Raw genomic sequence first — 57,671 nt, 5'->3', positions numbered from 1 at the left:
AACCTCATATTTGGCTTGAACAAGGTTACTTCTGGCACGGTCAAAATTGGTTTTGGCCAATACATATTCTACCGAATTAACTGTACCTGCACTGATTCTGCTTTCTACTGCTTTGATATTATCCTGATTGATATTCACCTGGTCGGTGGCTACTTTGTATCTTTCTGAAGCGGCATCAAACGATTGGAACGATTGTTCAATGGCCTGGCGTAACTGAAGTTTGGCTAAATTCAGGTTATTGGCTGTCAGTTGTTGTTGTACTTTTACGGCAGCAATCCGTGGTCTGTTCTGTAAACCTCCCAGAATCGGTATATTAAAATTTAACGATAACGAGCCGTTACGTGTACCATTAATCTGTTGCACATAATTTTCATTCTTGTTTGAAGTAGAATAAAATGCTCCATAACTGGCCGAGAGCGAAATATTAGGCATGACATTGGCTCTGGTAGCTTTTAGCAGATTATCAAAACTTCTTAATTGTAATTCAGCTCTTTTAACAGACGGGAAATTGGCAAGCGACTGGTCGTATAGCTGATTTACAAAGTTATCGTCTACTTTATAGATATTCACCTCATCGGCAATAGGTTCAAATACAACGTTATTGGTTGGAGTCATGTTCATCAACTGAAACAATAATAAACGGTTGGTTTTAAGCGAGTTTTGTACAGTTACGAACGAAAACTCATCATTAGCCAACTGAGAACGGATTAAAAAATATTCTGCCTGCCCTAAGATACCTGCACTAACCAGTTTATTTACTCTATCTACTTGCGCTTTCGATGTTTCTACCTGTTGGCGAGCCACTTCAACCAGTTCCTGAGAAGCCAATACCTGTAAATATGCTTGCAACAGGTTAATAGTAATCAGGTTACGGGTGGCTTCAATACCTTTTACTCCGGCTTCTTTCAATAAGATATTCTGTTGAATCTGGTTTTTAATCTGGAAACCATTGAATAAGGTAACGCTGGCATCAATCCCGAAACCATTTGTACTATAGAGTTCTTCAATGTAAGAATTGGTAAAACGGTCAATACTTCTACCAATACGTAAATCCTGACCAACCCCAAAGCCAATTCTCGGGTACTGGAGCGATTTTACTCTCATTAATTCAGCATTGGCTCCTTCTGCCTGTATCTGGCTTTCTCTGTAAGTCAGGTTGTTTTTGATAGCCACATCTAAACACTCTTTCAGGGTCATTTTATTCTGAGCAAATGCACCCGAAAGGCTTAATGTAAACGAAAAAAACAGTATGTATCTGGTTAAATTCTTCATTGTATTGTTATAAATCACTAATTTCAAAACCTAATTCTTATTATTCCACCCAGCCGTCTTTTAGTCTGATAACTCTATGGCCATACGTGGCATTTTCTTCTGAGTGTGTTACCTGTACGATGGTTACCCCATCTTTTTCATTTAATTCTTTAAATAGCTCCATAATTTGTTTAGCTTGTTCGGAGTGCAGGTTTCCGGTAGGTTCATCGGCAAAAATGATTTTTGGCTCGGCTACAATGGCTCTGGCAATGCCTACTAACTGTTGTTGTCCGCCCGAAAGCTGTGTTGGGAAAAGGTCTTTTTTAGCCACCATATTAAATCTGTCTAATACATCGGCTACTCTACTTTTGCGTTCAGAACTTGACTGTCCTTTATACAAAAGTGGTGTTTCTATGTTTTCATAAACAGTCAGTTCATCTATCAGATGATAAGCCTGAAATACAAAGCCTATGCTTGTTCTGTGTAATTCGGTACGCTTTTTTTCTGAAAGTTTTTGCACAGGTACATCTTCAAACAGGTATTCACCTTCTGAGGCTTCTTCTAATAGACCCAGAATGTGCAATAAGGTGGACTTACCAGACCCTGAAGGCCCCATGATAGACACAAACTCGCCCTGATTGATTGTAAGATTGATATTTCTTAATACATAAATTTTTCCGAAGCCTGCAGGATAATATTTAGATATGTTTTTTAATTGAATCATTTTTATTGAGTTAAGTAGTTCTATGCGTTAAGATAGTATTTCTTAGCTGATTTTCAGGTTTTAATGCTGTATATGTATTTGCCAAAGTTATGCCATTAAAATTAATTGGCTGATAATCAGGTGTTTATGTTGTTTTTGTAAAATAAAAATGTCCGAAAACGGACAAGATTTGTACGCCTTCGGACAAGGGGTCAGGGTTATAAAAAAAGTGCTGTCAGTTCATGTATTTTTTGCCGTTCGAGTATTTCATATCAATCCCGCCTTTGAATTTTGTATTATCAAAATTACCTGAATCTTTAAATTCGGCATATTTGAAATCGGCGTGCTGATTGAAAGAAGCTCCTTTGAAAGTTACACGCTCATTGAAATTGGCATATTTAAAATCGGCATAATCTCTGAAAGCTACACTATAAAAATCAGCATCATACTTGAAGTTTGAATACTTGAAATTGGCGTATTCATTAAAATTGCAATTCGCAAAGTTTGACTCTCTTTTGAAATCGGCATATTTGAAATTAGCTTCTTTACCAAATTTGGTTCCGGCAAAAGAAGCTTTCTCTGCAAAGTCAGAATATTTAAATTCACTTTTGCCTTCAAAAATACAGTTTTCAAAAACTACGCTCTTTTCAAAATCGGTAGTATAGGTTTCACCATCACCCATACTAATACTCCAATTCCTGTCACCTCTTTTATCTTCATTGTTTTTATAAGCAATAAAATCATCTTTAAAAGTACAATTTTTGAAAGAAACAGGTACTTCTACTGTGCTTTTGTATTCGTCGTAGCCTTTGCTTTGTTTGATACGTTTTTTATTAGATAGTTCCGTCAGGTCTAATGTGCCTGTGATGGTTACGCCATCATAATTAACGGTCTGTCCTTTATCAATGGCATCAAAAATAGTTTTTGCTGAAACTTCTTTTTGAGCTGATGCTGTGCTGATAATACCTGCACATAAGAAGAAAATAAGTAGTTTTTTCATGTTTTTGTTATTTGTATTGTGGAGCGAACGTCCGCGTGGCGAACCACTCGTTCGCAGTTCGTATCAGTTCTATTACTAAAACTATAAATAGTAAAAGCGAACGGGACGTTCGCCCCACAAGATTATTCGTTAATATTTACACTACCAGAGTTAGCATCCATCGTTACCGGAATACCACCACCGTTTACTGAACCTTTCACACGGTCTTTTTCGATTCTTCCGCTGAAATTTTTGATTTCCGGTACACGTACACGGTTACCGTCTAAATCAAGGTCTAAGCCTTTATCCATAGGCATGGTTACTCTGATACTACCTGCGCTGGTTGATAAAGAAAGGTACTTACCGAATGATTTAATATCTGCATCAATACCACCACCACTGGTTGAGGCTCTTACACTGGCTCTGATGTCTTCCAGATGAATAGACCCACCTGAAGTTGAAGTAATTAACTCACCACTGATTTCTTCTGCTCTTACACCGCCACCACTGGTTGTCGCTTTAATAGTACCATCAAGCCCTTTTAAACGTAAACCACCACCTGAAGTGCTTAGTCTGATATCGCCTTTGCAGTTATCAGCACCAATGCCACCACCACTGGTCGATAAATCAATTATATCACGGCAGCCCGTCAAATCAATACCACCCCCCGAGGTTCTGCCTTTGATGTTGCCGCCCAGATTCGCTAATTTCAAACCACCACCACTGGTAGTAAAATCTAAATTTCCGGTCAGGTTTTTCAGATTGATACCGCCACCACTGGTTTGCAAGTCGGTTGAAACTTTTTCAGGCGAATAAATTTTGAAAGTAATGTTCAATGATTTTTTCCAGTCATTCCAGCCACTATCACGTTTTCTTTTGGCTAAACAATAGACGGTGCCTCCTTCTTTTTTTACACTTAATTCATAGTCTTCCAGACGTTCTTCTATTTCGGCTTTGCTTATTGTACCGCCGTTCCAGTTATTAGGTCTGATATATACTTCTACACGGGTTTCGTTGCCCGGCTGGCCTGTTACGGTAATGCCACCACCCGAGGTACGTACGTTTAGGTTTTGTACTTCAGACGATTGATAGGTTTTTACTAAATAAGGTGTTTCTTTGTCTTGTGCGAAAGAAATAGTAACAGTTGATAGTCCGAGAATGAGTAATGAGAGTAGCTTTTTCATAAATTAAGTATAGTTTGAAATCAGTAATTTTGATACAGTTGTCAATAAGATGCAGAAAAACTTTTGTGCGTTGCATAAATAAGACAATTATTTTTTGCTATACCCTCATTTTACCCATCATGCAATTAAGGCTGTCGCTCCAGTTCTTTTAATCGGTTCTTCGGTTCTTCATTATTCGGATTGGCAGCTATTGCCTTTTTATAATAGTCAATGGCTTCTTTTTTACGCTTTAATATTTCATAGGTTTTGGCAAGGCTGATGAGTACTAAATCCCGTTGCGGGAACTCACGGGCATTGTTTTCAAAAATCAGAAGAGCATCATTATACCGTTGAGAAGTAAATAGCTGATTACCCAATTGGTCCATTGCCAGCCAGTCTATATAATAATTAGCCGTGTCTTTTTTGTAAACCTGATAGGCTTCTACCGCCTTGGCGGTGCCTTTGGTAGCAATAACCGTCTCCATCGCTTTATGAGCAGGGTGTTTTAGTGATACAGGTTTGTTATGAAGTACTCGCAACAAACTTTGGGTAATGCCAAAGAAATGGGTTGGAGAACTATTGCATAAAAATACCACCAGACTATTGGTTGAGGGAATACGGATAAAAAACGAAAGAAAACCTTCTGTCATGCCCAGATGGTAGTTGGCAAATACACTGTCTTTAGGCGTATATCTGAATTGCTGATTGAACCACCCAAAACCATATCGCCAGGGGCGTATGCCCGGCTTAAACATTTCATCAGTCAATGGTTGATTAAGTAAGGCATTGTTACTGATACCTATATGAAATTTGAAGAGGTCTTCGACAGTTGAATAAATATCTCCTGTGCCCATTGTATTAGATTGGTCTCTGAAATCATTACTTGTATAGCCTCCGATAATATAGTCGTATCCGGTAGCTCTTTTTGGTACAATCTGCGTGTGATAATACGAACCCGAACTATTCATTTGCAGTTTATCAAAAATATCTTCTTTCATCAATTGAGCATAGCTTTTGCCTGTTACTTTTTCCATGATATAGCCCAAGGTATAATAACCCCAGCTACTATAATAGTAACTCTTACCCGGCTCAAAAACAAGGGTAGAGTCCATATAGAGTTTGATATACTCTTCTCTGGTATAGTATTGCCGGCTGACCTTTGGGAAGAAATCTTTGATAATATCATAATTAGGCATGCCGGAAGAATGGCTCAACAATTGACGGATAGTAATGCGGCTACCATTTTTCTTCGAAAATTCGGGCAGATAATCTGAGATAGTTTTATCAAGGCTGACTAAACCTTTTTGTACCTGTATCAGCATGAGCATGGCTGTCAATGGCTTCGATACCGAACCAATCATGAATTTGGTATCAGTAGTATTCGGAATATCCCACTCACGATTAGCCATGCCGAAAGCTCCTGTGTAAATAACCTTTCCGTTTTCTGCTACCAGTACACTGCCATCGAACATATTGAATTGATGATAAGCCATCATAACTTCTTCGAGTTTTTCGGCTTTGTTTTGTGCTATGGCTGATGCAACAGTTAGAGCAAGCAACCATGTCAGAATCAGGTATCTTTTCATACAGTTTAGTTTTATTGAAGAAATGTAAGAGAAGTGCGGTGAGGGCTATGACAAATGTATAAAATTAACGGAAGATGAAAAGTATTAAAAAGTATTAATCTATCTTCTTAATCATGACAATAGTATCTGCATAGTCAGGTACAAAATGTAGTGGAGGCACGGTAGTTTCTGCAAAACCTGCTTTTTGATAGGCTTTTACTGCGCCGATATTTTGTCGGGCAGGGGCAATGATGAATTTTTTGCAGCCTAAATCTTTGTGTAAGAAATTGCATAAAGTTTTTAAGGCATCGGTGCCATAACCTTTATTGGTGTATTCACGACCTGCCAGCCATATATCTAATTCAGTATAGCGAACCCCTGATTTATCTTCTTCTATATCATTGTAATTTACCTGACCGATAGGCGTATTTCCTGATTGAATAATAAAGCAACGACCTGATTCGGGTTGAGAGCCATCAAAAAAATAGTCGTAATAATCATTGATGAATTCTTCCCAGGTCGGAGCAGGATTTTCCGGAAAATGGGGCGGGCCAAGCATAGAAGGAGTCAAATCAGATTGTGTCAGCCATTCAAAAATCTGCCTACGGTCTTGTAGAGTTGCTGGTCTGAGCTTAACTAATTCTCCTTGCATTTGTGGTGATAGAAAGTAAGTAAAGTTAATAAATATTTTCCAGATAGAGTTTTCAGATTTGTATAACCACAAAAAAACAGAGCTACCTGAGTAACTCTGTTTCGTCTATTAAATCTATTCTGATTATTTATTAGCACTTAATAAATCATAGAATTGATTCAATTTTGGCATTAAGATGATACGGGTCCGACGATTAGTTGAACGTCCTTCGGCTGTATCATTGCTTGTTAATGTATTAAATTCTCCACGACCCGCTGCAATCAGTTTATTAGGGTCAACTTTGAATTGTCCTTGTAGTGTACGTACTACCGAAGTGGCACGTTTCACACTTAAATCCCAGTTATCTGAAATACACTCGTTTTTAATAGCTACATTATCAGTATAGCCTTCAACCATTACTTCAAGCTCTGGTCTTGACTGGATAATCTGTGCAATTTTACCTAATACTTCGTTTGCTCTTGGAGAAATCTTGAAGCTACCACTGCTGAATAACATTTTATCAGAAATGTTAATCATTACCACAGTTTTGTCAACTTTTACTTCAATGTCTTTGTCTTCAATACCATCTTTTAATACACGGGTCAAATTAAACGCTAAAGCTAAGTTCATAGAGTCAGCTTTGGTTCTGGCAGCATGAAGCCGATTGATATATTGGTCTTTTTGCGCCATTTGCGACAGTGTATTATCAATGTTACTATTAGCGGCTTTAGATAATACTGTTAAATCGCCTACTTGCTCTAACTGACGGTCACGTACTTTTTTCAAGTCGTTTAACTGGTCTTTCATATCACTCAACTGTTGGTCACGTTGTTGAATGGTAGTTTGGGCTGTTGCGATTTGCGTGTCTGATGTTCTTTGTAGATTAGCCAGACGGTCTTTGTAGTCTTGTACTTCATCGCCGCATTTTACTAAGTTAGCCTGTACACGGTCGTGTTCAGCCTGTAGTGCTACATACTTCTTTTTTGCGACGCAGGAAGCTAATGAAGTAACGGCAAAAAACATAATCAGAGGTTTAACAAAAACTTTCATGAGATTGTGTGTTTTATTTTAGTATGACATAAATTTTGGCCTGAAAATTTGCGTTTATTTTTTCTCAAAGCCCTTTTTATGACTCATAAGGCTAAAAAAGTATGCCAAGCAGATTGTAAAATAGCCCATTAAGGAATAGAAATAGACACAAAATACGGGCTTATATATTTTATATATACTGTGAGGTAAGCAGAGGTTTTGATTATGACAGATTGATTGGTAGAGAGAATAGTGGAAAAAAATCCCCAATGTTGTAGTAGATTGGTAATAAGTGCCATTGAAAAGAATAACACTTTAAAAATCTTGGCAAAAAAATCCTATTCAGGCATAATTTCTTTTCCTTTTAAATATTATCAGTTTTACAGCAACGACTACTGCATTTTACATTTCTTAGTTTAGGTGGTTTGTATCTGAATTCCATCTATTTTTGCTATACTATGGAAAAAAGAAATACATCTCCGGTTCCTTTACTAAATCCGTCTCAGTTTGATGATTATATCTTTGCTGACTGGAAGCCGATGGTATCGGGTTTTTATGACAAATTTCATATCGCACGGGTAGAGAGTTACAAAACCCATATGCGTATTCCGTTACAGCCTCATCGTAGGTCAGTCTATTTCTTTATTTTTATTACCAAAGGATTGGCTGTCAGGAGCAAAGGACTTACTTTTTATGAGGTAAAACCGAATAATTTCTTTTGCCTACCTGCCAATGAAATCACGTCTTTAGAAACAGTTGACGAAGATACCGAGGGCTTCTATTGCCACTTTTTGCCGGAAATCTTTAACCAGCCTTTTATCAAAGCCGATATTGCCAAAGATTTCCCCTTTTTTCAGTTTACTGGAGACCCTTTGGTAGAAGTTCGGGAACAGGAGCGTATTATTACCCTGTTAGAAATATTGGAGAAAGAATACGGCAGAAATGATAATGAACGCTTCGATTTAATTCCGATGTATCTGATGACACTGTTTTCCGAATTAAAACATCTGGCACCACCTGCACAACAAAATGCCAAAAATGCAGCTACCTTTATTACCCAGCGTTACAAAAATGCCTTATCAGAATTTATCTATGAAAAAAAATCAGTGCAGGAGTTTTCCGAATATCTCTCTGTTTCTCCCAATCATCTGCATAAATGTGTAAAAGCTACTATTGGTAAATCGGCGCACGAACTCTTGGAAGATATGCGGATTTTAGAGGCCAAAGTATTATTGAAACAAACTTCTATGAGTATAGGTGAAATAGCTTTCAAGTTAGGCGGATTTGACCCAAGCGATTTCAGCCGTTTCTTTAAATCCAAAACAAACATGACTCCACGCGGGTATCGTCAGTTAAAAGATTGATTTTGCATAGTATCAGCTTTTTCCTGCCTATAATTTGGTGCTATATTTATTCAAATTTGTATGGTAAAATTCCTATATATAATTGTATAAATAACAGATAGTGTGTACAAAGAAATCTTTCATTCTTTTCTGCCTCAAACATTACAAGTTGAGATTCAGGGCGAAATTCTGATGGTAGGCTTAAACCGACCCGAAAAACGCAATGCTTTTAACGATGAATTGATTTTAGGAATCGAAAAAGTGTTTGAAAACTTACCGCCTTCTATTCGTTGTGTAGTCATTTATGGTATTGGAGACCACTTTTCAGCAGGGCTTGATTTATCAGAATTGAAAGAACGAAATGCCGTGCAAGGTATTCATCATTCACGTATGTGGCATCGAGCCTTAGATAAAGTGCAGTTTGGCACTGCTCCGGTTATTGCTGTGTTGCACGGTGCCGTAGTAGGAGGCGGTTTAGAATTAGCGGCGGCTTGCCATATCCGTGTATCAGAACCAAGTACTTTTTATGCTTTACCGGAGGGGCAACGAGGAATTTTTGTAGGAGGAGGTGCCTCGGTGAGGTTACCTAAACTGATAGGCGTAGCTCGTATGACAGATATGATGCTGACAGGAAGAGTCTATAAAGCTGAAGAAGGCGAACGGATTGGTTTGGCACAATATCTTGTAGAATCTGGTAAGGGCTTAACAAAAGGGAAGGAATTAGCACAGAAAATAGCTAAAAATGCCGAAATGACCAATTATGCCCTTATGCACGTATTGCCAAGAATAGCAGACGCTTCACAAACCGAAGGCTTAATGCTTGAAAGCCTGATGGCCGCTATTGCGCAAAGTTCACCCGAGGCCAAGCAACGACTGAATGATTTTTTAGAAGGTAGAGCAAAAAAAGTAGGTCAATAATGCAGGCAGGTTATAAAAATATTGCTTTCGGCCCAACCCATACACACAAGACTGTACGGGAAGATGGGATTATCCATTTTCGCTTGCAACAGCTTTTAGGACCTGTTCCTGAAAAACTGACGCAGAAACTGATGGAATGGGCAGAGAAAACACCTGATAAAACTTTTCTGGCACGTAGAGATAAAACAGGGCAATGGCAGAAATTATCGTATATAGAAACTTTGAATAAAGTACAATCTATTGCTCAATATCTGTTAAACCTGAATTTTACCAATGAAGAGACTCTTGTTATTCTCTCAGAGAATAGTCTTGAACACGCTCTTTTGGCCTTAGCGGCTCTCCATACAGGCATTCCTTATTCGCCTGTTTCGCCACCCTATTCTTTGATTTCGCAAGACTTTAGTAAGCTAAAGCATTGTTTGGAATTAATGACGCCTAAAGTCATTTTTGCGCAAAATGGCTTATACTATCAAAAGGCATTAGCATTAGCAAAAACTTTATGCCCTGATGCTGAAATTATAACAGGCGAGGGGAATAATGGAATTGATTTTGCCCATTTATTGGACACAAAAGCAACAGAAGAGGTAGAAGCGGCTTTTGCTAAAGTTAATAGCGATACTGTAGCCAAAGTACTGTTTACTTCAGGCTCTACGGGCTTGCCTAAAGGTGTAATTAATACCCAACAGATGTGGTGTACTAACTTGCAACAGATTACACAGGTTTTCCCGTTTATGGCAACTACCCCTCCTGTTTTTATAGATTGGTTGCCCTGGAATCATACATTTGGCGGAAATCATAATTTCGGATTAGCCTTATATAATGGCGGCACACTCTATATTGATGATGGCAAACCAACCCCACAAGGCATTGAAACCACAATTCAGAATTTAAGAGAAATAGCACCTACGGCATATTTCAATGTGCCGAAAGGTTTTGAAATGCTCATACCCTATTTAGAAAAAGAGCCGGAGTTAAGACAGAATTTCTTTAAAAATCTGCATATGCTTTTTTATGCAGGGGCAAGTCTGGCGCAACCTGTATGGAATCGGTTGGAAGAACTGGCTGTTGAAACCATCGGAGAACGGATACCTATTATTACGGGATTGGGTTGTACTGAATCGGGGCCATCGGCGATGTTTGCCAATTGGGGCGGTGCATTTTCCGGGCTTTTAGGCGTTCCGGTGGCAGGTATGGATGTGAAAATAGTGCCTGATGGCGATAAACTCGAAGCCCGCTATAAAGCTCCGAATGTAATGCGCGGCTATTGGCGTAACGAGGAAGCAACGCTGAAAGCCTTTGACGAAGAAGGCTATTATAAGACCGGAGATGCCGTAAAGTTTGTAGATGAAAACCAGCCTGATAAAGGCTTGCTGTTTGATGGGCGCATAGCCGAAGATTTCAAGCTATCTACAGGTACCTGGGTAAATGTAGGGGTACTAAAAGCCAGGCTGATTTCGGCGGGTTCTCCCATCGTTCAGGATGTAGTACTGGCTGGTTTAGATAAAGAATATGTAAGTGCTATTCTGTTTCTGAATGCTGAAGCGTGTAGAAAGTTAGCTAATCTATCGGCAGAAATTACCAACCAGGCCGTTTATCAGCACGAGGCTATCTCAGACTATCTGGATAAGTTTCTTGACAGGATTAACCAGGCAGCTACAGGTAGTTCTAACAGGGTTGAGAAAATAGTGGTAGCCTTAGACCCACCCTCAATTGATTTGGGAGAAATTACCGACAAAGGCTCTTTGAATCAGCGTATTGTGCTGAAACACAGAGCTTATTTAGTAGAACAATTGTATCAGTAAATATTCAACATAAATAAAACTTAATACGAATGAACCCTCCTTTCAGAGCCGACCATGTGGGTAGCTTATTACGTACTCCGGCAGTAAAAGAAAATCGTTTAAAGTGGAAAAAAGGTGAGATTTCTGCCGAAGAACTGCGTGCCATTGAAGATGCCGCTATACTGGAAACTGTAAAGAAACTGGAATCAACAGGTATGAAATCCATTACCGATGGTGAGTTTCGCCGGGATTATTTTCACCTCGATTTTCTGAAAGAGTTAGCAGGTGTTTCAGTAACAGGTGGCATAGAGGCCAACCCGAATGCTAAAGTAGCAGAAGATGGTTTTAAACCGCCTGTATTGAGTGTAACAGGTAAACTAAAGCACGTAAAAGATATTCAGGTTGATGATTTTAATTACTTGAAATCAATCGTTACCCAAACGCCAAAGGTTACTATTCCATCGCCAACCATGATTCATTTCAGAGGGGGCAGAAAATCAATAGATATTAATTCATATCCAGATATGGATGAATTCTTCCATGATTTAGCCACAGCTTATCGTGAAGAAATAGACCATTTATACAAGTCAGGGCTACGCTATCTGCAATTAGACGATACCAATCTGGCTTATCTGTGCGACCCTAAAATGCGTGCCGCTGCTGCAGAAAGAGGGGAAGACCCCAATGCACTTCCAAGAACCTATGCTGCTTTAATTAATTCGGTCATTGATGGTCGTCCCAAAGATTTAACCGTAGGCATACACCTTTGCAGAGGAAATTACCGAAGCACATGGTTTGCCGAAGGCGGATATGAGCCTGTAGCTGAAATTTTGTTCAACGAAATTAATGTAGATGCGTATTTCTTAGAATATGATGATGAACGCAGTGGAGATTTTGCTCCTTTGCGTTTTGTGCCTGCAAACAAAAATGTAGTTTTAGGTATTGTTTCATCAAAATACAAAGAATTGGAGCAAATAGATGATTTATGCAAACGTATTGATGAAGCTGCGCAATATATGCCTTTAGAAAATATGTGTGTAAGTCCGCAATGTGGTTTCTCCTCTACGCATCATGGCAATGATATGACCCACCACGACCAATGGCGCAAAATTGAATTAGTGGTAAACACAGCCATTAAAGTTTGGGGAGAGGCTTGAGCAGAGGGCATGGCGCACAAGGGAAATGGCATAGAGTATGGAGCATATTTACCATATATTCATCGAATGAAACGCCCACCATTGCAGTCAGTGGCTAAGATAACAAATGTTCATTTGTTATCTTAGACGGCAAATTCATTCGCTGAAATTCATAGTAGCTAATGTTTTTTGATAACAGATATGAAAAAAATCATTCTTCTCATGCTCATTTCTACACAGATATGGGCACAATCGAAAGAGATAGATGCAGAAAAGACCGCCATTTCTTCATCGAAGTATTGGCTGGATATTGATTATGTAGGAGATAGAATTATTGGGCATAGGTTAGATATTCATTTGCCTAAAACCGGGAAAACTCCTTATCCGGTTATTATTGCTATTTATGGTAGTGCCTGGTTTTCAAATTCAGCTAAAGAAGCAGTATTTACAGAAGGGTTAGGGCAGAAATTATTAGAAAGTGGCTTTGCCGTTGTCAATGTCAACCATCGTTCGAGCGATGATGCCAAATTCCCTGCCCAGATTCAGGATATAAAAGCCGCTATACGTTTCATTAGAGCCAATAGTCAGAAATTTTCTTTAGATAATTCTTTTATTGGCGTAACAGGTTGGTCGTCTGGTGGACACCTGACTGCCTTGACAGGGACAACCAACGGAACTAAAACAGATAAAATCGGTGCGCTTGATGTGGATATTGAGGGAAATTTAGGTAAATATACCGACCAGAGTAGTCGTGTAAATGCCATTGTAGATTGGTTTGGACCTACTGATTTTTTAATTATGGACCAATGTGGCAGTTCGTTTGCCCACAATGAAGCCAAATCGCCAGAATCCTCATTGATTGGCGGAGCAATTCAGGAAAATGCCGCCAAAGTTGCTTTGGCTAATCCTATCAGCTATGTCAATAAAAACAATCCGCCATTCCTGATTTTTCATGGTGATAAAGACCCTTTAGTGCCAGACTGCCAGAGCAAAAAACTCTATGAAAAACTACAGAAAGAGGGAGTGCCAAGCGAACTGGTAATTATTGCCGGAGGTGGCCACGGACCGGGGGTAATGATTGATAAATATTACAACCAGATGATAGCCTTTTTTGAGAAGGAAATGAAGAAAGCAAAGAAATAATTTAACCTTAACTACTTCATATGAGAACCACCATTTTTCTGATTCTTTTTACTAGCGTTGTATCTTTGGGACAAAATATTTCGAAGATTGATTCGGGTAGTATCAACGGTGCGAGGTATAGAGTCCTTTTTCCACCAAATTGGAAGGGGAAATTAGTGATGTATGCACATGGCTATGAGTTTAATGGTAGCCCATTGCAAAGCAAAAACCCTCAGTTCCTCAAATCTATGAGTCCTTTTTTAGAAAGAGGTTTTGCCGTGGCCGCTTCTGACTATCAGTTTCAGGGACTGGCTTTGGCTCAGGGAGTAGATGATACAGAAGCGTTACGCAAATATTTCTTCGATAAATATGGTAAGCCCGATTCTACTTTTATGGTAGGGGGCTCAATGGGGGGCGGGGTTACTTTGGCTATTATGGAAAACTTTGATGCCAATTATCACGGGGCTTTGCCGCTTTGTCCGCTTTCGAGCAGAATCTATCTGCAATGCCGAAAAGAGTTTGATATGTATGCTACTTTTAATGGCTTGTTTCCAGGCGTTGCTACCTCCTTGCATACCATTTTTGATTTGAAAAACCCTTATCAGGCACAGGATTCGAGAAAGATGATGAGTAAGGCAATGGAAATAAAAAAAGCGATTATGGCTAAAGATTCTGTGCTGGCACTCGCCTTTGCCAAACGCTTTGATTTGAAGTTAGATGATTTGCCTTTCTCGCTGTTTTTCAATGAGAATGTCTTACGGGATATTGCCCAAAAAGCAGGAGGCAATCCGTTTGATAATACAAACACAGTTTATTCGGGATTCCCTGACAATTTACTGGTAAATCAGAAGGCTGAACGATTGGCAGCCACAGTAAACCCTGATATAGTTTTTAGCAAATATGACCGCTCAGGCAATATCAACAAACCTGTATTATTGGTACATACTATTTATGACCAGTTGATACCCCCAACTTATGGCGTAGTGAACTTTGAAAATATGGTGCATCAGAAAGGTAAAGACCAGTATTTTACAGTAAGATATACCAAAGGGCAAGGACATTGTGTTTTCTCTCCTCAGCAAATAGCCTTAGCCTTTGATGAGTTAAGAAACTGGACAAAAACCGGAGTAAAGGCTAAAGCTGGTTTTATGGAGTAATTTTTTTTACCACGGAGTTTTTACGATAGCAGGCTTTAAAGTTTTTGAGAACAATGATAGACATTAACAAAATAGTTGCCATAGATGTCCACACGCATGCTGAGGTATCCTGTCAGCAGCCGCATGATGATTATCGGCCTGAATTTGATGTGGCTTTTGCCAAATATTTCAAATCTGACAAGCGTCCGACAATTCAGGAAACCGCCGACTATTATCGGGAGTTGAATATGGCTTTTGTAATGTTTACCGTTGACTCAGAGTTTAATGTAGGCAAACGAAGAATACCCAATAAAGAGGTGGCAGAGGGCGCCTTAAAAAACCCGGATGTAATGATTGCCTTTGCCAGTATTGACCCCCACAAAGGCAGAATGGGTGCCAGAGAAGCCCGTGATTTGATTGAGAATTACGGGGTTAAAGGCTTCAAGTTTCATCCAACCGTACAAGGCTTTTACCCGCAAGATAAAATGGCGTATCATTTATACGAAGTCATTGCCGAATATAAGTTGCCGATGCTTTTTCATTCGGGTCATTCGGGGTTTGGTAGTGGGGTACGAGGAGGCGGAGGCTTGCGTTTGGAGTATTCTAACCCGATGCACTTAGATGATGTAGCCATCGACTTTCCTGACTGTCCGATTATTATTGCTCACCCAAGCTGGCCCTGGCAAGATGAAGCCCTTTCGGTTGCTATGCACAAGCCTAATGTGTATATTGATTTAAGCGGATGGTCGCCTAAGTATTTTCCAAAACAATTGGTACACTATGCAAACACCTTACTAAAAGACAGAATGCTCTTTGGAACAGACTTCCCTTTAATTACACCCGAAAGATGGATAAAAGATTTTGATGAAGCAGGTTTTAAACCGGAGGTAAAACCATTAATTTTAAAGGAAAATGCAATCCGGCTTTTAGGGTTGAAATAATTTACCATCTGACACCACCTAATTATTATTAATCTCATGAAAAAAGTTTGCCTTAGCTTATTCCTCTTCCTCTTATGTTTGTTCAATAGCTACGCACAGTCTGTACCGGAAGCCCCACAATTAGAATTTGTTTGCGAACTCAAAGTAAAACTGAATCCTGCTATGGTAGTAGGAGAAACTCCGCATGGAGTCCGTCGTATTATTCCTATCGTGGGTGGTACGGTTGAAGGGCCTGCCATCAAAGCTGAAATATTGAATGGAGGTGCTGACTGGCAAATTGTAAGAAGCGACGGCGTGGCTGAACTGGAAGCCCATTATCAGATGAAAACAGATGATGGCGTAATTATCTACATCAAAAATACGGGTATAAGAGCGGCAAGTCCTGAAGTAGCTGCACGCATTGCCAAAGGCGAACAGGTGAGTCCATCAGAATATTATTTCAGAGCTATTCCGAAGTTTGAGGCACCTAAAGGCAGTAAATATGAGTGGCTGAATAACGCTATTTTTATCTGTAAAGCATTACGGAATCCTGATAATGTAGCTATTCAGGTCTGGAAAGTAAAGTAAAAATCTATCAGCTTATTCAACCACTCTCACTATGTTATTCAACACCAAAAATCTGATTGACAACTCACCGCTTTCCCGGTTACAGTATACTACACTTATCGTCTGTTTTTTTATGAACATGCTCGATGGCATGGATGTACTGATTATTTCTTATGCGGCACCTGCTATTTCTCAGAACTGGGGCATAAGTCCACAGGCGTTGGGGGTGGTATTCAGTTCAGGCTTATTCGGTATGACATTCGGGGCTTTGTTTCTGGCACCCGTTGCTGATAGTATTGGCCGCAAGAACATGATAATTATCAGTGCCGCACTGATGGGTGCAACTGTTTATCTGACTTCATTTGCTACTTCTATCTATTGGTTAGTCATATTCAGGTTTATTAGTGGTTTAGGAATCGGATGTATGCTGGCAAGTACAGCTGCATTGGCTGCAGAATATACCCCACACAAAACCAAAGACTTCTGGGTGAGCTTTGTTATATCCGGTTATCCGATAGGCGCTGTGCTGTCAGGACTTGCCTCAGGCAAAATCATTGTGCAGGACGGTTGGCAAAGTATGTTTCAGATTGCCGGAATCATTACTATCATATCTTTACCCCTTATCTATTTTTTCCTGACCGAGTCTTTAGATTTTTATCTCAAAAAGCAGCCCAAAAGCGCCTTGACAAAAATAAATGCTATTCTTTTAAAAATGGGTTTTGAAAGTATTGAAGCAATGCCTGTTAAATCGACCGATTTACCTAAAACCTCTATTCAGTCATTGATGAGTAAAGAATTCAGACTTCCGAGTTTTCAATTATGGATAGCTTTATTTTTTGCTTTTGCTACTTTGTATTTCCTCACAAGCTGGATACCCAAATTAGCTACAAACGCAGGTTTATCTATGAAATTAGCCATTTATACGGCAACAGTATTTAATGTTGGTGCCTGGTTCGGAATCATGACACAAGGCTATTTTTCAAGCAAATACGGGCTTAAAAAAACAATAGGAGCTATACTGATTCTGACGGGTGTTTTAATGGCTATTTTCAAACTATTTATTGGCTCTGATGCCATTCTCTACATATTTGGTTTGTTAGGTTTTGGCATACAAGGCGGATTTGTAGGCTTATATGCCGTAGCAGCTCGTATGTATCCTACTGAATTCAGAACCACCGGTGTAGGTTGGGCCATCGGCATTGGTCGGCTTGGGGGCATTGTTGGCCCTGCTGTTGGGGGTATTCTGATTGGTATGGGCTTATCATTAAGTGTTAATTTTCTGATTTATGCTATTCCGACCATTTGTGCAGGGGTAATGACCTTGTTTATTTCTTCTAAAGAAGTGAGTTGATTTTTCCTGAAATCAGTTTGTTATTATTAAATATTATCGCCTTTGAAATTGAGTCATTTGTTAAAAATATGCAACCATGAGCCAGATTATCTATAACTCTTTCGATAGGGAAGTACAGCCAGCCTATTTGACTCCCGAATACAAATCAACTATATTCAGGGCACCTCAAAAACCATTAGTATTGATTAAACAGTCTTTATCTGAACTCACAGGGCCTGTTTTTGGTGATTTTAATGTAGGCCCGCTCGACCACGACCTTACAAAAAATACGGTTAAAAATGGGGAGCCTATCGGCGAAAGAATCGTAGTGCATGGCAAGGTAATGAACGAAAATGGTCAACCTATTCCAAATACACTCATTGAAATCTGGCAGGCTAATTCTGCCGGACGTTATGTACATAAAGTTGACCAGCATGAAGCACCGCTTGACCCGAACTTCTTAGGCGCAGGCCGCTGCATGACCGATGCCAATGGTAATTATAAGTTTTATACCATTAAACCAGGAGCATATCCCTGGGGGAACCATTATAATGCCTGGCGGCCTAACCATATCCATTTTTCTTTGTTTGGGGCAAATATCACCAATCGTCTGGTAACACAGATGTATTTTCCGGGTGACCCTTTGCTGAATTATGACCCGGTGTTTCTGAGTGTGCCTCCTAAAGGCAGAGAATTACTTGTCTGTGAATTTGATTTAGGTGCTACTGAACCCAGTTTTGCTTTGGGCTATCGTTTCGATTTTGTGCTACGTGGACACAACCAGACACCTTTTGAAACCTTGTGATTGATTACCTGTAAACTGTTTATCTCATGCGACAAACTCCGTCTCAAACCGTTGGTCCTTATTTTGCTTACGGGCTTACGCCTGAGCAATATATATATGATTTTAAAAGCCTTGCGAACAACCTGATGGTCAATCCGCTCGACCACGAAGAAGCCATTACGATTATGGGTAAGGTATTCGACGGGCAAGGGGTTGTCATACCTGATGCGTTGATTGAAATCTGGCAGAATGATGGTCAGAATCAACTTTTCGGGCGATTTGGTACCGGCACAGATGCCGAAAACCGTTTTATTTTTCATACCATTAAACCTGTATCGGTCAACGGACAAGCTCCTTATGTGTCAGTAATTATTTTTATGCGGGGGCAGCAGCTTCATTCTTATACCCGCCTCTATTTTTCAGATGAAACTGAACTGAACAGCAAAGACGAAGTGCTGAATGTAGTACCTGAAGACAGACGTCATACTTTAATAGCCAAGAAGAAAGGGAATATTTATGAGTTGAATATCTATATGCAGGGCGACAACGAAACCGTTTTTTTTGATATATAAATGCTTATGATACAATGAGCTTATATTCTCAATATTTTTATTCAGATGAAGTAAACGAGCTTTTATCTGATACACAAAGCATTACACAGATGCTTCGTGTAGAGGGAGTATTAGTAAAGGCGCAAGCAGGGCAGGGGATTATGCCTATAGATTTGGCTGAAATGATTATCAGTTGCTGCCATACCGATTTTATAGATATAGAAAAACTCAGAGGAGACCTCGTAAAAGGCGGCAATGCAGCTATTCCGTTAGTGAAACAACTGACCCGTATTGTTGAGAATAGAAATGCGGAGGCCTCAAAATATGTACATATAGGAGCCACCAGTCAGGATATAGTAGATACAGCAACTGTACTGCAAATTCAGGAGTTTATTATTTGGCTCGATGAAAAGTTAGATATTCTCTCGCAATTATTGATTGACCTGACCAGAAAACATAGACAGACACTGATGGCAGGGCGTACACTTTTACAACAGGCTCGTCCGATTACTTTTGGTTTGAAAACCGCTTTGTGGTTGCAGAGTATCGAACGCACAAAGGTACGTATCAAAAGTGTAGAAGAAAGAATATTGGTTATACAACTCAGTGGAGCGGTGGGAAGCGGCAATGCTTATCTTTCAAAAGAAGTACAGCAATCGGTGGCTGAAATGTTAGAATTGAACCTGGCTTTTTCGTGGCAATCAGCAAGAGATAATATGGCCGAATGGGCAAGTGTTTTAGGTATACTGGTAGGGAGCCTGGGTAAAATAGCCAGAGATATTTCTCTGCTGATGCAGACCGAGATAGCTGAGGTGTTAGAAGGGTCGGGTGAAGGTAAAGGCGGCTCAAGTACCATGCCTCACAAACGGAATCCGGTTGTATGTGCGTCTATATTGGCAAATGCAACCCGTCTACCTCATCTGGTGGCCACGATTTTATCTGCTATGCCGCAAGAACATGAGCGCTCTGCCGGACTTTGGCATTCGGAATGGGAGGTACTCAACGAAATTATGCTACTCACAGGTGGTGCGGTAGAAAGAATGATTGAGTTGATAGAAGGCCTGGAAGTGGACGAAAAAAGAATGTTAGTGAACCTCGAATTAACGAAAGGATTGATTTATGCCGAGAATGTTTCCTTGGCATTAGCCCCTCAAATAGGCAAGACACAAGCGCACGAACTAATAGAAAAAGCCTGTAAACAGGCAATTGCCCAACAAAAGCATTTGAAAGAAATTTTAGCTGAAATGTTTGTAGATTTACCTAACTTGGAAGAACTATTTATGCCTGCATACTCCATAGGTAATAGTTTAGACATTATTGATGAAATATTAGAAACAGTTTCTTAAACAATCTTTCTAATCACTGATATTCATTATGAAAACAAATTATAAGCTTCAGGGCACACCTAATAGTCCGGTATTGATATTTTCTAATTCTTTAGGCTCTGAAATGATGATGTGGGACGAACTGGTTCCTTATATGTTGCCTTATTTCAGAATTTTACAATACGATACCCGTGGGCATGGAGGTAGTGAGACTCCGGCAGGAAAATATACTATCGAAATGCTCGGAGAAGATGTAATAGACCTGATGGATGATTTGAAAATCGAAACGGCTTATTATTGTGGGCTGTCAATGGGCGGATTAATCGGGCAGTGGCTGGGTCTGAATCACCCTGAAAGATTTGAGAAAATTGTATTGAGCAATACAGGGGCAAAAATAGGGGATAATGAGCGTTGGAATACACGTATTGATACCATTACAAAGCAGGGGATGCAGAGCATTGTGAACGAAACAATGGAACGTTGGTTTACAGATGATTTCAGAAAACAAAGCCCTAAACGGGTAGCCGAAACAAAAGCAATGTTTCTCCGGAATAATCCTACAGGTTATACCAGTTGTTGTGCGGCTATCAGGGATGCCGATTTCAGAGAAAAAGTACAAAATATTTCGGTAGAAACATTGATTATTACTGGCGACGAAGACCCTGTAACCAATGTAGAACAGGCAGAATATCTGGCTAATAAAATACCTTTTGCCCATCTGAAAGTCCTACACGCACGTCATTTATCAAGTACCGAAGTCCCTAAAGAATATGCACAGGTATTACTGGATTTTCTGGTAGGAGATACCAACTATACAAGAGGAATGCACGTCAGGCGTACAGTATTAGGCAATGCGTATGTGGACAAAGCCAACGAAAAAATCAATTCTTTCAATACAGATTTCCAATCGTTCATTACCAATTATGCCTGGGGCGAAATCTGGACACGTCCTCATTTATCAAAGCATAGCCGAAGCATGATTACGCTGGCCATGCTCATTGCCATGAACAGAAAACCGGAGTTTAAACTGCATTTGAGAGCGGCCATAAATAATGGTGTTACTGTAACCGAAATTAAAGAAATATTGCTGCAATCGGCTGTCTATTGTGGAGTTCCGGCAGCTAATGAGGCTTTTGCCGCAGCACAGGAGCTATTTAAAGAAATGGGAATTGTTTATGAAAATACTTAAAACACAGGTAGGTATTATTGGGGCAGGCCCTGCAGGATTAACATTAGCTTTATTACTGCGAAAACAAGGCATAAAGTCGGTTATTCTTGAAAACCGGAGTCGTGAATATGTGCAGGCAAGGGTAAGGGCAGGTTTATTAGAGCAGAATACAGTTGATATTTATAAAAGTTTAGGCGTTGCTGACCGCCTTTTAAGAGAAGGACACGAACATCATGGCGTATATCTGAGTTTTGACGGGAAACGTATCAGGATACCTTTTGGCGAATTGACAGGCGGCAGAAATATTACGATTTACGGGCAACAGGAAGTAGTAAAAGACCTGACTAATGAGTGGATAGCCGGAGGAGGACAGATTTATTTTGAAACTCCTGCCCTGAAAATTGAAGATTTTGAGACAAATAACCCAAAAATTCATTTTGAAAGTGAGGGAGAAGAAGGTGTTTTGAGTTGTGATTTTGTGGCCGCTTGCGATGGCTTTCATGGCATAGGGCGTAAAACCTTACCGCCTGATACCTATAAAGAATATGCCATTACTTACCCCTTTAGCTGGTTGGGTATTCTGGCTCATGTGGCTCCCTCAACTGATGAACTGATTTATGCCTACCATGAAAGAGGCTTCGCTTTACATAGTTTACGTTCGGAGAAAATAAGCCGTTTATATCTACAGGTCAATAACGACGACAATATTGATAACTGGTCTGATGAGAGGATTTGGGAAGAATTAGCCATTCGCTTAGGCACAGAAGGATGGACTTTAAAAACCGGGCCAATATTTGAGAAAAGCATTACACCTATGCGTAGTTTCTTTATTGACAATATGCAGTCAGGGCGGCTATTTCTGGCAGGTGATGCGGCCCATATTGTGCCACCCACAGGAGGGAAAGGGCTGAATTTAGCCGTAGCCGATGTCAAACATTTAGCCGATGGTTTGGCAGCGTATTATCAGAAAAATGCCATTGAAGCCTTGGATAATTATTCTAAAATAGCCTTGAAACGCATCTGGCGGGCGCAGGATTTTTCTAATTTCATGACTACGCTTTTCCATAAACAAGACGAACACGGGTCGTTTACCTATCAGTTACAAAAAGCGAAATTCGATTATATACACGTATCAAACGCCTATGCAACAACTATAGCCGAAAACTATGTAGGCTTACCATTTGCCGCTTTTGAATGAAAAGATTATGAAACAGGTTCCGATTATTGATATACATACAGCCGCCCGTATGGTAAAAGAGGGCGACACACTTTTACAAGGGGGCTTTGGCATGACGGGCAATCCTGTGCATCTGATGCATGCTTTGGCCGAATTAGGAACGGGAAACCTCACTTTTATTGGGAATAATGCAGGCGAAGTAGGTTTAGGTGGAGGACGATTATTGAAAAACGGTCAACTCAAAAAATTGATAGGTTCCTTTTTTACCTCTAATCCTGATGCCGTAAAGGCGGTTCAGGCAGGTTTGTTAGACTACGAATTGTTGCCACAAGGTACTTTGGCCGAAGCCTTGAGAGCAGGTGGCGCAGGCATCGGGGGATTTTATACTCCTGCCTCTGCCGGAACATTGATAGCAGAAGGACGTGAAACCAAAATAATAGATGGGATAGAACAGGTCTTTATCAAAGGTTTGAGAGGAAACGTAGCTTTTATACGGGCATGGCGGGCAGATACCGCAGGGAATCTGCAATACCGCATGACCGAACAGAATTTTAATAAGGCGATGGCAACAGCCGCCGACCTGGTAATTGCAGAAGTAGAAGAGATTGTTCCGGTAGGGGATATTCAACCTGAGCATATTCACACACCCGGTTGTTATGTCGATTATCTGGTGCAAGCTACATTGACCTTAGAAGATTTGGGTACGTCGGCTTCGGTTTCTTCTTCTAAGAAAGTAGATGAAGCCCGGATGAATATGGCTAAACGGGCTTTGGCCGAGTTAAAAAAAGGCGATGTAGTAAATTTAGGCATTGGGATTCCGACTTTAGTAGCCGACCTGATAACAGAAGAACATGGGATTATTTTACATACCGAAAATGGGATGTTAGGCGTTGGCCCTGTGCCTGTCGATGGGGGTGGAGCAATGGATTATCCGGTAAATGCAGGCAAAATTCCTGTAACGGCACTAAAAGGCAGTAGTTATTTTGATAGTGCCGATTCTTTTGCCATGATTCGTGGCGGGCATATTGATGTAGCCATCATGGGTGGTTTAGAGGTCGATGAAGCCGCTAATCTGGCTAACTGGGCAGTACCGGGCAAACCGCTCTTGGGCGTAGGTGGAGCTATGGATTTAGCCAAAGGTGCGAAGCGATTAATTATTACCATGACCCATACTAACCCTGATGGGTCATCTAAAATTGTTCCTACCTGTACGTTACCATTAACGGCTTCGGGAGTAGTAAGTCTGATTATAACCGAACTGGCAGTTTTTGATTATACAGCTAATCAGTTAACATTGATAGAGTTGATGCCAAACGCTACTTTAGCAGAAGTAAGAGCTAAAACAAGTGCTGGTTTTGTAGAAAAATTGAGTTAAAATTTAAGAAATGTTTCATGAAAGAGGCCTATATTATAGATGCTATCCGTACACCTATTGGTAGTTTTGGAGGGAGCTTGTCACCGGTCCGTGCAGACGATTTAGCGGCTATTCCTATTAAAGAACTGTTGAAAAGAAACCCGACGATTTTGCCTGATATTATTGATGATGTAATTTTGGGTTGCCATAATCAGGCCGGAGAAGATAACCGGAATGTGGCACGTATAGCTTTATTATTAGCCGGATTGCCCTATACAGTTCCAGGCGAAACCGTCAATCGTTTGTGTTCATCAGGTATGTCGGCGGTGATTCATGCCAATAGAGCTATTAAGGCAGGCGATGGAGAGATAATCATTGCCGGAGGTATGGAACATATGACACGTGGCCCCTGGGTTATTTCTAAAACATCAAAACCTTTTGGCAACGATGCACAAATGTTTGATTCAAGTTTCGGCTGGCGATTTGTTAACCCTAAAATGCACCAATTATATGGGACTGATGCGATGGGTGTAACGGCTGAAAATTTAGTTGAGCTGTATAACATCAGTAGGGAAGACCAGGATTTATTTGCTTATCGTTCTCAACAGAAAGCATTTGCCGCACAACAAAACGGTATTTTAGCCGAAGAAATAATAGGGGTTGAAATACCTGATAAAAAAGGTAATATAAGCACTTTTGATAAAGACGAATTTATCAAAGGCAATACAACATTAGATGTATTAGCCAAACTGAAACCTGCCTTCAAGAAAGAAAATGGTACAGTAACCGCAGGCAATGCTGCCGGACTCAATGATGGTGCAATAGCCATGCTGATAACCTCAGAAGAAGCCATTAAAACCTATAACCTCACCCCAAAAGCCCGAATTGTTTCGTCAGCAGTGGTTGGGGTAGAGCCACGTATTATGGGCATTGGCCCTGTTGAGGCTTCGAAAAAAGCCTTGCAAAAAGCAGGTTTATCACTCAATGATATGGCTGTGATAGAGTTCAACGAAGCCTTTGCTGCCCAATGTCTGGCCGTTAGCCGCTTGTTAGGATTAGCAGATGATGACGAAAGAATTAACCCGAATGGTGGTGCCATTGCTTTAGGACATCCTTTAGGCATGTCAGGCACACGCATTATTCAGGCAGCAATTAATCAATTAGTCAGAACTCAACAGCGTTATGCTTTAGTAGCTATGTGTGTGGGAGTGGGGATGGGTTATGCGGTGGTAGTTGAGAGGGTTTAGCGGCCGCCACACCGTGATTGTGTCATTAAAAACTTCGTGAAACTCAGTGCAATTACTCGGTGATCTCCGTGGTAGAATTACAGACTATCAATTGCTGAAAAGTAATTATATATACTTTAAAGAATGATTTTTGTTAAGTAGCTGAATTAGTTACATTTGTGTCATTCTATTCAAACCACCTTTCCATGAAAAAAATCATTCTTTTGGGCGTCTTTGCTCTTTTTAGTTTCATTGCGTTTGCCCAAAATTCTTCTTCCGAAAAAACACTCATTCAGGTTGATTTCAATAAAAAAATAGGCGACATGACTACCATGTGGGCATGGTTTGGAGCTGATGAACCTAACTATGCTTATATGAGAGACGGTAAGAAACTATTATCCGAATTATCGGCTATGAGTCCTGTTCCAGTTTATTTCAGAGCGCATAATCTGCTTACATCAGGGCATGATACCTTGACCCTGAAATGGGGTTCAACCAATGTCTATACCGAAGATGCCAACGGCAAACCTGTATATGACTGGACTATTATAGATAAAATCTTTGATACCTATCTGGAAAGAGGTATCAAGCCTTTGGCACAATTCAGTTTTATGCCTAAAGCGCTTTCGCCTAAGCCCGAACCCTACGAACATTACTGGAAGCCCGGTATGCCTTACAATGATATTTATACAGGTTGGGCATATCCTCCTACTGATTATAAAAAATGGGCTGAATTGGTGTACCAGTGGGTAAAACATTCAGTAGAGAGATACGGTAAAAAAGAAGTGGAAAGCTGGTACTGGGAGCTTTGGAATGAACCCAACATTGGTTATTGGAAAGGCACAGTAGAAGAATATTGCAAGTTATATGACTACACGGCCGATGCCGCCAAAAGAGCCTTGCCCACTATTAAAATAGGTGGCCCGGAAACCACCGGCCCAAGCTGGAATAAAGCCGCAGATTTTCTGCAAACCTTTCTGAAACATTGTATTTCGGGTAAAAACTACGTAACCGGAAAAGTAGGCTCGCCACTTGATTTTATTTCTTTCCATGCCAAAGGTGCGCCTAAAATAATAGACGGACACGTGCAGATGAACATGGGTACACAGCTAAGAGATATTTCAGAGGGTTTCAGAATTGTGGCGTCATTTCCAACGCTTAAACATTTGCCCATCATTATCGGAGAATCAGACCCTGAAGGGTGTGCAGCGTGTGGTATGAAAACCAACCCACAGAATGCCTATCGTAATGGCACCATGTATTCAAGCTATACGGCCGCTTCGTTTGCCCGCAAGTATGCCCTGGCCGATTATTATAAAGTCAATCTCAAAGGCACAGTTAGCTGGTCTTTTGAATTTGAAAATCAACCCTATTTTTATGGATTCCGTGATTTGGCAACCAATGGGATAGATAAACCCGTGCTGAACGTATTCAGAATGTTCGGACAGATGTCGGGTAAACGTGTAGAGGTTAAGGGAAATCAGAAATATGATTTCAAGATGGTAAGAGACTCAAGCGTAAGAGGGAAATACGCAGATATTAATGCGCTTGCCAGCAAAGATGTTAATGCTGCCGCTGTGATGCTCTGGCATTACCATGACGATGATGTGCAGGCAGCAGATGCAACCATTGAAATAGATTTGAAAGGATTACCCACTGAAAAAATCAGGTTTTATCATTACAGAATAGATAACGAAAATAGCAATGCCTACGAAGTCTGGAAGAAAATGGGTTCACCCGAAAACCCGACAAAAGAGCAGATTGCTATACTCGAAAAGGCAGGACAGTTAACCCTGTTGACTTCGCCAAGCTATGTAAAAACAAGCAATGGTAGTTTAAAATTGACTATTAAACTACCAAGACAAGGTGTTTCTTTATTAAAGTTTGATTGGTGAGACTTCTATACTAATTTACCACTCATTGACTGACTGATAGTTTTCTGACAAAATGGTTACCGTTTTCTTCAAGGAAAATGATAAAGTAATTTCCTGCAGAAAAGCGACGTAAATCAATAGTATGGCTAAAACTTCTATCGGTTGACTGCCCCAGTAATCGCCCTGAGACATCAAGCAATTGATAGGCAACTATTTTTGATGATTTGACAAATACCTTATCAGAAGCAGGGTTCGGATAAACCTGTATATAGTCAAATGCTTGTTCGTTGGCTAAAACCACAGGCAAAAAGGCAACAGACGGAAGACTTTCGCAACTTCTTTCAGTAACTTTTACCTGATAATTGCCTACCTCTATAAACTTGATTTTTTGTGTCACAAAAGGTAATTCATTTCCGTTGAGGTACCATTTATTCCCTGCTGAAGCGCTTGAAATTAAGGTGTCGTCTGCCTGCTGGATGCTTGGTTGAGGGATAATTAGCTGGGTAATGGTTATGGCAGTATCAGAAATACTTGAGCAATTATTAATGTTGGTAACTTTTACCTGATATTTTCCGGGAGTTTTAGCTGTATAAAACTGATTCACTGCGCCATCTATTGCTGTGGAGTTCATTAACCATTGATAGGAGCTTTCCCTGGCATCAGTGGTTAATACCGCACTTCCATTACTACAAATTTCAGTACTTGCCGGAGAATTGATAACTGGGGAAGTAGGATTTGCTAATTTTTTAATTTTGACCGTATCTGAATGAACGGTACAGCCAGTGTTATCTTTAATCGAAAGGCGATAATCACCGCCTTCATTAATAGAAATGCTTGAATCTTCAGAAAAACTTTTTGCGTCTTTAGTCCATTCATAAGTAAATGGAGTGGCTCCTCCACTTATAGCTGGACGTAATTCGGTAGAAGCACTTTCGCAAAAAGCTCTATTTCCCTCTATTGAATTGATTTTTAAATCTGAAGAGGAAATGACAATGCTATTATCAGAGATATTGGAACAATCACTCGCATTGAAAACTTTAAGCTGATAGCTGCCCGGACTTGTAGCCGCATAAAACTGACTTACAGCACCCTCGATTTTTATATTGTTTAATAGCCACTGGTAACTATTTTCTTTTATATCGGTAGTAAGTACGATACTTTTATTAGCACAGATGACCGTACTTGCTGGGGTGTTTATAGTAGGTGCAATCGGATTAGCTATTTTTTTAATGCGAATAGTATCAGAAATATCGTAACAACCGATTTTATCAACCACCAATAAAACATACTTACTGTCTTCATTAATAGTGATGTTTGGACCCGCCAATGAACTGTTTCCTTTTTTCCACGTATAGGTAATCGGAGCTATTCCACCACTTACCGTTGGTTTTAGTTCTGTAAAGCCATTTTCACAAAACTCTCTTTTACCTGCAATATCACTGATTTTTAAATTAGAAGAACTAAGCACCGTAATGGTAAGGTTAGCGCTTGTGAAACTCTGGCAAAGTTCGTTGTTGACGGTTCTTTCGCATAGGGCATTATAAGCCGTTGTAGCTTGTGGTGTAACAGTAATTTGCAAACTTCTTGCCCCATTTGACCACACAACAACACCATCACAACCTTTGGCTCTTAAACTAATACTATTGCCCGCACAAATCTGGTTAGTATCTGCTTCGATTACCGGAGGGGTTTGGTTAACTATATTTAGTTCTACATTGCGGGAGATAGTTTCACAACTCTTCTGCTTGATTTTCAGACTATAGTTTCCGGATTGGGAAGCTATATATGAAAAGTTAGTAGCTGATTCTATCGGCACATTGTTTTTGTACCACTGAAAACTGAAATTAGTCAGATATATCAGGTATTCCATCAATCCGTTTCCTATTTTGGACGATAATGAAAAACTGCCTGTTCGGCAAAAGGTAGCAGATTCTCCAATAACATCGAATTTTGTTTTACATGGCGTATCAGGAGATGACAGTTTAAAAAGAAGAAAATCAGGGTTTGTATTATAGATTGCGCCATTTTTTACGGCAGTAACATATAGCCCGAAATCAGAGGCACCGTGAACATCCTGAACAATATAGTAATCATTATTGAAACTTTTAGTCCAGACTACTTCATTGTCAAATGTCAGCTTTGTAATAGAGTTGTTTTTTATGACAAATATTTTACCGTCGCCGGTAGTAGTGATTTTAGCAGAGCTATAACCTATGTTTTTCCATTGTAACGCCCCCGTAGAATTGTATTTATACATGCCTGTATTAGTACTGAAAACACAACCATTATCTGATGTTCTCTCAAAGTCAATGATACTTTCTCCGACTAAAGATTTTGTCCAGTTAGCTACTCCCGTAGAAGTATTTAGCTGAATTATATTACGGATATTACTATTGCTGCTATTGGTATAGACATACATAATAGAAGGGTCAGTAATAATCAATTGAGAAGCGTCTAAAATCGTTGTGTTTGACCAGACCAGTTTTCCGGTTACGGAATATTTTCTTAAACCATTGGCACTTGTAATAATTACCCCATCATCGCTGCTTGTCTGAATATCAGTCAGCACACTTGCAAAATCTGTAATATCAACCGACCACTCAATGCTGCCATCATTCTTCATTCTTTTAAGCTCTAAGAAAGTTTTATTATTGGCAAAAGTGTTAGCTAATATATAATACCCATTGGCAAGCGTAGCAGTGGCGTTTTGTACGGTGAAACTGACAGTTTTCTGCCAGGTTACATTCAGACTGGCATCATATCTTCTAAGTACTCCATCATAAAAAAGATAGACAAGTGCACCGCCGTCTTGAGAAGCATATTGTGACATAATAGGGGCATTACCAGAACCTCCAGCAGCCACGATATATTGATTTTTCACAAGACCATCGGCATAGAACTTACTGATGCTTGCTGTGCCACTATTGGAGTTTTGAGCTTTTACTAAAGCAAATAAAACATTAGGGCCAGGGAAAGCAGTAATGCTTCCGCCTCTTGTTCCTCCACTATAGGGCTCTGTCCATTCTATAGCCGGAGTTTGTTCTTGAGAATAAGAATAATAATAGGATAATAACAGCAAGATTGTAGTGTAAAGAATTTTAGTCATAGATTTATGCAGAATTACTAATATGCCGAAAAGTAAACAATAATTGTTTATAAAACAATCACTTGGTATAAACTTGAAAAATACATAATGCTCTAAAACTTAAAAAAATAGACAGCTTTTAGTGAAATTCAGAAAAGATCTACTCCAAATATTTTACTATTTATCGACAAACATCTATATAATTATTCAAAAAAATAGCATAACATTTGTACTGAAAACCGAAAAACCCAATGGAATGGATAATAAGGGAATTAATCAATAAAAAAGACTTGGAAGGGCTTAGAAATATCCTTTCAGAAAACCCTTCTTTGGCTAATGAGGGCTTACCATACGATAAGGCCAATGTAACCAAAGCGCATCCGCTTCACCGGATTTGTGATGGGGTATTTGCCGGACTATATACCCATGAAGACGGTGTAGCAATGGCAAAAATATTTCTTGCGTATGGAGCAGATATTAATGGGGGCGAAAGGGTAGAGAAAAAAGATACACCACTTGTTGCTGCGGCAAGTCTGCATGCCGACAAAGTAGCAATTTTTTATATTGAACAAGGAGCAGAAATTAATCATGCAGGAGGGCATGGTGGTACAGCCCTGCATTGGGCTGCGTGGTGTGGCAGGCCAGCCGTAGTAGAAAAAATTTTACAGGCAGGTGCAGAACTCAATAAATTATGTGTTGATTTTAAATCTACGCCACTTTTCTGGGCGGTTCATGGACTGAAATCGGGAGATAAAAAAGAGATAAACGGGCATCTGGAATGTATCAGAATCCTTCTTCAGGCAGGTGCTGATAAAAGTATTCCTAATAGCAATGGAAAAACGGTTTTTGATTTGATTGAGGAGGACGATGAGGAGTTAAAGAAACTAATGAATTGAAATCTCTTTGCTGAAATAGGTTTATTCTCTTAATACAATTCCATTAGGCAATGTCCCCATCGGAATATCAGTCATTTTCTGATGTTTAGTTACGTCGATAACGGATACTGTATTTTCCTTACGATTGACTACATAGGCAGTTTTTTCATCCTTAGCAAAGGTTATAGCATAAGCATCCTGACCTGTTTCAATAGTCGATTTTAATACCCATGCATTATTCTTTCTTTCAAAATAAGTTACTTTATTGTCTTCAGCTTGACATACCCATAGTTCGTTAAGCAATTGATTGTAAGCTATTTGTCCGGGTTTGAAATTAATATCTACAAATTCATAAGTTTCCATTGTTGATTCGTTTACAATGGCTATGGCCTTCAGATTTTTATTCTCTACATAGATATTGCCGTTGTTTCCGGCCCAGACATTCGTGGGAAACGGGTCAACTTTAATGTATTTTTTTATCTGTTTTAATCGGGTATCAAGCGCTAAAATAAAACTGCTTTCTTCTAACGCCACAAACGCATGGCTTCCGTCTTTAGAAAAGATGATTTGAGTAGGGTCTGCTCCCAATGAAAAAATAGCTTTTTGCACCCCTGTATTGGCATCGAAAACGTGCATCTGCCCTGAATGCGTAGCTGCTGCTGACCATATTTCAGTATTATCGTTTGAAAAAACTGCATTAAAATTCGGCTTTGGTAGAGATAAATTTAATAATACCTTACCTGTCTGCGCATCTATGGCAATTACTCCGCCTTTCTTGTCTGTGGCCTGGTGCAATAAATTATGACTTTGGGTGAAATCAAACTCCGGCATAGCTACCAGAATTTTTTTTCTGTCTGACGACAGGCTGATATGATGAGGTAAACAATCGGTATTGGGGAGTTGAATGGTTTTTCTTACTTTCAGCGTTTTTAAATCAATAACTGAAATGGTATTGCTACCTCCGTTTACTACATAAGCTGCCGGAAATTTAATTCTTTTTTGGGCTTCTGCCTCCATATTATTATAGAAGACAATGGTAAAAAGTAAAAGGGAGAAAAGTGATTTTCTGACTATCATAGCGTATTGAACTGGATTGGCACTCAAATTTTTGCAGTTTTAACTGTAAAAGAAACGTTATTTTAAAACGTTAGGATATTTATCCTAAGTATCAGGCATAAACTATATCTTAGTATTGAGCAATATAGCCTTCAACTTTCGTTTTCTATTAAACACCTATTCTATCAGGGTTTTAGTTACCTGTATTCAATTATTTATTACCTTTGCACGCATGTTTCAATTCAAGCAAATAGCACTCACTTTTCTTTCACTGGCAATGGTGGTGAAATCTTTTGTGGTGCCTTTTATTTGTCTCGATTATGAACTTCGCAAAGACTTTATTATCAAAAACTACTGTGTCAATAAAAACAGACCTGAATTGCATTGTGACGGTAAATGTTTTTTAGCAAAAAAAATTCAGACACAAACCGAAAAAGAAGAACAAAGCGCCCTTCAGAATTTTATTTATAAATTATTAGAAATCAACACATTTGAAAGCCGGAATCAGTTTGATTTTGATAATGTAGTTGATATTAAAGATTTTTCTGCAAAAAACTATCTTTTCGCAGAAAAAAACACATTAGAGTTTTCTTCGTCTGTTTTTCATCCGCCTGCCTGTCTGTAATCACATTCATTATTGATTTTGTAGCCAAACGCATAAACGTGGCTATTGATTTACTTTATCTATCATTTTCAAAATACTTTGTGTTTTGTTGAGATATACCTACGTATATCCCGAAACACGCTATATACTTTTAACATAATGAAAAATTTCTCATATTTATTGATAGCTCTTTTTGCTTCTATTATCGTCGTTTCATGTCAGAAGGAGGATGATATTAATCCGAATGATAAAAATACTGTAATTCTTGAATTCGACAATCGTGTGGGCGACCAGAAGTTGGTTTTGGGTACAACTACTGCTAAAAATTCACTCAATGAAGACTTCACGGTTACCCGCCTGAATTACTTTGTTTCTAATATTGCGCTTAAAAACGAGAATGGCGAAGTTGTGAAATTCCCGAACCAGTATTTTCTTGTAAGACAGTCAGACCCTAATTCATTGCTTATCAAATTAGATAATGTTCCGGCAGGCAATTATAACGAGGTTTCTTACATGATTGGCGTTGACAGCTTGAAGTCAGTATCTGATGTGAGCCAACGTACGGGTGTGCTTGACCCCGCTTCTTATGGCGACGATTTCATGTACTGGTCGTGGAATTCAGGCTATATTTTCTTCAAAATGGAAGGAAAATCATCAGCTATTCCGCCTAATATGATGAATATGACAGAATATGCCTTTCATGTAGGTGGTTTTGGTGGAATGACAGGTAAAACCATCAATAACCTCAGAACTATAACTCTGCCAATGGCTAATACTGCACAGGTAAGAAGAGATGTGTCTCCACAAATACATGTTATTCATGATGTATCAAAAGTATTTAATGGGGTAAATCAGATTAGTATTGCCAAAACCTATATGGTTCACTCGCCCGATGCAGGTATTCCGATTGGACAGAACTATGCAAAAAGTTTTATAGTTGACCACGTCCATAACGAGAAAGACTGATGAAATCAAAATTTCTTATGCTGATGGTCAGTGGTTTGATTTATCTGGGAGTTGCCTGTTCGAAAGACGACTCCCCGGAAATTGAACCGGAGGTACTTTTCAGGGTTCCGCCTAATTTCCCGAAACCTGTGTATGATTTCTCTAAAAATCCGTTGACAAAAGAGGGTGTCGAGTTAGGAAAAATACTTTTTTTTGATGGGAATTTATCAAGAGATGGTACTATCTCCTGTGCCGAATGTCATAGCCAACCATCGGCTTTTACGCATCATGGGCATGATTTAAGTCATGGTATCGACAATAAAATTGGTATCAGAAACTCCATGCCTATTCAGAACATGGCTTTTCAGAAAGAATTCTTCTGGGATGGCGGCGTGTTTGACCTGGATTTATTTTCTATTGCACCTATTGAGAATCCGGTAGAAATGGATGAAAAACTGGGTAATGTATTAGAGAAACTGCGCAAGCAGGAAAAATACACCACGCTTTTTCAGAAAGCGTATGGCAGTAAAGAAATTACTACCGAAAGGTTTCTGAAAGCGCTTTCACAATTTATGCTTACTTTAGTTTCAGCCAATTCCCTCTATGATAAATATGTAAGAAAAGAAGCAGGAGGAATACTAAGTTCAGAAGAACTGGAAGGGTTAGCCATCTTCAAACAGAAATGTGCTTCTTGCCATTCGGGTGAATTATTTACTGACCTTTCGTATCGTAATAATGGATTACCCGTTTATAACAAAGAGGATACCGGACGGCAGAGAATTACGGCAATACAAACAGATAGCTACAAGTTTAAAGTACCCAGCCTGAGAAATGTTGCCATGACTGCACCCTATATGCACGATGGACGCTTTTATAGCCTTGATGCAGTTTTGAATCACTACACCGATGGGGTAATTGAATCAAAAACATTAGATGGTTTGCTAATGAATAACGAGACCCCGGGTATTGCTTTAACCAAAGATGAAAAAGCAAAGCTGATAGCGTTTCTGAAAACATTAACAGATGAAGAATTTTTAAAAAATAAAAAATTTGGTATTTAACAATGAAAAAAATACTTCTTATGCTGCTTTGTGCCATTTCGGTAGCCAATGCACAAAAAACAGGCTCGCTAAGCATTCGTTTTGACCATTTTTTAGGTAATGAACCACTTATATTGAACGATAAAAAATATAAAAATGCTACCGGCGACGAATTCAACGTTTCGCTGTTTCAGTATTTTGTAAGCAATATCAAACTTATCAGAAAAGATGGGTCAACCTATGACATTCCGCAGGATAAATCATACTTCCTGATTCGTGAAAGTAATAAAGACAGCAAGACCATTACGCTTACTGATATTCCAAAAGGGAAATTCACGGGTACCAGTTTTTTAATTGGTATAGATAGCACCAGAAGTACCTCAGAAATCGGATACCGCAAGGGCTGTCTGGATGTGGGTGGCGATGCCAAAGATATGTACTGGGCATGGAATTCGGGGTATATCTTCGTAAAGATGGAAGGCACAAGCCCACAATCAACGGCAAAAAACAATATGTTTATGTATCATATCGGCTTGTTTGGCGGTATTGGTAACAAAAAAACGCTCAACAATATCCGATATGCTACAATTGATTTCGGAAAAGAAACACTTCGTATCAAAGACAGTAAAAACATCCCTCAGATTACCATTAAGGCCGATGCCAGTAAAATACTGAATGGCGAAACCAATATAGAGATAGCAAAAAATCCTACGGTTATGGGCGGACCATTTTCTGCAAAAATTGCTGAAAATTATAAAACCATGTTTTCTTTTGTCGGTTTAGGTACATTAGTGGCAAACGCCGATAAGGATAAAAATGCTTTAGGCATGAATCAGGAGCAAAAATGAGCGTAAAAATTAAATTACTGATATTGGTGTTGGCAGTTGCATTTTTATCATTTAAAAGCATCAGCGAACCTGAGCTTTTTTCGGTTCCGGCCAATTTTCCGAAGCCAAGTTATCATTTTGAGAGTAATCCGCTTAGTACAGCAGGGGTAGAGTTAGGTAAAACCCTGTTTTATGATGCTATCCTTTCGGCAGATAATACGGTAAGCTGTGGTAGTTGCCATCAGCAATCTGCCAGCTTTACGCAGCATGGACACGTGTTGAGTCATGGGGTTAATGACAAGCTGACAAAACGGAATTCAATGCCTTTGTTTAATTTGGCCTGGTCGAGCAGTTTTGGCTGGGATGGTGGCGTGCATGACCTTGATTTCTTTGCGGTTTCGCCCATTACCAATCCGGCAGAAATGGACGAATCTTTGGCTAATGTGCTGGATAAACTGCGTAATTCGCCGCAATATCCTGCTTTGTTTAAAAATGCTTTCGGAAGTGAGGAAATCAATACAGAAAGGTTTCTGAAAGCACTTTCTCAGTTTATGCTGACAATGGTTTCGGCCAACTCTAAATATGACCGCTATATGCGTAAAGAAGGCGTAAAACTGACAGAAACTGAATCAGAAGGGCTGGCATTATTCCAACAAAAATGTGCGTCCTGTCATTCGGGGACACTTTTTACAGATTTCTCATTCAGAAATAACGGACTATTCCCCAACGCAGATGACAAGGGCAAATTTGAAATAACGCATGATGAAGCAGACCAATTCAAATTCAAGGTGCCAAGCCTTCGGAATCTGACCTATACAGCCCCTTATATGCACGATGGAAGATTTTCTTCATTAGCAGAGGTATTGGAACATTATGCCTCAAAAATAGAGAAAACACCTTCGCTTGATGCTCTGCTTATGAAAGACGGGAAACCAGGTATTTCTTTAAACGCTGACGAACAACAAAAGATTATTGCTTTTCTGCAAACCCTTGACGATGAAGATTTTGTAAAAAATACATTGTTTTCAGAAAGTACTTTAATCAATGAAATTCCAAGAAAGAATATTGATGCCGAACTGAAGAGTTTCAGGATTACTGATGAAACTATAAAGACCTTGTTCAATCAGAGTATTGATGCCTATTTTAAAATAAAAACCGCCATAGAAGCAAAGAATAGTTTGTTGGCGGCTGAGGCGGCAAGAAGCCTTATTAAAACATTGAACAGGATTCGTATCACTGAAACAGAACAGAAAAAATTCTTTGATAGTTATCAGCAAAAACTCTTTCTGGATGCCAAACAAATGATTGAAGGAGAAAATTTCTATGCACATCAGTTGGATTATTTCGACGAATTATCAGCACATTTATATATTCTGGTTGCTTCGTTTAAAGCCAATACTAAAGTACTGTATTTTAATGAGTGTCTGAAATCGGAATTCAAATGGTTGAGTGATGCTCCTGATGATATTTCTCTGAGTACTGATTGTAATGATAAAAAAACTAAAACTTTAAATTGATGAAAGATTACCTTATTTTTTTGCTATGTATCAGCTGCTACATAACTAATGCCCAGGAACCTGTAACCAAACAGGCAACTCAGAAACAAAAGCTTGTTTTAGAGAAAGATGGTAAAGACCCTGTATGTGGCATGAAAGTAAAAAAGGGAACTACTCTGGTGAGTACTTATAAAGAAAAGCCATACGGGTTTTGTAGTAAAGTGTGTAAAGAAAGATTTGATAAAGAACCGGAAAAATATGTAAAAAAATGAACCCTGATACTATCGTTGTTCAGGGTTTGGTAATAAAGAGTTTTCAGGTTGTATAATGAAAGCTACTTGTAAATAAGATGATATGAAAAAAATACTCCTTCTATTGTTTATACTCAATCAATTTGAGGTGCTTGCCTGCGATATTTGTGGTTGTGCCAATGGTAGTGCATTTGTGGGACTTACGCCACGTGCAGGAACACAATTCATAGGGCTGCGATACAGACACCGCACGTATGATTCGCACCTGAATAGCATATTACTGAAAACCCGGGAAACCTACCAGACGGCTGAATTATGGGCAAGATTTTATCCCGTAAAAAACCTTCAGATAATGGCTTTCCTGCCTTATAATTCCAATCATCAGGTATTAAAATACAGTGGTACCGAGGCTTTGAAAAATGGAATTGGTGATGCTATTGTGCTGGCGCATGTAAATGTTTTTAATACTTTTCTGGATACAACCAATACCAGTCATATTTACCAGAACTTTATGATTGGCGGAGGGGTAAAACTGGCAACCGGAAAGTTTGAATATGGCTATGAAGATGAAATCAATCCGAATTTTCAGTTAGGTACAGGTAGTACAGATTTTCTTTTAAGTGCTATTCATACCATTAAGAGTCATGACTGGGGATTGAATACAGAAATTGGTGGGCGAATTTCGACTAAAAGCAATGATAAATACCGTTTCGGTAACCGTATCAATGGCTCTCTGACTGCCTTTTACTCCAAAGCCTGGGGTGCATTCTCTATGATGCCAAACATCGGTGCAATAATAGATTATGGTTTCAGGGATATAAAAGAAGGCGTACGTAACTCGCAGACAGGTGGCATAGCCACATTGGCCAACGCTGGTATTGAGTTATATTACCAGAGATTTAATGTAGGTTTCTCGTACAGATTGCCTGTTTATCAGAATCTGGGAGAGGGAGAGCTAAAATCACTGCCGCAATATGGGATGAACCTTACAGTGAATTTTTAGAGGAGAATTGATGACAGTTTTCAAAAGAGGGTTGTATTAGCATCAGCTAATACAACCCTCTTTTGAAAGATAGTTTTATGCTACTGTCAGATAACCAGTAAATCTACAAACTGATTGACATCAAGATTTGCCAGCGTATCGTAATCCAACGAGTTTTCTGAAATGATTCGCTGCTGTTTTTCAGGGAATACACGAGCCAGATTGATTTTGTATTTTTTGATTAATTCCGGAATCCCTTCTTCTCTTCTTCTCTTGTGGCCAATCGGGTACTCTACCACTACTTCTTCCAGTACAGTTCCATCGTTTAGCTCAACAGTCAGGGCATTAGCAATCGAACGTTTTTCAGGGTCATGATAATCTTTTGTAAACTGAACATCTTCCACACATGCCATTTTATCTCGCAATATATCAATTCTTGTATCTGAAGCTATGTTATCTTCATAGTCAGCAGCCGTTAATCTGCCATGAATTAATGGAACTGCCACCATATACTGAATACAATGGTCTCTGTCGGCAGGGTTATTCAATGGCCCTTTCTTGTCAATGATACGAATAGCTGCTTCGTGTGTACGAATGCTGATGTGCTTTATATCATCTGTTGTTTTTCCCAACTCTTTCAATTTTCCATGTAAAGTCATGGCAGCTTCAACGGCTGTTTGGGAGTGGAATTCGGCAGGAAAAGAAATTTTGAATAACACATTTTCCATTACATACGAGCCGTATGCTCTTTGAAACTTGAATTCGTTGCCTTTAAAGGACACATCATAAAAGCCCCAGGTTTTGGCTGTTAATACAGAAGGATACCCCATTTCCCCTGTTTTGGCAATCAGGGCTAATCGCACAGCTCTGGAAGTGGCATCACCTGCTGCCCACGATTTACGGCTTCCTGTATTTGGCGCATGGCGGTAGGTTCTTAAAGATTGTCCGTCAACAAAAGCTAATGAAATAGCATTAATTAACTCATCACGTGTTAAGCCGACCAATTTACCTACTACGGCGGTAGAGGCCAATTTTACTAATAATACGTGATCTAAGCCTACTTTGTTGAATGAGTTTTCAAGAGCCATTACCCCCTGAATTTCGTGTGCCATAATCATGGCTTCCAGCACCTGTTTCATTTTTAAAGGGGCTTTCCCTTCTGCAATATTTGTTCTCGAAAGCCAGTCTGCTGTCGCTAAAATTCCGCCAAGGTTATCCGAAGGGTGTCCCCACTCTGCCGCCAGCCAAGTATCGTTAAAGTCTAACCAACGCACAATGGTACCTATATTGAAAGCAGCCTGAATGGGGTCTAACTGAAATTGAGTACCCAGTACTTTAGCTCCGTTTGGCACAATGGTACCTTTTACCACAGGGCCTAACAATTTAGTACAGGCAGGGTAAGTTAAGGCTTCCAACCCACAGCCAATGGTATCTAAAAGGCAATAATGAGCTGTTTGCCAGGCTAAATCGTTTTTAATCTGATAGTTTAATACATAATCCGCTATATCTACCAATACTTTATCTGGTTGCGGTCTTTCATTTGAAATGTGTGATGACATCTTCTGTTTATTATCTGTTTTCAATAGGAACAAATTCTTTATTATCGGGGCCTATGTAATTGGCACTTGGACGAATAATTTTACCATCCTGTCTTTGCTCAATAATATGAGCACTCCAGCCTGTAACTCTCGAAATCACAAATAGGGGTGTGAACATCAGCGTAGGAATACCCATGAGATGATAAGATACTGCCGAAAACCAGTCCAGATTCGGGAACATTTTCTTCTCCTCCCACATGACGGTTTCCAGACGTTCGGCAATAGTATATAAGAGCATATCTCCTGCTTCTTCTGACAAACGCTTCGCTACTTTTTTTATGACTACGTTTCTCGGGTCTGAAATGGTATAAACCGGGTGGCCGAAACCAATAATTACCTCTTTATTTTCCAGGCGTTTCCTTATATCCGCTTCAGCTTCATCAGGTGAATTATATCTGCTCTGAATATCAAAAGCCACTTCATTGGCTCCACCGTGTTTGGGACCTCTCAGGGCTCCGATAGCTCCGGTAATGGCCGAATAAATATCAGCGCCAGTACCGGCAATTACCCTACTGGTAAAGGTAGAGGCATTAAATTCGTGTTCTGCATACAAGTTAAGCGATATCTGCATGGCCTCTACCCATGATGCCGATGGCTTTTTACCATGAAGCAAGTGTAAAAAATGTCCGCCAATTGTATCATCATCAGTTTCTACCTCAATGATTTTTCCGTTATGCGTATAGTGATACCAGTATAACAATGCCGAGCTAAAGCATGACAACAATTTATCGGCAATATCTCTTGCCCCTGAAATATTGTGGTCGTCTTTTTCGGGCTGTATGCTTCCGATGGCAGAAACAGTAGAACGCATCACATCCATCGGGTGTGCTGCCGCCGGAATCTGCTGTAAAATATTCTTTACCGAATTAGGTAGCCCTCTCAGCGACTTTATTTTTCGTTTATAGTTTGCCAGTTGAGGTGCGGTTGGCAGAGTACCATAAATAAGCAGATAGGCTACTTCTTCAAATTCGGCTTTTGCTGCCAGGTCCAGAATATTATACCCTCTGTAATGTAAATCATTTCCGTTTTTGCCAACGCTGCAAAGTGCGGTGTTTCCGGCTACAACTCCTGAAAGCGCTACACTTTTTTTGGGTTTAAAGGTAGGTTCCATATTATTGCGTTTTTTTAAAAAGTTCGTCTAATTTTTGTTCGTAATCGTGATAGCCAATGCTTTTATAGAGTTCTTCTCTGGTTTGCATGGTGTCTAAAACATTTTTTTGTGTACCATCTTTACGGATATGTTGATAAACATTTTCGGCGGCTTTGTTGGCTGCTCGAAAAGCTGAAAGCGGATACAATATCAGACCTACTCCTGCCTCTTTTAGTTCTTCAACCGTGTACATTTTAATCATGCCGAATTCGGTAATATTGGCTAATACCGGAATACCCGTAGCATCTACAAATTTTTGGTAGAGACTTAGTTCCGGAACAGCTTCGGCAAAAATAAAATCTGCACCGGCTTCTTTATAAGCCACAACTCTTTCCAGGGTTTTTTCAAGACCTTCGTTTGCAAAAGCATCTGTTCTTGCACCAATCACAAAATTTTCGTCTATACGGGCATCAGCAGCAGCTTTTAGTCTATCTACCATTTCATCTTTGCTTACTATTTCTTTACCCGGACGGTGTCCGCAACGTTTGGCGCCTACCTGGTCTTCTATGTGCAAGGCTGCGGCTCCGGCTTTAATCAGAGATTTTACAGTGCGGGCAACATTAAAAGCAGACGGGCCGAAACCTGTATCTACATCAACCATCAGCGGCAAACTACAAACGTTTGTGATGCGTTGAATATCAATCAGCACATCTTCCAGCGTAGTTATTCCTAAATCAGGAATACCTAACGACCCGGCAGCTACCCCACCACCCGAAAGATAGATGGCATTAAAACCTGCCTGTTGTGCCAATAGGGCATGATTTGCGTTGATTGCTCCTACAATTTGCAGTGGATTTTCTTTTTTCATCGCTTCCCGAAATCGTAAACCGGGAGATTCTAAGCTTTTGTTGTTACTCATTGTATTGCGATTATGATTTTCTATTGTATGTTTCTCTATAATTTCTGATAGATATGCTTCTGTCTCCATTAAGAAGCAGGTTACTTACCAGAAGAGGAATAAAAGAGTATCTTTCTGCATGATACTTTAATTTAAATCGTGCCAGTTGTGATTTACACACGATTTCCTTTATGAGCGTAAGCAATGTCTGTTGATGATGAACTTATTGGTGCGAAAGTTAAGGAATAATACAATAATTTAATGCAAAAAAACACTTTTATTCTATGCTGCTTTATGAATTATTAATCTGTATGTACTCAGAAAACTATATAAGAATAGCTAATTAAGACCCGGCTACGGATTGAAATAAAGTCATTTGGACTGAGAGGCGCAGCGATATTGCTGAAAGTAAAAGATTGTCAAAAGTTTCAATTCCATAAGGTGCGATTGAGAGGTTTTTAGGTTTCCTGTGGTTTCCGTTAGGTTTCCAAGTTTCAATTCCATAAGGTGCGATTAGAGGTACACTTTACTCCGGCACTCAAGGAACTTTGTTTAAGTTTCAATTCCATAAGGTGCGATTAGAGGCAACAATTTTCAGAAAGCCTGATTTCGGATATTAGGGTTTCAATTCCATAAGGTGCGATTAGAGGGTTCACCGTTACAGGGTTTCCGCCAAACGCAAGCCTGTTTCAATTCCATAAGGTGCGATTAGAGGTAAGTAGCACAACAGGCGGTTTAGTATTGCCGAGAAGTTTCAATTCCATAAGGTGCGATTAGAGGTTTGTTCTTCCTGCTTCTCTATACCCTCTCCTAAATGGTTTCAATTCCATAAGGTGCGATTAGAGGCGGATCAAGATATTGAGGTAAACGTCTGGAGTTCATGTTTCAATTCCATAAGGTGCGATTAGAGGCCAGGTTGAAACTGTTTCGCCATTTTCAATGACAAGTTTCAATTCCATAAGGTGCGATTAGAGGTGAGCTACCACAACACCAATAAACTATCAGGGCAACGTTTCAATTCCATAAGGTGCGATTAGAGGAAAGCATTTTTCATCTTGCCGAACACAGGATTGAATGTTTCAATTCCATAAGGTGCGATTAGAGGTCCGCAATACTCCGTCTCTTGCAATATTGGCGGCAAGTTTCAATTCCATAAGGTGCGATTAGAGGCTTTACGAAGATTTCACCACTACCATCGGGTAATGGTGTTTCAATTCCATAAGGTGCGATTAGAGGTTTCAAAATACTGAAGTAAAGCGGATTTCAGGGACGAGTTTCAATTCCATAAGGTGCGATTAGAGGTGACTTGAATATACCTGATAGAAGAACAAATAATAGGTTTCAATTCCATAAGGTGCGATTAGAGGTATATGAATAAATTCATAACTTTTAATATAACCTAAGTTTCAATTCCATAAGGTGCGATTAGAGGACTGTGAGCCAGGCCAACAGTGGAGCCAATCTGAAAGTTTCAATTCCATAAGGTGCGATTAGAGGAAACAGAAGGGCAAGCCGCAGAAAAGGCAAGACCTTGTTTCAATTCCATAAGGTGCGATTAGAGGTGAACTGGCGTAGCAGATTTTTCTGTTTCCTGATATGTTTCAATTCCATAAGGTGCGATTAGAGGCGATGGCCTATAAAGCAACTAATTTTCTGGATGGCAGTTTCAATTCCATAAGGTGCGATTAGAGGTACACTCCATGTAATTTGCTATTTCAACGGCACTGTAGTTTCAATTCCATAAGGTGCGATTAGAGGAACGAGAAACGTTCTTTGTTTCGTAGGTGTTTGAGCAGTTTCAATTCCATAAGGTGCGATTAGAGGCCCAAACTCCTATATAAGTGCTTAGTGCGCCACTTGGTTTCAATTCCATAAGGTGCGATTAGAGGCGAATCACAGCTTTTAGACGATGCAACAAAGGCAAAGTTTCAATTCCATAAGGTGCGATTAGAGGTGAACAGCCTTGGTGCTGTGGACAGTTTGGCAACCTAGTTTCAATTCCATAAGGTGCGATTAGAGGTAAGTAAAACCCATATTCAAAAGCCATTCTTCGGTGAGTTTCAATTCCATAAGGTGCGATTAGAGGTAGACGGGAACAAAAAACCTGTTGATGCAAGCAAAGTTTCAATTCCATAAGGTGCGATTAGAGGAGGTGTAACTACTCTGACTGAAAAATTAGAGATAAGGTTTCAATTCCATAAGGTGCGATTAGAGGCGTATTTATTCAGAAAATCGTAGATAGCCGGGAAGAGTTTCAATTCCATAAGGTGCGATTAGAGGAATGCCTATGTGATTGATGTAGATGGCGAAAGAAAGGTTTCAATTCCATAAGGTGCGATTAGAGGCTCCCCACTTCTCTGATAGTGCTGACAATATTTATGTTTCAATTCCATAAGGTGCGATTAGAGGCTTCCGGCGGCAGGTGAAACCGTAAGATAAGTTTTTGTTTCAATTCCATAAGGTGCGATTAGAGGTTTTGAAAAATATGGAAATTAAATTGATGACAATATCGTTTCAATTCCATAAGGTGCGATTAGAGGGAAGCGGCCAAAGCCAAAGCTGAGTTAGAAATCAAAAGTTTCAATTCCATAAGGTGCGATTAGAGGACGACATCGAAAATGATGGAGAAGGCTTCAGCAACGTTTCAATTCCATAAGGTGCGATTAGAGGCAATGTAGTTGCCATCGCTGGTTCCGCCGGGTGAGGTTTCAATTCCATAAGGTGCGATTAGAGGTAGCGTTCGGAGCCTTGCGCTTCAGCTCATCGTTGAGTTTCAATTCCATAAGGTGCGATTAGAGGACCCTCAGCTTTGGCTTTCCACTCGTCACGCTCTTGTTTCAATTCCATAAGGTGCGATTAGAGGTCACCTGCATGAGCTTCAAGCAAATCTATACCGGTAGTTTCAATTCCATAAGGTGCGATTAGAGGTATAGCCATGCAACGAATCAACAATTTTCCCAAGACGTTTCAATTCCATAAGGTGCGATTAGAGGGTTTTACGAGAAACGAATGGTTCTTTTCGCTACCAAGTTTCAATTCCATAAGGTGCGATTAGAGGTCATTAATAATGCCCAAACGGTTGAGCAATTGGAATGTTTCAATTCCATAAGGTGCGATTAGAGGTCGCAGCACAATAATTGTAGAGCCATTTTCAAAATTGTTTCAATTCCATAAGGTGCGATTAGAGGTATCATAGATATTCGGGTGCATATTCTTGTGTTTTTTGTTTCAATTCCATAAGGTGCGATTAGAGGCAAGGGCTTGATAATTGCCTGTACTTCACTACCTAAGTTTCAATTCCATAAGGTGCGATTAGAGGCCTGTACAACTGTTTTTCAAGAATAGCTTCAATTTGGTTTCAATTCCATAAGGTGCGATTAGAGGACTCAAAATGACCCAAGCAGATTTTGCAAAAAAAATGTTTCAATTCCATAAGGTGCGATTAGAGGATTTAAGAGTAAACAACATGGCGGGGTAGAGCAGTGTTTCAATTCCATAAGGTGCGATTAGAGGTAATACGAATCATGATATTACGTGTGCCGTCCTTTTGTTTCAATTCCATAAGGTGCGATTAGAGGTAAGTTGAACATTAAATTCTAATCCCCCTCTCCAAAGTTTCAATTCCATAAGGTGCGATTAGAGGTATAACTGTGCCTGTAGTTGCTGCTTGTTTGACGGGGTTTCAATTCCATAAGGTGCGATTAGAGGCGACCATTTCCTGTTCGAGCGCGAGCGAGTTTAAAGTTTCAATTCCATAAGGTGCGATTAGAGGTGTGAATAGGCGCCGTTTTTTTATAGCCGGTTATTCAGTTTCAATTCCATAAGGTGCGATTAGAGGCTGAGTTTATTTTTGTGCAAGACGAACGTTTTGAAAAGTTTCAATTCCATAAGGTGCGATTAGAGGCAATCGGCGAAGTCGTTAAGTATTATTTCAAACTCTGTTTCAATTCCATAAGGTGCGATTAGAGGTGAAGTATTCCGGATTATTAATACCATTGAGCCACAGTTTCAATTCCATAAGGTGCGATTAGAGGGCAGAGATTCGGGGGGCTTATCACTTTGTGCGCTTGTTTCAATTCCATAAGGTGCGATTAGAGGTAATTTTAGTAGTGTCAGCTTTGATGGTGGTACAGTGTTTCAATTCCATAAGGTGCGATTAGAGGCGCATAACCTGGATTCTGCGAGTTTGGTTATTGAAAAGTTTCAATTCCATAAGGTGCGATTAGAGGTCTCATTCTCAATTTCTATATGTGATTTAACGTTTGTTTCAATTCCATAAGGTGCGATTAGAGGCCCTAATTGACCTGAAAGCCAATGAGCAAGTAAGAATGTTTCAATTCCATAAGGTGCGATTAGAGGAATCAGGTTTCCGATGTTCCGAAAGGATTTAAAGAGGTTTCAATTCCATAAGGTGCGATTAGAGGCTTCAAGTCTATATTTTTGTCCTATTAATTGTGACAGTTTCAATTCCATAAGGTGCGATTAGAGGAGGCGGTGGTTGGTGTGCGTGAGTGGGGCTATATGAAGTTTCAATTCCATAAGGTGCGATTAGAGGAGCGCAGGAGGAAGAAAAAAAAATCACTTCGACTACGTTTCAATTCCATAAGGTGCGATTAGAGGCCGAAGGCTTTTTCGATGGAGCTGTCAACGCCTTTTTGTTTCAATTCCATAAGGTGCGATTAGAGGACTTTTTATACTTGCCATTTTCTTCACTTTTTAACCGTTTCAATTCCATAAGGTGCGATTAGAGGTGTATTTATTCAAAGATTGTGGTGTGAGTATATGCTGTTTCAATTCCATAAGGTGCGATTAGAGGACTGTAAGAAGAAATTATTTGTGGGATTTTTTACTTCGTTTCAATTCCATAAGGTGCGATTAGAGGTATTAATGACGTAAAGAGCATTTATAGGGCTAAATATGTTTCAATTCCATAAGGTGCGATTAGAGGATTACCCTGTTACAAACTCTCAATATCTTTATGATAGTTTCAATTCCATAAGGTGCGATTAGAGGTTAGGTCTTGTAGACAAAGAGATATTATCACAATATAGTTTCAATTCCATAAGGTGCGATTAGAGGTCTTCTAAAGCATTAAAACGCTTTTGTGCTGTCGATGTTTCAATTCCATAAGGTGCGATTAGAGGTGCACTTACAGGTGTCGCTTCCATTTCTACAGGGAAGTTTCAATTCCATAAGGTGCGATTAGAGGTCAGGGATTAACCCTAACATAAAAACCGCCGGTGGTTTCAATTCCATAAGGTGCGATTAGAGGAAAAATTGACTCTCTCAATCGGCTAATTATGACCATGTTTCAATTCCATAAGGTGCGATTAGAGGAAGAAATTAAGCAGCAAATAATTAAATGCCAAAGCGGTTTCAATTCCATAAGGTGCGATTAGAGGTACTAAACACTTCTGTTACGGCAAATAGTAAGTTCGTTTCAATTCCATAAGGTGCGATTAGAGGGATGTGATATTTAGAGAACTTCCTAATTTTAAATCTAGTTTCAATTCCATAAGGTGCGATTAGAGGAATTAATTCTGATATTTTAACTTCTTTTGACGATAAGTTTCAATTCCATAAGGTGCGATTAGAGGTATTTTAGAGCTTACATACAACCTGTTTCTTTAAATGTTTCAATTCCATAAGGTGCGATTAGAGGAACGTTTACTACAAAAAGTAAATTACGGTAGTCAAAAGTTTCAATTCCATAAGGTGCGATTAGAGGACTGTCAGAATCAAGCCGAAAAACGACTATACCGAACGTTTCAATTCCATAAGGTGCGATTAGAGGTGACAGCACCCACAGGCAGGCAGGTAGATAATATCAGTTTCAATTCCATAAGGTGCGATTAGAGGAGCCTGTTTTGGGTGAACATACCCGGATTGAAAAACGTTTCAATTCCATAAGGTGCGATTAGAGGCCTCTACGCAGTCAGCTAAAAACCCGTAAACATCTTGTTTCAATTCCATAAGGTGCGATTAGAGGAATATGCCAATTGACTGCAAGAAATATCCTCAAAACGTTTCAATTCCATAAGGTGCGATTAGAGGTGTTTGAGGCTGAGATTCCGACCGCTGCCTATGAAGTTTCAATTCCATAAGGTGCGATTAGAGGACTAACAGATTTAAATACCGATGAAAGCCTGATAAGTTTCAATTCCATAAGGTGCGATTAGAGGACTGCTAAACAAGTAGCAGAGGTTTTAGGAATTGAGGTTTCAATTCCATAAGGTGCGATTAGAGGCCATCTTCTTCAACTCCGTTCCCTTTAGTGGTGTATTGTTTCAATTCCATAAGGTGCGATTAGAGGTAAACTCATGTAGTGTAGTTACCGTATACCTTGATAGTTTCAATTCCATAAGGTGCGATTAGAGGAGGTAAGCCGTGCAATAGAAGAAAACGCAAGAAGAAGTTTCAATTCCATAAGGTGCGATTAGAGGTGTAAGTAAGGACTTGATTAGTTTCAGTAGACTCATGTTTCAATTCCATAAGGTGCGATTAGAGGAGAGGGCTTGTCTGTAGGCGGTTATCTTGACCTGCGGTTTCAATTCCATAAGGTGCGATTAGAGGCTATTCGTGAAGCGTGTATGCCTGCACTAAATGCTCAGTTTCAATTCCATAAGGTGCGATTAGAGGTAATCTATTGTTGTTAATCTTAATTACCCTATGGTCGTTTCAATTCCATAAGGTGCGATTAGAGGATAACGTTGTGTTAAAACCTTAAATTATTTTTCAAAGTTTCAATTCCATAAGGTGCGATTAGAGGTGGTATTTTGGCTTTCACTTCAACCATGAATTGAATGTTTCAATTCCATAAGGTGCGATTAGAGGAATGCCTTATAAGCTCGAACGAACAAAGAAAAACAAGTTTCAATTCCATAAGGTGCGATTAGAGGAAAAGGCTACCAAGGCAATGGACGATATTAAGAAAAGTTTCAATTCCATAAGGTGCGATTAGAGGTTTTATTTCTTTATTGCTTCTAAAATAGCCTTCTTTGGTTTCAATTCCATAAGGTGCGATTAGAGGACGTAGGAAATCCTTCACCTATTAGCTATCAATATCGTTTCAATTCCATAAGGTGCGATTAGAGGGACGTGATGAAGTAAAACGTTATATTGAAAATAAATAGTTTCAATTCCATAAGGTGCGATTAGAGGATTGAAGTGCAGGCAGAAGAGGTAACACAAGAACAGAGTTTCAATTCCATAAGGTGCGATTAGAGGGAATATTGCACCAAATTACCTACTATAAGCCCCCTTGTTTCAATTCCATAAGGTGCGATTAGAGGACACTAAGAATAAAATAAGGGTTGATTAATGTAGGAGGTTTCAATTCCATAAGGTGCGATTAGAGGTTTATAGCAAACAAAATGACGCTCAGGCGCAAGGGAGGTTTCAATTCCATAAGGTGCGATTAGAGGGTTGCTTTACAATAATACTCACCTGCATTGGCTGCTGTGTTTCAATTCCATAAGGTGCGATTAGAGGTTTATCAACGAATTTATTGATTAAGTATTTCACAAAGTTTCAATTCCATAAGGTGCGATTAGAGGCACCTGAAGTAATGCGGATTGCCTATCAAAGTGGAATGTTTCAATTCCATAAGGTGCGATTAGAGGCAAACCTCAGAACATATCTCCAAAAGTCCAAAAATAGTTTCAATTCCATAAGGTGCGATTAGAGGGAAAAACGATCAGCATTTTGAAAACGAATACGCCAAGTTTCAATTCCATAAGGTGCGATTAGAGGTTCAGGATTTCAGTCTCCTGTTCTGAAAAATCCCGAGTTTCAATTCCATAAGGTGCGATTAGAGGTATGGTGTCGAAGAATTTCTCTTTCCTTCCTAATAAGTTTCAATTCCATAAGGTGCGATTAGAGGAAATTCTACACTTACGGACTCTTTAATGAGATTCAAGTTTCAATTCCATAAGGTGCGATTAGAGGTTTGTGGAGCAGGTGGCACCACTTTAGGTTTTTCAAGTTTCAATTCCATAAGGTGCGATTAGAGGTATTACTGCCGCTGTCGGTCCTATGGTGGTGGCTGTGTTTCAATTCCATAAGGTGCGATTAGAGGACCCAAACTTCAAAAGCCATTCTTCGTTGATGGGGATGTTTCAATTCCATAAGGTGCGATTAGAGGTGCCATGCGTAGCATCATTCTTATAGGGAATTGTTTGTTTCAATTCCATAAGGTGCGATTAGAGGAGGCCGTTCGTCAGGCATGGAGACTTGTCAAGGCTAGTTTCAATTCCATAAGGTGCGATTAGAGGCTCTGAAATTCCGCCAGTTATTCCGTTTCGTGGGGTGTTTCAATTCCATAAGGTGCGATTAGAGGGATTAGATAGTTCAACTTAAAAATAACATAACAAAAGTTTCAATTCCATAAGGTGCGATTAGAGGCGCTATGCAACCTACGAACGTGCACTAATCTCAAAAGTTTCAATTCCATAAGGTGCGATTAGAGGTTATGCAAAGAACTCCTGCAACTTGCCTCATCAAAGTTTCAATTCCATAAGGTGCGATTAGAGGAGACAAGTAGGTTGGAAAACGGTGGCGTGGTGCGAAGTTTCAATTCCATAAGGTGCGATTAGAGGCAAGGCAACAAAAGAAGTATCACCACTTTCATTGTGTTTCAATTCCATAAGGTGCGATTAGAGGGCCAGTTTGATGTTCTATGGCAATGATTCTGTACGGTGTTTCAATTCCATAAGGTGCGATTAGAGGAACGCCCTCGGCAAAAATGACACGAATCAAGGATAAAGTTTCAATTCCATAAGGTGCGATTAGAGGTTTGTTCGTCCAAGTAAACAAACTTGGTTCTGCTTTGTTTCAATTCCATAAGGTGCGATTAGAGGAAAGGCTGCTGATATAACTTTCGATAATCTACAGGAGTTTCAATTCCATAAGGTGCGATTAGAGGCTTTTTTAAGTGTATCCTTAGGGCTATGGTAATAAGGTTTCAATTCCATAAGGTGCGATTAGAGGTTTGCGAAGCGTATGAAGGCTTTCTGTGATTTTTAGTTTCAATTCCATAAGGTGCGATTAGAGGTGCCTGAAATTCAAAAGAATAAAATAAGAGAAATTATGTTTCAATTCCATAAGGTGCGATTAGAGGTAGAGAAGTTTCAACAGAGGATGAAGAAATACCCAAAGTTTCAATTCCATAAGGTGCGATTAGAGGGGTCGTTTTTTTACGACGAATCAGATACACACCAAATGTTTCAATTCCATAAGGTGCGATTAGAGGTAATACTGCTACCTGTTACCTGTCTGTTTCCGTTACGTTTCAATTCCATAAGGTGCGATTAGAGGGGTGCACCTTACAGCCCTTCTACTTCTAACTCATTCAGTTTCAATTCCATAAGGTGCGATTAGAGGCAAGAGGAAATGCAAAAATTAGAAAATTTTAAATCTGTTTCAATTCCATAAGGTGCGATTAGAGGAATCTGAGAAGGCAAAAGAATCTGCCAAAGCACGTGTTTCAATTCCATAAGGTGCGATTAGAGGTATCGTGAGGTTTCGAAACCTTCTTGATTTCGGTAAGTTTCAATTCCATAAGGTGCGATTAGAGGTTCGTTTTCAATTCTTAAATCTTGCCATGAAATCCATGTTTCAATTCCATAAGGTGCGATTAGAGGTTTATCTTAGAAATTTAAGAGCTACTTTAGCTGAAAGTTTCAATTCCATAAGGTGCGATTAGAGGAAACTTGATTGACAACCCGCATCGCTTCGACTGGTGGTTTCAATTCCATAAGGTGCGATTAGAGGTACCCATAAACGGAGTAAAAACTACATCTCCTTTATGTTTCAATTCCATAAGGTGCGATTAGAGGAAAATAAGTTGCTGTTTTGTTAATTCATTATCTTTAAGTTTCAATTCCATAAGGTGCGATTAGAGGCCAGGTTAGTTCAACTATTACCAACCCCACGAAAGTTTCAATTCCATAAGGTGCGATTAGAGGGAGGGCTTGTCTGTAGGCGGTTATCTTGACCTGCGGTTTCAATTCCATAAGGTGCGATTAGAGGCTTGACAAGGAATCAGGACGGCAAAAGGGTAGGTAGTTTCAATTCCATAAGGTGCGATTAGAGGAATGAACTTACCTCAGATTCGGAGAACTACAACGAGGTTTCAATTCCATAAGGTGCGATTAGAGGGTTTGAGTGCGAAGCTGCGAAGTTGAGAGGATAAACGTTTCAATTCCATAAGGTGCGATTAGAGGAAGCTTGTTTGTTGTGCAGAGAAATTAAAAAGGAGGGTTTCAATTCCATAAGGTGCGATTAGAGGGATTCATAAAGAAACTTGCCATCAACAAAACCGAACGTTTCAATTCCATAAGGTGCGATTAGAGGTTCATAATGGCATTTACAGGCATCCAATTCCCTTCTTGTTTCAATTCCATAAGGTGCGATTAGAGGTTGTATGATGAAAATGACCACAAATTGAACTTTCTTGTTTCAATTCCATAAGGTGCGATTAGAGGAGCCTTTTGATGAAAACTGGCAAAAAGAGTGTTCGACGTTTCAATTCCATAAGGTGCGATTAGAGGCGATGAAGAGTATGAGGGTTGCTTATTGCCCAGGATGTTTCAATTCCATAAGGTGCGATTAGAGGATGCCAGATAATATCCTGACGTAGAAACCAACCATGTTTCAATTCCATAAGGTGCGATTAGAGGAACCCCACAAACCGCTTTATCGATTCCGGCTTTTTAGTTTCAATTCCATAAGGTGCGATTAGAGGAAATACTGTCAAGTTGAAGGGATTCGTCCCGACAACGTTTCAATTCCATAAGGTGCGATTAGAGGTGCCAGGGTCTATGTTTGAAGTCGTTTTCTTCGTTCAGTTTCAATTCCATAAGGTGCGATTAGAGGATTAATAGTAAAAATATTTTATTTAAACATTAGTTAGTTTCAATTCCATAAGGTGCGATTAGAGGAATCCGGCACTCACATTTTCCCGACCAAAAAGTTTGAGTTTCAATTCCATAAGGTGCGATTAGAGGAACGCCAGAACCAACTCCCTCTGATATTTCTCCAACGTTTCAATTCCATAAGGTGCGATTAGAGGTTAAAACCTGTGGTCAATCAACTTCCCGTTATAGGTTTCAATTCCATAAGGTGCGATTAGAGGAGTTTATGCTTCAGCGGAGCATGATTAAGTTTATGAGTTTCAATTCCATAAGGTGCGATTAGAGGAACCAGAAACCAAGGCGGTGATTTGGGTGATATTCCCAGTTTCAATTCCATAAGGTGCGATTAGAGGTTTACGAATTAGAGAATTTCCAAGACAAAGAAAAGCCGTTTCAATTCCATAAGGTGCGATTAGAGGAAATGAACTGACTGCCCCACCTGTACATATTAAGAGGTTTCAATTCCATAAGGTGCGATTAGAGGCCACTGCTGAAGGCAATTTCTTTGAGCCTATTATCTAGTTTCAATTCCATAAGGTGCGATTAGAGGAACTATCAATTGCGCACGTGAGATTTTAGAAGATTAGTTTCAATTCCATAAGGTGCGATTAGAGGCTCCCGGAATATCACCAACCCAACCTGTGCCATTCGGTTTCAATTCCATAAGGTGCGATTAGAGGATGAGCGTGATGCTATTGATAAGCAAAAGAATGCGCGTTTCAATTCCATAAGGTGCGATTAGAGGTCAATAGTACCTTCACTACCACGCCCTATATTTCGAGTTTCAATTCCATAAGGTGCGATTAGAGGGTGTATCTGAGCCTTATTGAATTAGTACAGAAAGATGTTTCAATTCCATAAGGTGCGATTAGAGGGAAACATTCAAGCGAATATGTAAAAGTATTGTTCGAGTTTCAATTCCATAAGGTGCGATTAGAGGTCGCAAATTTTTGTTGATACAAACCGCTACCGCAATGTTTCAATTCCATAAGGTGCGATTAGAGGGCCTTGGTTGCCCGAAAACTGAATAGGAATTTCAGTTTCAATTCCATAAGGTGCGATTAGAGGCCTAATGCAGAAGTATAGGCTTTCACCCCGTTATTCAGTTTCAATTCCATAAGGTGCGATTAGAGGTGAGATTAAACGAATTGCCTAATTTCTAACTAACAAGTTTCAATTCCATAAGGTGCGATTAGAGGTAACTCCTATAAGGATAAGTTGATTTGCCAGAAACTGTTTCAATTCCATAAGGTGCGATTAGAGGCTATGGCCAATTGACAACCATCGCCAAAGCCTTGAAGTTTCAATTCCATAAGGTGCGATTAGAGGGGGCAATAGCTATTTTAGAAGAGAAGAAGAAATTGTGTTTCAATTCCATAAGGTGCGATTAGAGGAGAGCTGCAAGTTCAACTTTTTGCGTAATCAGTTTAGTTTCAATTCCATAAGGTGCGATTAGAGGAATAATCAACTTTATTGAAAAAGAACCAATTGAGCATGTTTCAATTCCATAAGGTGCGATTAGAGGCGGCTGTACATGAATAGACATCTGTAGAATACCTCAGTTTCAATTCCATAAGGTGCGATTAGAGGGATAGTTTCTGCAAAGCAACAACAATTAGTCCAGAATGTTTCAATTCCATAAGGTGCGATTAGAGGTCGGGAAGATGCCGAAAGCAATCCACCTGCTGGATAGTTTCAATTCCATAAGGTGCGATTAGAGGGGAAGAAGCCAATGCTCAAAAGTCTTATGTGCCAAGTTTCAATTCCATAAGGTGCGATTAGAGGGACAAGATTGGCACAAATCACGCCAGAATTTCAGACGTTTCAATTCCATAAGGTGCGATTAGAGGAACGGAAACTTATCGCTTTCAGGATGCTGGATATTTGTTTCAATTCCATAAGGTGCGATTAGAGGGGAAGAAGTTTCCAGGGAAAAGGCAAAAATGATTAAGTTTCAATTCCATAAGGTGCGATTAGAGGTGGTACGGCCTTAGCAATTGAAAAAGGCGCAATCAAGTTTCAATTCCATAAGGTGCGATTAGAGGTGCCCTTTCAATTACATACTTTTGCAAGCGTTCCTCAGTTTCAATTCCATAAGGTGCGATTAGAGGTTGTCGAAATCGGGAGCTTTGATACTACCCATTTTAGTTTCAATTCCATAAGGTGCGATTAGAGGATAAGCTATTGACCAATACAAGTCTTGCGGCTTTAGGTTTCAATTCCATAAGGTGCGATTAGAGGCTTTGTCTTACCATCCAGGACATTATAAATACCCTGGTTTCAATTCCATAAGGTGCGATTAGAGGATAAAGTAGGCGAAATACACACATACACGGATACAGGTTTCAATTCCATAAGGTGCGATTAGAGGCATTATGGTCAGTGATTTCAATCGTGCTTCTGGTTTGTTTCAATTCCATAAGGTGCGATTAGAGGGAAAAAAATGACAGAATTGCATCATATTGATTACTGTTTCAATTCCATAAGGTGCGATTAGAGGACCGAATTGCGCTAAGTGAATTAATTCTTCGTGAGTGGTTTCAATTCCATAAGGTGCGATTAGAGGGATAATTCTGATTCTTTACAACAAATAACCACTTTAGTTTCAATTCCATAAGGTGCGATTAGAGGGTTTAATTTTTACCATAACTTCATAATGACTACTTTGTTTCAATTCCATAAGGTGCGATTAGAGGTTACTATCAAAAAGCAATGATTACTACACAAAAAATGTTTCAATTCCATAAGGTGCGATTAGAGGCAACGAATCTAATATTGCCTACTGTTTCGCCATTCTGTTTCAATTCCATAAGGTGCGATTAGAGGACTCTGCCTTTATCTTTGTTCTCATAGTGTTGTGTAGGTTTCAATTCCATAAGGTGCGATTAGAGGTATTTTCACTTTTTTACAAAATAATTACGCCTAAATTGTTTCAATTCCATAAGGTGCGATTAGAGGTTCCGGCACATCTTGCACTAAACTATATTCAAGACTGTTTCAATTCCATAAGGTGCGATTAGAGGTCCCCGACTGGTGTCCGATAAGAATAGACAATAAAAGTTTCAATTCCATAAGGTGCGATTAGAGGATGATATTCTTAGAAAAGAACTTAGAAGATATTATAGTTTCAATTCCATAAGGTGCGATTAGAGGATGCACTTACGCCATCTATCTTATCACGGCTCTTTTGTTTCAATTCCATAAGGTGCGATTAGAGGTGTGAAATGTTCTATGCTAAAAACAACAATGCAAAAGTTTCAATTCCATAAGGTGCGATTAGAGGGAAATGCTTAGAGCAATTCGAGAGATTCAGCCGACAGTTTCAATTCCATAAGGTGCGATTAGAGGTGCAGGCTCAACAGGTTATGTACCTGTAAAAGGTACGTTTCAATTCCATAAGGTGCGATTAGAGGTTTTCACCTATAAAACTTGGACAAAAGATGTCCAAAGTTTCAATTCCATAAGGTGCGATTAGAGGCACGGATACAGAGGAAAGCGAAGAAACACCAGAAAAGTTTCAATTCCATAAGGTGCGATTAGAGGAAAAATTTAATGGTTTGTTGTGCGTGATTCGAACTCAGTTTCAATTCCATAAGGTGCGATTAGAGGTTTTGGTGCTGCATCTAAACTGTAAAAATTATTCGTGTTTCAATTCCATAAGGTGCGATTAGAGGAGGTGAAACCAGCAACAAAACCCAAAGAAAAATCATGTTTCAATTCCATAAGGTGCGATTAGAGGGAAGGAACAGTAAACGAAATTGGCAAATATTCAGTATGTTTCAATTCCATAAGGTGCGATTAGAGGAATACCGGAGCCTCCCTTTCTGATTCATTATGAGTTGTTTCAATTCCATAAGGTGCGATTAGAGGGTTTATTCTTATTGAATGAAAGTGCTACTTCATTAAGTTTCAATTCCATAAGGTGCGATTAGAGGCCGTCCAAAAAATGGCCTTTTTTGCGTAAATTAAGCGATTTTTTATGTGAAATCAAATAAAAAAATCGTCGAACTCCAGTAATAGGTTTTTACCGGGAGTCCGACGACTATTGATTATCTGAAATAGTCATGATTTAATCTGACAGTTACGATTTATTTAGTAACTTAAAATTAAAGATTAAATCAAATGACAACACAGGCAAAAATCATCAAGAACAAGTTAGGAGTATTAGAACTTGCCAATGTTTTAGGCAATGTCTCAAAGGCTTGCAAGGTAATGGGTTATAGTCGAGATAGTTTCTATCGCTTCAAGGAACTCTATGAACAAGGTGGTGAATTAGCACTTCAAGAAATTAGTCGCAGAAAACCCATAGAGAAAAATCGGGTAGATACGTTAGTAGAAGAAGCCGTTGTCAAGATGGCATTGGACTTACCAGCTTATGGACAGCTAAGAGTATCAAATGAGCTAAAGAAACAAGGTATAGTTGTCTCTCCTGGTGGAGTACGTTCAATCTGGTTAAGACATGATTTAGCTACCTTTAAGAAACGTTTAAAAGCATTGGAAGCGAAGGTTAATCAGGAAGGAATTATCCTTACAGATGAGCAAATAACAGCCTTAGAAAGAGCCAAAGCTGAGAAACAGGCTCATGGAGAAATAGAGACACATCATCCGGGTTATTTAGGAGCACAGGATACGTATTACGTAGGTAATATTAAGGGAGTAGGCCATATTTATCAACAGACTTTTATAGATACTTATTCAAAGGTAGCTTTTGTTAAACTCTATGACCGGAAAAACGCTTTAGTAGCCGCTGATATGCTCAATGATAAGGTTATTCCTTTTCATGAGCAAAATCAGATTCGTCTACTAAGAGTTTTAACTGATAGGGGTACAGAATATTGTGGTAATAGGGAGCAACACGAATATCAATTATATTTGGCTATAGAAGATATTGACCATACTAAAACTAAAGCCAAAAGTCCTCAAACTAATGGTATATGCGAGCGTTTCCATCGTACTATTCAGGATGAATTTTATGCGG

38 protein-coding genes and 1 CRISPR repeat array (1 of these 39 running past the window's edge) are annotated in these 57,671 nt (G+C 39.5%); of the genes, 26 read left to right on the top strand and 12 right to left on the bottom strand.

The genetic code is table 11. The features are described 5' to 3' along the window. The 7 genes from EWM59_RS16420 to EWM59_RS16390 all read right to left on the bottom strand — a co-directional run. A protein-coding gene (locus tag EWM59_RS16420; protein WP_130022315.1) for a TolC family protein crosses the window boundary here: on the bottom strand, nt 1-1,272 show its 5' portion. It extends 57 nt beyond the left edge of the window; 1,272 of the gene's 1,329 nt are visible here — the first part of the coding sequence; the start codon lies at nt 1,270-1,272; its stop codon lies beyond the left edge, outside the window. Nucleotides 1,273-1,312: 40 nt separating this feature from the next. Beyond that, nucleotides 1,313-1,975, bottom strand: coding sequence for an ABC transporter ATP-binding protein (locus EWM59_RS16415; protein WP_130022314.1), 663 nt, complete (start codon nt 1,973-1,975; stop codon nt 1,313-1,315). A 214-nt stretch (nt 1,976-2,189) separates the two neighbouring features. After that, nucleotides 2,190-2,954 carry a pentapeptide repeat-containing protein gene (locus EWM59_RS16410; RefSeq protein ID WP_130022313.1) on the bottom strand — a complete coding sequence of 255 codons (765 nt, stop codon included), beginning with the start codon at nt 2,952-2,954 and terminating at the stop codon, nt 2,190-2,192. Between the two features lie 122 nt (nt 2,955-3,076). Continuing rightward, the gene (locus tag EWM59_RS16405; protein WP_130022312.1) at nt 3,077-4,117 is read right to left on the bottom strand and encodes a DUF4097 family beta strand repeat-containing protein; all 1,041 of its coding nucleotides are present in this window, start codon (nt 4,115-4,117) and stop codon (nt 3,077-3,079) included. A 125-nt stretch (nt 4,118-4,242) separates the two neighbouring features. Beyond that, the gene (locus tag EWM59_RS16400) at nt 4,243-5,682 is read right to left on the bottom strand and encodes a serine hydrolase (RefSeq protein ID WP_130022311.1); all 1,440 of its coding nucleotides are present in this window, start codon (nt 5,680-5,682) and stop codon (nt 4,243-4,245) included. A 94-nt stretch (nt 5,683-5,776) separates the two neighbouring features. Continuing rightward, nucleotides 5,777-6,313, bottom strand: coding sequence for a GNAT family N-acetyltransferase (locus EWM59_RS16395; RefSeq protein WP_130022310.1), 537 nt, complete (start codon nt 6,311-6,313; stop codon nt 5,777-5,779). Between the two features lie 123 nt (nt 6,314-6,436). After that, nucleotides 6,437-7,342, bottom strand: a complete 906-nt coding sequence (locus EWM59_RS16390; protein WP_130022309.1) for an OmpA/MotB family protein — start codon at nt 7,340-7,342, stop codon at nt 6,437-6,439. Between the two features lie 437 nt (nt 7,343-7,779). On the opposite strand from EWM59_RS16390, the gene EWM59_RS16385 reads away from it, so the two are divergent. From EWM59_RS16385 to EWM59_RS16305, 17 genes are all read left to right on the top strand, one after another. After that, nucleotides 7,780-8,685 carry a helix-turn-helix domain-containing protein gene (locus tag EWM59_RS16385; RefSeq protein WP_130022308.1) on the top strand — a complete coding sequence of 302 codons (906 nt, stop codon included), beginning with the start codon at nt 7,780-7,782 and terminating at the stop codon, nt 8,683-8,685. 102 nt (nt 8,686-8,787) lie between these two features. Beyond that, the gene (locus tag EWM59_RS16380) at nt 8,788-9,582 is read left to right on the top strand and encodes a crotonase/enoyl-CoA hydratase family protein (RefSeq protein WP_262709282.1); all 795 of its coding nucleotides are present in this window, start codon (nt 8,788-8,790) and stop codon (nt 9,580-9,582) included. Then, nucleotides 9,582-11,384 carry a feruloyl-CoA synthase gene (locus EWM59_RS16375; RefSeq protein WP_130022307.1) on the top strand — a complete coding sequence of 601 codons (1,803 nt, stop codon included), beginning with the start codon at nt 9,582-9,584 and terminating at the stop codon, nt 11,382-11,384. Before EWM59_RS16380 ends, EWM59_RS16375 begins: the two co-directional genes overlap by 1 nt. Nucleotides 11,385-11,413: 29 nt before the next feature. Next, complete coding sequence (locus tag EWM59_RS16370) at nt 11,414-12,520, top strand: 5-methyltetrahydropteroyltriglutamate--homocysteine S-methyltransferase (RefSeq protein ID WP_130022306.1); 1,107 nt, start codon at nt 11,414-11,416, stop codon at nt 12,518-12,520. 180 nt (nt 12,521-12,700) lie between these two features. After that, the gene (locus EWM59_RS16365) at nt 12,701-13,642 is read left to right on the top strand and encodes an alpha/beta hydrolase (protein WP_130022305.1); all 942 of its coding nucleotides are present in this window, start codon (nt 12,701-12,703) and stop codon (nt 13,640-13,642) included. 20 nt (nt 13,643-13,662) lie between these two features. Further along, the gene (locus tag EWM59_RS16360) at nt 13,663-14,778 is read left to right on the top strand and encodes an alpha/beta hydrolase (RefSeq protein ID WP_130022304.1); all 1,116 of its coding nucleotides are present in this window, start codon (nt 13,663-13,665) and stop codon (nt 14,776-14,778) included. 53 nt (nt 14,779-14,831) lie between these two features. Continuing rightward, complete coding sequence (locus EWM59_RS16355; protein WP_207219999.1) at nt 14,832-15,698, top strand: amidohydrolase family protein; 867 nt, start codon at nt 14,832-14,834, stop codon at nt 15,696-15,698. A 36-nt stretch (nt 15,699-15,734) separates the two neighbouring features. Beyond that, entirely contained in the window at nt 15,735-16,265 is a 531-nt protein-coding gene (locus EWM59_RS16350; RefSeq protein ID WP_130022303.1) for a DUF3237 domain-containing protein, read from the top strand. A 31-nt stretch (nt 16,266-16,296) separates the two neighbouring features. After that, a complete protein-coding gene (locus EWM59_RS16345; protein WP_130022302.1) occupies nt 16,297-17,595 on the top strand; it encodes an MFS transporter in 1,299 nt (432 codons plus the stop codon). A 76-nt stretch (nt 17,596-17,671) separates the two neighbouring features. Next, nucleotides 17,672-18,379, top strand: a complete 708-nt coding sequence (gene pcaH, locus EWM59_RS16340) for a protocatechuate 3,4-dioxygenase subunit beta (RefSeq protein ID WP_130022301.1) — start codon at nt 17,672-17,674, stop codon at nt 18,377-18,379. 26 nt (nt 18,380-18,405) lie between these two features. Next, complete coding sequence (gene pcaG / locus EWM59_RS16335; protein WP_130022300.1) at nt 18,406-18,930, top strand: protocatechuate 3,4-dioxygenase subunit alpha; 525 nt, start codon at nt 18,406-18,408, stop codon at nt 18,928-18,930. 14 nt (nt 18,931-18,944) lie between these two features. Next, nucleotides 18,945-20,255: a 3-carboxy-cis,cis-muconate cycloisomerase gene (gene pcaB, locus EWM59_RS16330; protein WP_130022299.1), complete on the top strand. Its 1,311-nt coding sequence runs from the start codon at nt 18,945-18,947 to the stop codon at nt 20,253-20,255. Between the two features lie 28 nt (nt 20,256-20,283). Beyond that, a complete protein-coding gene (pcaDC, locus tag EWM59_RS16325; protein ID WP_130022298.1) occupies nt 20,284-21,423 on the top strand; it encodes a bifunctional 3-oxoadipate enol-lactonase/4-carboxymuconolactone decarboxylase PcaDC in 1,140 nt (379 codons plus the stop codon). Next, nucleotides 21,410-22,600: a 4-hydroxybenzoate 3-monooxygenase gene (locus tag EWM59_RS16320; protein ID WP_130022297.1), complete on the top strand. Its 1,191-nt coding sequence runs from the start codon at nt 21,410-21,412 to the stop codon at nt 22,598-22,600. Before pcaDC ends, EWM59_RS16320 begins: the two co-directional genes overlap by 14 nt. A gap of 7 nt (nt 22,601-22,607) precedes the next feature. After that, nucleotides 22,608-23,954, top strand: coding sequence for a 3-oxoacid CoA-transferase (locus tag EWM59_RS16315; RefSeq protein ID WP_130022296.1), 1,347 nt, complete (start codon nt 22,608-22,610; stop codon nt 23,952-23,954). Nucleotides 23,955-23,971: 17 nt separating this feature from the next. Then, on the top strand, nt 23,972-25,180 hold the full coding sequence (gene pcaF / locus EWM59_RS16310; RefSeq protein WP_130022295.1) for a 3-oxoadipyl-CoA thiolase: 1,209 nt from the start codon (nt 23,972-23,974) through the stop codon (nt 25,178-25,180). Nucleotides 25,181-25,365: 185 nt separating this feature from the next. Continuing rightward, nucleotides 25,366-27,054: a GH39 family glycosyl hydrolase gene (locus tag EWM59_RS16305; protein ID WP_130022294.1), complete on the top strand. Its 1,689-nt coding sequence runs from the start codon at nt 25,366-25,368 to the stop codon at nt 27,052-27,054. Nucleotides 27,055-27,076: 22 nt separating this feature from the next. On the opposite strand, the gene EWM59_RS16300 is transcribed toward EWM59_RS16305, so the two are convergent. Then, nucleotides 27,077-30,139 carry a T9SS type A sorting domain-containing protein gene (locus tag EWM59_RS16300; protein ID WP_130022293.1) on the bottom strand — a complete coding sequence of 1,021 codons (3,063 nt, stop codon included), beginning with the start codon at nt 30,137-30,139 and terminating at the stop codon, nt 27,077-27,079. A 230-nt stretch (nt 30,140-30,369) separates the two neighbouring features. Between EWM59_RS16300 and EWM59_RS16295 the strand changes: the two genes are divergently transcribed. Continuing rightward, nucleotides 30,370-31,014 (top strand): ankyrin repeat domain-containing protein, encoded by a 645-nt coding sequence (locus EWM59_RS16295; protein WP_130022292.1) that lies wholly within the window; start codon nt 30,370-30,372, stop codon nt 31,012-31,014. A gap of 21 nt (nt 31,015-31,035) precedes the next feature. Here EWM59_RS16295 and EWM59_RS16290 read toward each other — a convergent pair whose 3' ends face one another. Continuing rightward, nucleotides 31,036-32,070 carry a YncE family protein gene (locus tag EWM59_RS16290; protein WP_130022291.1) on the bottom strand — a complete coding sequence of 345 codons (1,035 nt, stop codon included), beginning with the start codon at nt 32,068-32,070 and terminating at the stop codon, nt 31,036-31,038. Between the two features lie 211 nt (nt 32,071-32,281). Between EWM59_RS16290 and EWM59_RS16285 the strand changes: the two genes are divergently transcribed. From EWM59_RS16285 to EWM59_RS16255, 7 genes are all read left to right on the top strand, one after another. Beyond that, nucleotides 32,282-32,674, top strand: a complete 393-nt coding sequence (locus EWM59_RS16285; RefSeq protein WP_165372195.1) for a hypothetical protein — start codon at nt 32,282-32,284, stop codon at nt 32,672-32,674. 138 nt (nt 32,675-32,812) lie between these two features. Beyond that, a complete protein-coding gene (locus EWM59_RS16280; protein ID WP_130022289.1) occupies nt 32,813-33,619 on the top strand; it encodes an MbnP family protein in 807 nt (268 codons plus the stop codon). Then, nucleotides 33,619-34,659, top strand: a complete 1,041-nt coding sequence (locus tag EWM59_RS16275) for a cytochrome-c peroxidase (protein ID WP_130022288.1) — start codon at nt 33,619-33,621, stop codon at nt 34,657-34,659. The genes EWM59_RS16280 and EWM59_RS16275 overlap by 1 nt, the downstream gene beginning before the upstream one ends. 2 nt (nt 34,660-34,661) lie before the next feature. Next, nucleotides 34,662-35,486: an MbnP family protein gene (locus EWM59_RS16270; protein WP_130022287.1), complete on the top strand. Its 825-nt coding sequence runs from the start codon at nt 34,662-34,664 to the stop codon at nt 35,484-35,486. Next, nucleotides 35,483-36,982: a cytochrome c peroxidase gene (locus EWM59_RS16265; RefSeq protein WP_130022286.1), complete on the top strand. Its 1,500-nt coding sequence runs from the start codon at nt 35,483-35,485 to the stop codon at nt 36,980-36,982. Before EWM59_RS16270 ends, EWM59_RS16265 begins: the two co-directional genes overlap by 4 nt. Further along, the gene (locus EWM59_RS16260; protein ID WP_130022285.1) at nt 36,982-37,233 is read left to right on the top strand and encodes a YHS domain-containing protein; all 252 of its coding nucleotides are present in this window, start codon (nt 36,982-36,984) and stop codon (nt 37,231-37,233) included. The genes EWM59_RS16265 and EWM59_RS16260 overlap by 1 nt, the downstream gene beginning before the upstream one ends. Nucleotides 37,234-37,315: 82 nt before the next feature. Continuing rightward, nucleotides 37,316-38,215, top strand: a complete 900-nt coding sequence (locus EWM59_RS16255; RefSeq protein ID WP_130022284.1) for a hypothetical protein — start codon at nt 37,316-37,318, stop codon at nt 38,213-38,215. An 86-nt stretch (nt 38,216-38,301) separates the two neighbouring features. Here EWM59_RS16255 and EWM59_RS16250 read toward each other — a convergent pair whose 3' ends face one another. Genes EWM59_RS16250 through prpB form a run of 3 tightly spaced genes read right to left on the bottom strand, consistent with a single transcriptional unit; the run spans nt 38,302 to nt 41,801 of the window. Continuing rightward, nucleotides 38,302-39,753, bottom strand: a complete 1,452-nt coding sequence (locus EWM59_RS16250; RefSeq protein ID WP_130022283.1) for a bifunctional 2-methylcitrate dehydratase/aconitate hydratase — start codon at nt 39,751-39,753, stop codon at nt 38,302-38,304. Between the two features lie 10 nt (nt 39,754-39,763). Next, nucleotides 39,764-40,903, bottom strand: coding sequence for a bifunctional 2-methylcitrate synthase/citrate synthase (gene prpC / locus EWM59_RS16245; protein WP_130022282.1), 1,140 nt, complete (start codon nt 40,901-40,903; stop codon nt 39,764-39,766). Nucleotide 40,904: 1 nt separating this feature from the next. Continuing rightward, nucleotides 40,905-41,801, bottom strand: a complete 897-nt coding sequence (gene prpB, locus EWM59_RS16240) for a methylisocitrate lyase (protein WP_130022281.1) — start codon at nt 41,799-41,801, stop codon at nt 40,905-40,907. A 404-nt stretch (nt 41,802-42,205) separates the two neighbouring features. Next, nucleotides 42,206-56,628: a CRISPR direct-repeat array (repeat unit 29 nt; unit sequence GTTTCAATTCCATAAGGTGCGATTAGAGG). A gap of 187 nt (nt 56,629-56,815) precedes the next feature. Here prpB and EWM59_RS16235 point away from each other — a divergent pair. Further along, nucleotides 56,816-57,671 (top strand): IS481 family transposase (locus EWM59_RS16235; protein ID WP_130021487.1); only part of this gene is annotated, 856 nt, incomplete at its 3' end.

Origin of the sequence: Emticicia agri, assembly GCF_004168285.1 — a bacterium.
GTDB classification, from domain to species: domain Bacteria; phylum Bacteroidota; class Bacteroidia; order Cytophagales; family Spirosomataceae; genus Emticicia; species Emticicia agri.
This window is presented reverse-complemented; position numbering and strand designations above follow the sequence as displayed.

Coding starts and splice junctions, on each gene's coding strand:
- pcaB (WP_130022299.1), top strand. CDS start 18,945: ATGAGCTTATATTCTCAATATTTTTATTCAGATGAAGTAAACGAGCTT.
- EWM59_RS16275 (WP_130022288.1), top strand. CDS start 33,619: ATGAAATCAAAATTTCTTATGCTGATGGTCAGTGGTTTGATTTATCTG.
- EWM59_RS16350 (WP_130022303.1), top strand. CDS start 15,735: ATGAAAAAAGTTTGCCTTAGCTTATTCCTCTTCCTCTTATGTTTGTTC.
- pcaG (WP_130022300.1), top strand. CDS start 18,406: ATGCGACAAACTCCGTCTCAAACCGTTGGTCCTTATTTTGCTTACGGG.
- pcaDC (WP_130022298.1), top strand. CDS start 20,284: ATGAAAACAAATTATAAGCTTCAGGGCACACCTAATAGTCCGGTATTG.
- EWM59_RS16405 (WP_130022312.1), bottom strand. CDS start 4,117: ATGAAAAAGCTACTCTCATTACTCATTCTCGGACTATCAACTGTTACT.
- EWM59_RS16260 (WP_130022285.1), top strand. CDS start 36,982: ATGAAAGATTACCTTATTTTTTTGCTATGTATCAGCTGCTACATAACT.
- pcaH (WP_130022301.1), top strand. CDS start 17,672: ATGAGCCAGATTATCTATAACTCTTTCGATAGGGAAGTACAGCCAGCC.
- EWM59_RS16255 (WP_130022284.1), top strand. CDS start 37,316: ATGAAAAAAATACTCCTTCTATTGTTTATACTCAATCAATTTGAGGTG.
- EWM59_RS16415 (WP_130022314.1), bottom strand. CDS start 1,975: ATGATTCAATTAAAAAACATATCTAAATATTATCCTGCAGGCTTCGGA.
- EWM59_RS16395 (WP_130022310.1), bottom strand. CDS start 6,313: ATGCAAGGAGAATTAGTTAAGCTCAGACCAGCAACTCTACAAGACCGT.
- EWM59_RS16385 (WP_130022308.1), top strand. CDS start 7,780: ATGGAAAAAAGAAATACATCTCCGGTTCCTTTACTAAATCCGTCTCAG.
- EWM59_RS16370 (WP_130022306.1), top strand. CDS start 11,414: ATGAACCCTCCTTTCAGAGCCGACCATGTGGGTAGCTTATTACGTACT.
- EWM59_RS16320 (WP_130022297.1), top strand. CDS start 21,410: ATGAAAATACTTAAAACACAGGTAGGTATTATTGGGGCAGGCCCTGCA.
- EWM59_RS16410 (WP_130022313.1), bottom strand. CDS start 2,954: ATGAAAAAACTACTTATTTTCTTCTTATGTGCAGGTATTATCAGCACA.
- EWM59_RS16285 (WP_165372195.1), top strand. CDS start 32,282: ATGTTTCAATTCAAGCAAATAGCACTCACTTTTCTTTCACTGGCAATG.
- EWM59_RS16280 (WP_130022289.1), top strand. CDS start 32,813: ATGAAAAATTTCTCATATTTATTGATAGCTCTTTTTGCTTCTATTATC.
- EWM59_RS16390 (WP_130022309.1), bottom strand. CDS start 7,342: ATGAAAGTTTTTGTTAAACCTCTGATTATGTTTTTTGCCGTTACTTCA.
- prpB (WP_130022281.1), bottom strand. CDS start 41,801: ATGAGTAACAACAAAAGCTTAGAATCTCCCGGTTTACGATTTCGGGAA.
- EWM59_RS16365 (WP_130022305.1), top strand. CDS start 12,701: ATGAAAAAAATCATTCTTCTCATGCTCATTTCTACACAGATATGGGCA.
- EWM59_RS16300 (WP_130022293.1), bottom strand. CDS start 30,139: ATGACTAAAATTCTTTACACTACAATCTTGCTGTTATTATCCTATTAT.
- EWM59_RS16305 (WP_130022294.1), top strand. CDS start 25,366: ATGAAAAAAATCATTCTTTTGGGCGTCTTTGCTCTTTTTAGTTTCATT.
- EWM59_RS16265 (WP_130022286.1), top strand. CDS start 35,483: ATGAGCGTAAAAATTAAATTACTGATATTGGTGTTGGCAGTTGCATTT.
- EWM59_RS16345 (WP_130022302.1), top strand. CDS start 16,297: ATGTTATTCAACACCAAAAATCTGATTGACAACTCACCGCTTTCCCGG.
- pcaF (WP_130022295.1), top strand. CDS start 23,972: ATGAAAGAGGCCTATATTATAGATGCTATCCGTACACCTATTGGTAGT.
- EWM59_RS16250 (WP_130022283.1), bottom strand. CDS start 39,753: ATGTCATCACACATTTCAAATGAAAGACCGCAACCAGATAAAGTATTG.
- EWM59_RS16290 (WP_130022291.1), bottom strand. CDS start 32,070: ATGATAGTCAGAAAATCACTTTTCTCCCTTTTACTTTTTACCATTGTC.
- EWM59_RS16295 (WP_130022292.1), top strand. CDS start 30,370: ATGGAATGGATAATAAGGGAATTAATCAATAAAAAAGACTTGGAAGGG.
- EWM59_RS16315 (WP_130022296.1), top strand. CDS start 22,608: ATGAAACAGGTTCCGATTATTGATATACATACAGCCGCCCGTATGGTA.
- EWM59_RS16270 (WP_130022287.1), top strand. CDS start 34,662: ATGAAAAAAATACTTCTTATGCTGCTTTGTGCCATTTCGGTAGCCAAT.
- EWM59_RS16360 (WP_130022304.1), top strand. CDS start 13,663: ATGAGAACCACCATTTTTCTGATTCTTTTTACTAGCGTTGTATCTTTG.
- prpC (WP_130022282.1), bottom strand. CDS start 40,903: ATGGAACCTACCTTTAAACCCAAAAAAAGTGTAGCGCTTTCAGGAGTT.
- EWM59_RS16400 (WP_130022311.1), bottom strand. CDS start 5,682: ATGAAAAGATACCTGATTCTGACATGGTTGCTTGCTCTAACTGTTGCA.
- EWM59_RS16375 (WP_130022307.1), top strand. CDS start 9,582: ATGCAGGCAGGTTATAAAAATATTGCTTTCGGCCCAACCCATACACAC.
- EWM59_RS16355 (WP_207219999.1), top strand. CDS start 14,832: ATGATAGACATTAACAAAATAGTTGCCATAGATGTCCACACGCATGCT.